The following is a 57,671-nucleotide window of genomic DNA, read 5'->3' as shown; positions in this document are numbered from 1 at the left end:
CCGAATGGATTGGAGAACCGGGGCGCGACGGCGTCGCAGACGTCCGGGCTGGTGGTGTATGGGTTCGTGTTGTTTATGTATTTGAGCGACACGTTGTGGGCCATTGGCTACAACGTGCGGCGGGAGCAGAAACAGGGAACGCTGGAGCAGCTTTATCTCAGTCCGGCTTCGAAGCTGGCCAGCCTTTCGGCGCGGGTGACAATTACGCTATTCTGGACGGGATTGCTGTCGGTGTGCGCGGGGTTGTTGATGCAGGCGATGATTGGACGGCTGCCGTTTCACAATCCGCTGTTGGGGCTGTATGTGTTGGCGATGGCGCTGCTGGGGACGTTTGGCACGGGGTTTGCTTTTGCCGCCTGGACGCTGCGGATCAAGGACACGGCGGAGACGCTGGCGAATCTGTTTCAGTTTGTGTTTATTGTGCTGTGCGCGCCGTTTTTTCCGTTTGCGGCGCTGCCGGCATTTTTGCAACCCATTGTGCGCCTCATTCCTCTCTCCTATGGCGTGGATGCGTTTCGCGCCACGATGATGGGGTTCCCCGCCGGGTATCCCGAACTGGCTCCGTTCGGCGTGGAGTTGGTGATTGTGACGGTGTTTGGGATGGGAATGCCGGCATTCGGCTTCTGGCTCTACCAGCGGGCGGAAGACCGCGCGCGGCGTACCGGCAGCTTGTCGGAATATTGATTTGGGGTAACATGTTGCATCTAATTTTGCCGCGAGAATCTTACCCGGACATGATTACCATCCTGCCTTCGCGCCAAAATGCCGGCAGGCACGGCGTGCGTCCCATCAATCTTCGTCAAGATACGCGCCAGATTCTGCAGTTGCTGGACCTGACCTTCTCCGCCGAACTGGACACGGAGAACCGCCGCGCCCTGCAGCGCAGTCTGACGATGGTCAGCCAACCCTGGTACCAGCCACTCGTGCCCGCGCCGGGCACGGCCATGCCCGGTTTCGTCTGGGAAGAAGCCGGACAAGTCGTGGGCAACGTTTCCATGATGGAAACGCGGCAGCCGGGACGCTTCATCATCGCCAACGTCGCCGTTCATCCCGATTGGCGGCGGCGCGGCATCGCCGCGGAGATGATGCAGGCCGCCCTCGACTATTTGCGGAATCGGCGCGCCCACGTTGTCGTCCTCCAGGTAAAGCAACACAACGCCCCCGCCAGAAACCTCTACCTCCGCCTCGGCTTTGCGGAAATAGGCGCCATCACCGGTTGGATGGCGGCATCTTCCCACATTCGCCCGCTGCCTCTCTACAGTGGCGGCCCCACCATCCGCGCCCTGCGTCGCCGCGAATGGCGCGCGGCCTACACGCTAGACGCCGCCAGTATGCCCGCCGACCTCCACTGGCCCGATCCACTGGCCGCCGATGCCTATAAAACAGGCTTTTGGCCCAGCTTGCGCGGCTTTTTCAATGGGCGTCAGGGCGAATACTGGGTTACCAGCAACAGCGAGGATCGGCTGACCGGTCTGGCCTCAATTATCAGCGAGTGGCAGCGCCCACACCTGCTTACCATTCGCGTCCACCCCGATAGCCGCGGCCAGTTGGAGCGACATCTACTGGCGAAACTGCTGCGCCGCCTGGACTATCTACCACAGCGGCGGGTACGTCTAGATCATCCGGCGGAAGATGCCCTGATGAATCAGATGTTACAAGAGGCGCATTTTCAACCGCAGCGTACGTTGATCGTCATGCGGCTCGATCTATGAAAAGATGAACGCCCGCGGGCGCCGGCTGGCGGGTGTGAAGGAATGACTTGTCTGTAAGGAGCGCGAGCAATGGCTACGACGCAAGAGCGATTACAAATACTCAAGATGATTGAGCAGGGCAAGATCACGGCCAGCGAGGGAAGCGCGCTGCTGCGTGCCCTGGATCAGACGGAAAAGGGCCGCCCTGCCGAACCGTTGAAAGGAGCGAGCGCGCCGCGCTGGTTCCGCGTGCGCGTGACGGATCTGAAGTCGGGGCGCAATAAGGTGAATATGAACATCCCGTTGGGATTGGTGAACATCGGCATTAAGATGGGGGCGCGGTTTGTGCCTGATCTGGAGGGCGTCAATTACGAGCAGATTCGTGAGGCCATTGAGTCGGGGCGCAGCGGCAAGGTGTTTGACTACGTAGATAACGACGCAGGCGAAGAGATCGAAATCTTCATGGAGTAGGCGCTATGGCGTGTACAAGACAATCGCCCACCACAGGCGGGAGCCAATGGATGGGCGATTGTTTCCCCGAGGTAATCCCCAACGTGCGTGATGTACAAGAATGGCGGTGGCGCGGACACGCATGAGATGCGCGTTGTGCCACGTAGTGTGTCGAAGGTCAGTAGGACACCAATGTGGTGTCCTTTAACTGACCTACGGCATACCCCTCCGAAGGTGATACGCGTGTTCCGAAGAACATGACGGGAAGGACAACTGCCTGTGTTTGGCGACTGAAGACGCTTCAGGCCGTTGTTTCATTCCAGGTGTGTGCTGGCCTGGCAGCCATTCACGCAATCCAGAAATTGACTACACAATTCCGCGGCCTGTTCGGCGATGAGATACGTCTGTGAAAAATGCGCCTGGGCGGGGTCTTCCGCCGGCAGCAAATCACGCGCCTGCGACATTTCAGTAACCAGACAGCGCAACAACGTATCTAATTCCGCGGCCACACTACCAGCCAACAGCCCGATGTTTTCATATCGCCGGGCCTGCTGCCGGGCGATCTCATGCTGTTTCCTGATGATGAAATCTTCGATAGTGGGAGACCAATCAGCAGAATTTGTCATTCGCGTTACTTCGTGCGGGTATTGTGTAAGGTGCATAACCTGAATTGCCTGTGAGCATGGCAGGACCATTGACCAGGGAAGAAGTCCCACATGGTCATGACAGCATGATAGCACGGGCGTTTATGAAGCGTACTATAATCGCCTATAATGCGCCTATAATGAGGTTGTAATGAAATGCCGGGAGCTACAAGGGTCTCTAGTGACTGAACACGGGGGTTGGGGGAGTGGCGGCTTTGGCCGGCCCACATATGGCGGTTTGACCCGGCTAAAGCCGCGACTCCGGCCACCATGAGTAGGTGTCGGGGTCAACCTGGGGGCAGGCGGTCAAGGCGCTGCTGAAGGGAAGCGATAAGCTGTGAGAAGGGGGATTCATGGGTGTAGGGGGTCAGTCGGTCAAGTGTTTGTTGGGATAAATGCCGGCATATATCCCAATCCCCCTGCATCTCATACAACTCCGCCAGATTATCTTGCGCATTTCCCCAACCGGCCAGATTCCCCAACAGATCAAACGCCGCCGCCGACTGTTCCAACATCCTCCGCCCCGTCTCCCATTCCCCCATATCCCGATACACCATCCCCAGATTGTTCAGGAGAAGGGGCATCATCTCTGACTCTTGCGTCTGTGATGTCAGGCTGAGCGCCTCCTGCCACGTCTTTTCCGCCACGTCAAACATCTGCTGCTTGTAGGCAATCACTCCCAGATTGTTTTTCAACCTGATCAGATCCGCCAAAGCTGCCGCGTGCGTAAAAACCGCCATAATCTCCCCCGACACCTCCTGCGCCTGCTCCCACAACCCCATATTCGCCCAGCAGGCAACCACATTGCACATCGCCCGCGCCTCGGCTAACGAGTTTGCCGCCTCCTTGTACGCCACGCGCGCGATTTGCGCCGCCTGCGCGCCCTGTTCCCACTGCCGCAATTGGATGTGAATCTGGCTCTTGGTCATATGCAGGTGCGCAATCACACGTTGATTGGACGTGGTTTGCGCCAGTGGCGCAATTTCCGCGCACAGCGTCTGGGCCTCAGCCACATTTCCCTGCGCCTCGTACAGGCTTGCCAGTTTCGCCACCGTGCCCGCGTAGGCTGGTTGGTCGTCAACCTGCTGAAACAAGGTCAGCGCCTGCCGATACGCCGCCGCCGCCTCGTCCAGTGCATTCCGATGGCGGCGCAGATCGCCTAACTGCTCGCACAGCGTCGCTTCCTTTTCCGGCGACCCTGCTTGTTGACTCCACGCCAAAGCATCCGTCAGATATTTATCCCAGCGTCCCCAATCCGCGTAGCCAAAGATGACGGGAAACAACAATTGGATAAAATCATAGGCGACATGAAAGTGAGCAGGCTCCAACAACAGCCCTTCCAGACTGTGCAGAAGGTTGTCGTATTCGGCGATAACCTTTGCGCGCATGTCATCGCTGGCCTTTAATGTCTCTATCCAGTGCAAAGCATTGGCGAGCCGTATCTGTCGCTGTCGTTCTCGCCATTTGTTCATGTCACTCATCGCGCTTTGCCTCGTGCCCACCCTTTTGGAACAACTTTGTTCGCTGTCAAAGGCCAAAATTCACTACAACCAAACCCTCTGGTTGGTACGGTGTGGATCCGGGGATGTCGTGCGACAAAAAAAGACGCCTGTTCAATTGATTATGCCAGCAATTGGCGCAAAAAAACCTCGGTCAGGCGGTGCAGTCGATACCGCTTGTCCAGCAATGTCCCACCAATATCGACCAGAGAAAGAAGAATAAGCTCCTCCAGATTGCGATGTAGATCCCTCTCCGGCATAGATGCCAGGCTGTTGAGATGGTTCAACGTGAATCCTGTTTCGCCCGCTTCCGTGAGGATTATCAAAATCTCACGCGCTTGGTCGCTCAATCCCTCCCACGCCTCGCGGTAAACATAATCCAGAAGGCCGGAAGGATTACTGACCTTGGTGCTGTTGAAGCGATCCAGCACCTCGTGAAGCGAATAGAAACGAAGCTGTCCCGTGACCAGCTTCAGGGCTAGGGGATTGCCACCGACGGCATCGTAGATACGGCGCAAATCATGGTCGGAAGCGTGCAGCAGATCAAGATGGCCAACGCGGCGTGCCTCCATGCGGACGAGTTGGAAGGCGGCGTCTGGCGGCAGTTCGTGCAAGGAAATAGAGAAGACGTCGGGTTGATCAAGTAAACGGCGCCGAGAAGTCAGCAAGAACTTCGTCGGGTCCACCCACTGCCGTAGTTCGGGTAGGAGGGTATCGTAATCAGCAACCGTTTCCAGGTTATCAATGACGATCAGGCAGGGGCGTTCGCGCATGGTCTGCTGTACAAAGCGGTGTCGCTCCAACTGGGAGATGCGGGCGTTGTCTACGTGGGCGAATTGCTCCGCCAACCTATCCATCAGCATATGAAAGGTGAGGGCGGGGCGTCCACTCTCTACTTGCAGTCTGCCCATTGAGGACAGATGTGTTTGTTTGGCGGTGACCCAGCCAATCTCAGCAAAACCGCCCCCCTGGTCAATAATATCTCTAACCACGCGATCCGCGAGTGATGTTTTGCCAATGCCCCCCAGGCCATCAAGCGCGGCGATGAAGTTGGTTTCACTGCCGAGGAGGACCGTTGTCAGGGCCGCACGCGCTTCCTTGATGCCCACCAGTTCTTCGTAGGATGGCAAATCGAGGCGTGCCAGCATTTTATCTTTCCAGCCGCCGCGCGTATCGTCCTCCAGCTTGATGAGAATTTCAGCGAGTTGTTTGATGGCCTGTCGTTGGCGAAAGAAGATAGTGGGCAGAGCAATATTGAGGCGGTTGGCGATTTCTTGCGCCTCTTGACGATGTTCAAAACGCCAACGCAGCAGATCCTCTGCTTCTGGTGAAATGCCGGCAAGAACCTTCAACCCACGATCCAGGACCGCTCGATTGCGAGCTGCTGGTCCGGCCTGGGCCAGGCTACCAAACGTCGCCTCATTAACACTTGCATCCGAAGATAGACGTAGGTGAGCCAGCGGCCACTTTTCCGTATCCCCGCCATGCCACAGGCGCAGTGCCGCCAGTACGTCTCCTGTTTCCAACATCCCTACCGCATCCGTCATTTTCCTCAACCTACATGATACCTTAGGCTTTTTCGGAATTTGAATGATCCTATTCCATACCGAAAAAGCCTCAAGCCCATCCAGAAAATCGCGCCTTTTCCCAATCGATATTTTTCTGGATTGGCCTTGATCTCTCCGGGCCTAAACCCATCGTGGTCCGGTTTCTATATTAGGAGCGGAAATTAAGCAAGATGACGAAGTCATTTTCTCACCGCTCCATAACTAGTAACGCGCTCTGGAGATTGCACCCATTTCACCAGAGAAAATTGGTCCAATCGGGCCTGGCCGTTACAACTATTCAACCTCGGGGATATATGGTCTCAGGGACCTTCCCGCAAGCTCGCTTTCAAGCCCAAAGCGACTCATCATTCCAATCATCTAGCATCAAAACAGCTTCCGGGAAGGGGGGCGTGAATAGTTGCAATCGTCTTATTCCTCGTCAGTCCTCAAGGCACCGACACCCATTATAGCTTATTTATAGGGGTATTACAGCTAATCTAAGACCTATTATAGACCATCTTCCATTATGATGGCGAAAGTTGATTTTTGGCAGCGCAGCACAGAAAAAATCGGATCGAATGCGCGAAAATCAGTCTCAGAAAACAAGTTTTGGTCAATTTTCGACATTTTTATGAGGAGAAAGAAAGTGTTGTGGAAAAAAGTGTTAAATTTCATGTTCGTTGCAGCTTTCGCCATCAGCAGTCTAGGAGCGTCCATTTCTGCCCCTGAGCCTGGTACGATACACCCGGTTACCACCGGCTACGTCACCGGGGACACCGGTAGCAATGGCGATTGCGCGGTTGCTTCCAGCAGTTGTACGGGCATGTAATGGACGTACAGCGTCGTGGTCACGAACAGAAAGAAGCGCCATCTTTTGCATGGTGCGGGGAGGCTGGTCGTGGGTACCATGTGCGGAAGTATGCAGTTTAGGGCTGACGATGAAATAAAGGTGCATTGCATCGCCAGTTTGAAGGAGCGGTAAGGAAATGACTTCGTCATCTTAAGTAACCATCCGAAAACAACTTCACACTTTTTACGGACGGTTACGGACAAGCTATCCATGATAGTCGCTGTCCGCACATTTCCGCCAACGTAATTGCGGACGGCCACTAATTTAGTTTCCGCTCCTTAACAACGCAGGAGAAATGTGATGCGGTTAGTTGGCGGAGCCTGGATCGCTGTCCGCGAGCAAGGGGGTGAAGTTGTGTGGGTAGCCTTTCAGTGACTTACCGTGCAAAACGCGCCGTTATGTGGGGGTAGTTGCCAGGTCTGGTTGACCGGCGTTCGTGCAGGAAGGTAGAAGTAATCATGCTCAAAAAGAACCAAATGCACAGCTTCTTGCTTATTGATGATGGATTTGACGAACTGGAAGTGGTTTACTTGCTGCACACATTCAGGCGGGCCGGGCTGTCGATAAAGAGTGTCAGTCTTGGCAACAAGCTGGTATATAGCCAGCACGGCGTGGCGATCAAGGCGGACCACTGCCTGGTGGACGAGCCAGTACGCCCCAATGATGCCACGATGTTGATTTTGCCGGCACGTGGCTACAACGGTGAATCCCTGCGCCGAGATGCCCGCGTCAAATCATTGATTCAATCCGTCACCACCGACAACGGCCTCGTCGCTGTCACGGACGAGGCAAGTCCTCTGGCCAAAGATTTAGGTGAGTGGCTCCCACAGGTAACATGCCAACCACAATCGGGTCAGGGATTGATCGAATTCGTCAATGGGCTGGCTGATCGCATTGGCCTGGGCACATTGTAACCGATAATCGCGCGGCTGGTGGCTACAGGACGCGGTCGTAGTCGGCCACGGCCAGTCTCCACACCGGAACCCCACAGTAACGATCCCCTTCAGGACAAATGGGGCGCGCCGTAGCTGCATGGCGCAGCGTACATGGCGCGCCCAGATATTGCCCAATGGTCGGGTTGATGGCCGCGATTTGCAGCGCCTCATCCTGGCTGGCGGCAAAAATCTCTTCCTGCGCATTGTAACAAAGGCGCAGGCGCAGTTTGTGGTGCAGCGCCAGGAGATCGGCGCTTTCACTGAAGCGGATTGCCACCCCATTGGGCAGCAAGTAGGCAGCATATTCATCAGGCACGCCCAGGCGACGCAGGGCGTGAATCCCTTCCCAGGTGCGCGCCATGGTCTCGTCATACAGCGCGCGGGCGGTATCGTTGTGCCATAGCAGCGCGGGCGTGATGAAGTCTGGGTCATCCCCCAGGTAGGCGGAGAGCAGCGGGCGGCTGGCGGGCGTCGTGCGATGACGCTGATCCTGGCTGTCCGCGGTGTGGGAGAGCTTCTTGCGAAAGGTGTAGCCGGGGTGGTGCAAGGTGCGGGTGAGCTTGCTCAACGTGGTCACATTCAAAGATTCGCCAAAGTAAGGATTTTGGCGCGGATCCAGCACCAGGGCGATGGCCGCCGCGTCATTGAGTGCGGCGCGGGGCAGCCCCAAAACCTCACGCACGGATTGAGCCAGCAGGGTTTCGTTGTCCTGTTTCCAGGAAACCAGCTTGCTGACGTGATCGCCCAGTTCGGCATCAAACTCCTGGCGAAACGCGGGGGCACTGGCTGTCGCGGGCCATGACGCGGACTGCCAAAATTGATATTCGAGGGTTTGTTCCAGGGGGAGCGGCTCTTCCAGTATTTTGTTTAATTGCGGATCGAGGGCCAGCAGGGCATCTACCATACCTTGCACGACAATGCGCGTCTCATGGGGTGTGTCAAATTGCCGGCACAAACGATAGTACCGCAGCAGAGTCAATACGCTCACCGTATGATAAAGGTAGGCAAACGTGGCGACGGGCAGCACGTAACGCGCCACTTCCATGCTCTTCTTGGGTATCCAGCGGCGCGCCAGGGGGTGCGCCTGAGAATCGCGGCGCGCGGCAGGGGCGCGCTGGGGAAACGTCTGGAAGTAAAAATGCGTCACGGTGGGGGTGAGCAGGTCAATGAGCGCCTGATAGGCATCTATTTGCCGCTGCATCGTCTGCCTATAGACAGTCAGCGCCGCACCGGTTAGCGGGGGCACGGCCATCTGGCGCGGTTCGACACGCACGTATCGCTGGCTCACTTGCTCGCTGTTGTAAAAGGGGTGCGCGTGCAAAAAAGACCAGATGAAATGACGGCTGACGTTTTCCAGGCCAAACTGGACGTGCGCGTGCTGCAAGGTAGTATGGTGACCGGCCTGGTAAATGGTGGTGGCAATCCGGTCGCGCAGGTCGGGTTTCAGGCTGACATCTTCCGGGAGGACCAGGCCATTGGGGGAATAGCAGGTGCGCGCGGTGGCCACGGCGTTGTCGTAGGGCCGGGCGAAGGTGTTGATCAGCGTAATGTGGGGGGCGGGGGAGTGGAATGGTTGTTCCAGGGTGATTCTCCTGTTTGGAGGGGGATGGAAGTTGTCGTCGGCGGACGTTTATTGGTTGACGGTTGTTGGGAGGGAGTATATGGGGCTGGCCTGCGTGCGGCAATTGCTTATGGTAAAATAAGGGTGCTTTTATCCAAGTTTTTACGGGGGACCAATCATTTTGTGAGGTGTGTGCATGAGTGATTTGCCGGCACGACTGGCCGAGATTGTCGAGGATTTTAGCGACTGCCAGGGACGGGAGAAACTGGAGTATCTGCTTGAATTTGCGGAGCGGCTGCCGGATGTGCCGGCACGATTGCACGCGCTGCAGGATGATGCGCACCAGGTGCATGAGTGCATCACGCCAATCTGGTTGTATGCGGAAGAAAATGCCGGCAAATTCCATTTCTACTTCGACGTCCCCCAAGAATCGCCAACAGTGCGCGGCTTTGCCTCAATCATGCAAGAAGGCGCGCAAGACCTGACCCGCGAGCAACTGCTGGCCATCCCCTTTGATTTCTATTACCAAATGGGACTGCAAGAAGTCCTCTCCAGCCAACGATTGAATGGGATCGGCGCCATTCTGCACCACATGAAGCAGCAGGTCACCAAAACGGGAGCATCATAATGCCGGCAGTCCGCTATGCGTCAGACACACCACCGTGGGAACTACCTGGTCCGTTGCCTGAACCTGCCGCCGGCCCTATGGACCACTGACACAACCAATCACCAACCTAACCAATAACGCTTTTCAAGCAAATCAGAAACCCACCCAACAAGACACATTCAAAGGAGGTTCAATACCATGCCATCAGCCCTAATCGGCATATTCCTCGGTTTCATCGGCTGGTTCTTTTTGCGCTACATCCTCACCAGCTTTTTCACGGTGGACCAAAATGAGCGCGCCGTCAAGACCCGCTTCGGGCGCGCCGTACGCCTGGGCAAAGCCACCACACTGGACGACCCCATCGCGGACTCCCTCAACGAAAAGGACAAGGAGCGGTACATCTACCCGCAAGTGCGCGTCATCCAACCGGGTGGCCCCTATTTCAAATGGCCCTGGGAGAAGATTTACAAAGTCTCCATCGCCACCGAAACCATCAACATGGCCATGGACCTGGAAACACCCACGGCCAACCAGAACGGCACCATTCTGGAAGCCGTTACCAAAGACCAGCTCAACATCGGCCTCACCGGGCAGATCCGCTACCGCGTCTGCGAACGCAACATGTACGCCTATATTTTTGGCGTGAAGAACCCCGTCATTCATGTCATGGGCTACTTCGTGGCCATCTTGCGCGAACGCATTGCCAGCTTTGAATCCCCGAACGGTGGCGCGCTGCTGGAATCAGACGAAGACGTAGACAGCGACCTGTTGGTGGGTGTGTCCATCAACGACCTGCGCAAAAACCTGAACGAAATCAACGACTACATGGAGCACGAGTGCGCCTCCGCCGCCGCCCGCTATGGCATCGAGTTTGACGCCTCGCTGATCACGGGCATTGACCCGCCGCACGAAGTCGAATCGGCGCTGGCGGCCATCAACACCGCGCACAATGAAGTTTCCTCGGACATCAGCCTGGCGAAGGCCAAAGCGGACCAGACCATCGTACAGTCAAGACGGGCGGTGGAGATTGAGACGCTGAAGGCGCAGGCGGAAGTGGAGCCACTAAATATGCTGGCGGCGCAGTTGAGCGAACTGAAGGCAAGCGGTCCCGACGTGCTAGACGCCTACCTGCGTAACGTGCGCCTGGGGCTGTATTCACGGGCGCGCCGCGTGATTATGGAGGTGTCAAAATGACCGGTCTCTTGAACGTTTTCACGGCGGCGGCGATTACGTTCGTCGTGCTGCTCTTTGGCGAGCCGATTTTCCGCTGGTTTTTGCGCATGTTTGGCGTGTACGCCATCGTGCAGGAAGGAACCGCGCACGTCTATGTACTGTTCGGGAAGGTTGTGGGCGTGCTGCAAGAGCCTGGCTTGCAACTCCTGTGGTTGAAAATGGGGCCTATTGCCCTGATCGTGAACTGGTTCGGCAAACGGTACGTGCTCGATATGCGCCTGGACCAGCAGTATCTACGCAGTTTGCCCGTCAACTCCGAAGAGGGCGCGCCCATGGGCATTGGCGTCTGGTATGAAATGTTCATCAGCGATCCCGTGGCGTACTTGTTCAAGAACACCGACCCGCGCGGCTCCCTATCGGCCAATGTGAGCAGTGCCACAGTGCGCACGTTGAGCAACATGCGCCTGGACGACATGCTGGCGACGCGGCACGTCATGAGCCGCGCCGTGCGCGCGGAGGTGTCGCCCAAGTCGCACGAATGGGGGTATAAGCTGGGTTCCGTCTATATCCGCAAGGTGCATTTCCGCGATCATGTGATGATTAAGCAGATCGAGGAGAAGGTGGTCAATCGTTTGCGCCAGGTGACGTCCGCCATCCGTCAGGATGGAGCCAACCGGGTGAGCGTGATTACCAGTTCGGCAGAGCGGCGCGCGGCGGTGGAGTTCGCCCGCGCGAACGCCATGCGCCCGCAGATTGTAGGCGCGGCGCTGCAAAAGATCGGCGAGGACCCGGTGGTTTCCCAGGCGATGTTCGAAATTCTGGAGACGGAAAACGTGTTGAAGGCGGAGTCGGACGTGGTGCTGGTGCCGCCGCAGTCGGAGCTGTTGACACAGCTTCTGGCCTCGCAGCGGTAAGAGGGGGGATAGGTGAATGGGTGAGTGGAGGTTTGAGCGGGTAGAACGAACCAGTCTCAGGACCCTGCCCTTGCCTCCTTCATCCCAATCACCAGCACCCTTTCACGCTTTACTTGCTCATTTCTTTCAGGGTGTCTAGCAATCTGTCTACTTCGGCGATGGTGTTGTAGTGCACAAAGCCGATACGGACCAGGCCGCCTTGTTGGAGCAGGCCGAGGCGTTCCATGACGGCAATGGCGTAGTAGTGGCCGTGCCAGACGAAGATGCCTTGCTGACCGAGGTAGGTGGCTGCTTCTTCTGGCGTATGGCCGGCAAGACTGACGGCAAAGGTGGGGGTGCGCTGCGATAGGCGTTCTATGTCGGTGATGCCGTAGACGCGCAGACCGGGGATTTGAACCGCGCCGCGCAGAAAGTGTTCGCTGAGGCGGGCTTCGTGGTGTTGGATGCGCTGCATGGCGCGGGTGAGGCGTTCGCGGCGGGTGCCTGTTTCTCCGCCAATGCCGGCAATATACTCCACCGCCGCCGTCACCCCAGCCAAACTCTCAAAACTCTGCGTCCCCGTCTCCCACTTGCCCGGCGACTGGGCAGGAGCGGGACGCACTTTATACGCCGTCAAACTCTCCAGCAACGCATACTTGCCATAGAGAATGCCCGTATGCGGCCCAAAGTATTTGTACGCCGAAGAAACCAGAAAATCACAGTCCAACGCCTGCACGTCAATCAGGCCGTGCGGGGCGTAATGCACCGCGTCCACGTAGACCAGCGCCCCCACCTCGCGCGCCATCTGTACCACTCGCCGCACATCCGTAATGCTGCCGACGGCATTTGAGGCATAAGTCACGGCCACCAGTCGCGTGCGCTTGTTGAGCAGCGTGGGAAGCCTCTCCAACCGCAGAGTACAATCCACGGGATCGAAGTCCAACCAGCGCACCATCACGCCCCGATCCGCCGCGGCCAAGAGCCAGGGAGAGATATTGGCATCATGGTCCAGACGAGTAACGACAATCTCATCCCCGGCCTCCCAGGTACGGGCGATGGCCCGGCTGACGGCGAAGGTAAGGCTGGTCATGTTTTGCCCAAACACAATTTCGTCGGGACGGCGGGCGTTGAGCAGGTCCGCCATGGCCTGGCGCGCTTCCGCCACAACCTCATCTGCGTGGCGGCTGGTGAGAAAGGGGCCGCCCAAATTACTGCTACCATATGCCAGATAGCCAGACATAGCGTCAATAACGCCTTGCGGCGATTGCGTGCCGCCCGGACCATCAAAAAAGATGGCGGCATTGCCATTCACTTCTAATTGCAGCGCCGGAAACAGACGGCGCAGTCTTTCGGGATTCAGTTGTGTGGACATGGGGAAGACTCCTGATGATGATGGTTGGAGGTTGGAAGTTGCAGGTAGGCGGTGGGCAGCGGCTTGTTTATCGTTTTCCGCTTTCCGTTATTTGGTGATGGTCGCCTCCATGCCGGAAGCGGTGCCGCTAGTTTACACCACTTTACCAGACCCGCGGATCAGACTATAATCACCGGACTGTCGGTTACAAGGATGAAGGACGAAGGAGCCTCTTTTGGCGTTGGTGCCGTTTCTGCCAACGGCTGACCGTTTTCGCGGGACGAAGGTTGAAGGATGAAAAGTAGTCCGAACATCTTGTTCGGACGGTCGAGCAAGAGGCACGACCTACCTGTTTTCACAGTAGCCCGATTTGGAAAAGGGTGTGTTTCATTTCAGTTGACGGTTGCATGCTGTGGACAATTCGGCGAATTGTCCTACGGCGCGGGCAGCCTGAGCAGCCCATTTGAAACACGCCCTTTGGAAAATCGCCCCACATTTTCGCAGGCGTTCCCCAGAAGTGGGGCGCGCACGAGGGATGAAAATGTTCGGCGTCGGCTTCAGCCACCAGCCTGCTAAGGCGGGCACTACCCACTGTCAACTATCCACCGACCACTATTTTCGAAGGAGCGAATATGCGTCTGGGCAAGGATTTGGTAGGAAAGCCCATCTACAGCGTGACGGAGGGCAAGCTACTTGGTGAGGTCAAAGACCTTTACCTCGATCAAGAAGCAGGCACGATTACGGGTATTTTTCTGGGCAAAGAAGGGTTGTTTAGCCGCAAGGCGCTGTTAATTCCACGAGATGGCGTGAGCGTTTTTGGCCTGGATGTGATCCTGGTGAAGAACAACAACGTGGTAACGGACAGCAATCAGTATGCGCCGGCGGCGGGCTGGCTGCGGCGCGGCGATTTGCAAGGGCGGGGCATTGACACGCCGGGCGGCACAAAGGTGGGGACCGTGGGGGACATCATTGTGGACGAAGAGGCGAACGTGGCCGGCTATAGCCTGGCTCGCGTGTATGTGGAAGGCCCCATTGCCGATAATCGCCTGATCGCTCGCGAAGCTGTGCAGGACGTGGGGCAGGAGGATGGGGTGATGACGGTGGACATCACCCGCGCCGAGGCCACGCCGCTGGAAGCGCCGGCGAACCCGGATGCGGGAGCGGATGGGGAAGCAAAAGCAGGTAGTTGATTCCCGCACAACGCCGTTGAGGGGGCGTTTCCGGCCACGGACTACTATGGGCGCGTCATAGACTCGTCCGGCGAGGCGTCAACGGTCAACAGCCGACGGGAAACAGGCAGGGTAACGCTTTCCGCACTGGCCGCCTTGCAATTACCATTATTATTGAAGGAACGTAACTACTAACGCTCTCTGGAGATTGGTCCAATCGGGCTTAGGAGCGGAATCAAATCCTTACCGTAACTATTCACGTCTCCGAGAGATTGGACCAATTTTGTAGACATCAATAAGATTCAACCAGAGCAAATTGGTCCAATCTGGGCAGATGACCTGTATAGTCACTCCTTACCGCTCCTTCAAACTGGCGATGCAGTTTCGTATCCTATTTCATCGCCAGTCCTTAGCCGTGACGAAGGAACAACGGGTACTACCAACCACCAACTTCTCTCAAAGGAGGCTCCCATGCTCAATTTAGCGGTTTTGCTTGAAGACAGTACGCGCGAGGTGCCGCGGCGGGATGCCGTGGTCTTTGGACAGACTCGGTTGACGTATGCGCAGGTGAATGGCGCGGCAAATCAGGTGGCGAATGGGTTGGTAAATGCCGGCATTCAACCCGGAGATAAAGTCGCCATCAGTTGCCCCAACCTCCCCTACTTCCCCATCATTTACTACGGCATCCTGAAAGCAGGCGCGGTCGTCGTTCCCCTCAACGTTCTGCTCAAGCCACGCGAAATCGCCTACCACCTCAGCGACTCCGATGCCAAAGCCTATTTTTGCTTCGAAGGCACCGAGCAGCTCCCCATGGGGCAAATGGGATACGCCGGCTTCCAGGATGCCGGCAGTTGCGAACACTTCTTCATGATCACAGCCAACCCCGCCGGACCTTCCCCGATTGCCGGCACCCAAACCCTGGGCATGATGATGGGCACGCAGCCGCCTGTGTTCAACACCGTCGCCACGGACCCCGACGACACCGCCGTCATCCTCTACACCAGCGGCACCACCGGGCGACCCAAAGGAGCAGAACTGACCCACAGCAACATGGTCATGAACGCCCGCCTGGCGGACAACATGTACGAGCGTGCCGAACACGAAACGCACCTGATCGTGCTGCCCCTGTTCCACTCCTTCGGGCAAACGGTGCAGATGAACTCTGGCTTCTACACCCGCTCGACCCTCGTCCTGCTGGCCCGCTTTGACGCGGACGCGGCGCTGGCGGCCATGGATACGGAAAACGTGACCATCTTTGCCGGCGTGCCCACGATGTACTGGGCTTTGCTCAACCATCCAGGCGCGGACAAATATGATTTGGAGAAAATTGCCGGCAATTTGCGCCTGTGCGCCTCCGGTGGCGCGGCCATGCCCGTGGAAGTAATGAAAGCGTTCGAGCAAAAGTTCAACGTCGTCATCCTGGAGGGATACGGCCTCTCCGAAACCAGCCCCGTCGCCTCCTTCAACCGCGCCGACCGCGTCACCAAGCCCGGCTCCGTGGGCATCCCCGTCTGGGGCGTGGACATTAAAATTGTAGACCCCGAAGACCGCGAAGTTCCCCAGGGCGACCTGGGCGAGATCGTGATCAAAGGGCACAACGTGATGAAAGGGTACTACAAGCGACCCGAAGCCAACGCGGAAGCCTTTCGCAACGGCTGGTTCCACACCGGCGACATCGGCCGCAAAGATGAAGATGGATACGTGTATATCGTGGATCGCGTCAAGGACATGATTATTCGCGGCGGCTTCAACGTTTACCCGCGCGAGGTGGAAGAAGTGCTGATGATGCACCCCGCCATCAGCCTGGCCTCCGTGATCGGCATCCCCCATGATCAATACGGCGAAGAAATCAAGGCGTTTGTGGTCCTGAAACCAGACGTCGAATTGAGCGCGGAAGAATTAATCGCCTGGTCAAAAGAGAATATGGCCAGCTACAAATATCCACGCCACGTCGAGTTCCGCGACACCTTGCCCATGAATGCGACCGGCAAGATTTTGAAGACGGAACTGCGGCAGGCGTGAGTGGGGGAGGGGCAAGTGGCGAGTGGTGAGTGGCAACCACCAACTATCAACTACAAGCTACCAACTGTCCACTGTCCACTATTCACTCCCCACTGTCCACTATCAAGGAGTACACAATGAGTGTAAATGGTTCGATTGGCTTCCGCCTGGCGGAAGAGCAGCAGATGATTCAGCAACTGGCGCGGGATTTCGCGCAAAACGAAATCGTGCCCGTGGCCGAACATTACGACAAAACCCACGAATATCCCTGGCCCGTGATCAGAAAAGCGCAGTCCCTGGGCTTTACCACGATGAACGTGCCGGAAAAGTATGGCGGCATGGGGCTGAGTTTGTTGGAAGAGGTTCTGGTGACGGAGCAATTGGCCTGGGGGTGTTCCGGCATGAGTACGGCGATTGGCGCGTGTTTGCTGGCCTGGCTGCCGATTTTGATCTCCGGCAATGAGGAGCAGAAGGAGACGTATGGGGGGCGGCTGGCCGACGGGCAGATGGCGGCCTATTGTCTCACAGAACCAGAAGCGGGGTCGGATGTTGCCGGCATTAAAACCACCGCCCGCCTCAATGGAGACCACTACATCCTCAACGGCAGCAAAACCTTCATCACCGGGGCCACCGTAGCCAACTTCTACACCGTCTTCGCCTACACCGACCCCGGCAAACGGTACAAAGGCATCAGCGCCTTCATCGTAGACCGGGATTGGGAAGGCGTCAGCGTGGGCAAACCGTTTGACAAGATGGGTCAGCACGCCTCCGACACCGCCGAAGTCATCTTCGACAACGTGCGCGTGCCCGTCACCCACCGGCTGGGCAACGAAGGCGAAGGCTTCATCACCGCCATGAAGGTGTTCGACAAAAGTCGCCCCGGCGTGGCCGCGGGCGCCGTGGGCGTCGCCCAACGCGCTCTGGACGAGGCGATCAAATACGCCAAGACGCGCGTCACCATGGGGCAGCCCATCTGGCAGCACCAGGCCATCGGCCACATGGTCGCGGAGATGGCGATGCAGGTGGAAGCCGCGCGCATGTTGATGTGGAAAGCGGCCTGGTCCGTGGACGCCGGCCAGGCAAACACCACCGCCGCCGCCTTCGCCAAAGCGTACGCCGCGGATACCGCCATGAAAGTGACCACCAACGCCGTCCAGGTATTTGGCGGTTATGGCTACATGTCGGAGTATCCCGTGGAAAAGTTGATGCGCGACGCCAAAATCTTCCAGATTTACGAAGGCACCAGCCAGATTCAGCGCAACATTATCGTGCGCGAACTGTTCCGTAAATAGGGAAAAACCCGGTTTCTGAGAAGAAACCGGGTTTTGGTCATTCATGAACAAAACCGTCACAACCGTTATCTTTGATCTGGATGACACGCTGCTTGATTGGTCGCAAGGGACGCTGAACTGGCGCGCCTTTCAGCAAGCACGCGCCGCCGGCGTCCACGCCTATCTGCGTGATCTGGGCTACGAACTGCCGCCGCTGGCCGATTTCTCCCAGGGATTGATCCAGTTTATCGAGGCAGTGTGGGACGAGGCCAGAGTGGATTGGACCGCCGCGCGTATCGAAGATGCCCTCAACTATACGCTGCGGGCTTGCGGCATTGATATGGGGCAGTTTGACGAGATGGCGCTGCTGCAAGCATACGACTGGCAGCCGATTCCGGGCGTGGTTCCTTTCCCGGATGCGCATGAGGTGTTGACGACGCTGCGCCGGCGCGGCTATCGGCTGGGTCTGATTACGAACTCGTTCACGCCGATGTGGATGCGGGACATTGAGTTGGAAATCTACGATCTGCTGGAGTTTTTCCCGGTGCGCATCACGTCCGGGGAAACGGGCTACATGAAGCCGCATCCGGCCATTTTCCAGCGGGCGCTGACGATGTTGGACACCGCCCCGGACGAGGCGATGTATGTGGGGGATCGTCCCGCGCATGATGTGATTGGTGCGAAAAATGCCGGCATGACCAGTGTCCTCATCCGCCCGCCCCACCTGGACCGCGCCCTCAACGGCGTCACCCCCGATTACACCATCACCTACCTGAGCGAACTGCTGGACATCCTGCCAGCCTGACTTTCCCACAGTCGGACGCTGGCGTTTTTGGCATCGAAGCTTCAGCCGGGCCACATATGGGGGTTGACCCGGCTAAAGCCTCGACTCCAATCGTCATAATAAAACTTCATTGACAAGGTACTCAAATTCTGGTTTGGCGGGTCGGGCGGGGAGGCCCGACTTCTGGAGGGCAACAAGAATGGCGAAGTTTGATTACAAAAAAACGGCCATCGTCGGGTTCGGATTCCTGGGCATCAGCATTATCTGGCCCATCTTCAACCAGTACATCCCCATTTTTTTGCAGGCAGGCAACCCGGAATTTGAGCGGCAACTGCTGGCGGCAGGGCGCGAAATCCCCGCCGTGGTCGGTTTCGCCCTGCCACCCTCGCTGGCCCTGTTCATCATGACGTGGGACAACCTGATCAACGTGTTCGTGCAGCCCTGGGTGGGCGAGCGCAGCGACCACACCTGGAACCGCTTTGGCCGCCGCAAAGGGTGGATCATCCTGGGCGTGCCCATCGCCGTGCTGGGGTTTGTGTCCATTCCCCTGGCGAAAACGGCGCTGGCGCTGGCGGCCTTCATCCTGATCACCAACGTGGGCATGGCCCTCTTCCGCTCCCCCACCGTTGCCTGGCTGGGCGACCTGTACACGCCTGCCGAACGCAGCAAAGCCAACGGCATCATCAACCTGATGGGCGGGTTGGGCGCGATCCTGGCGTTTGTCCTCGGCGGCATGTTGTTCACGCGGCTAGGACGGTCGGCGCCGTTCATCATGGGGGCGGCGTTGTTGGTGTTGGCGTTGGGGGTAGCCGTGGCCCTGGTGCGCGAGCCGCGCACGTTGGGGCACGCGCAGGAGGCGCGCGAGGCGGAACTGTCGGGGGTGCTGACGCATTTGCGCCTGATGTTCGCCCAATCGGATAAGAGCGGGTTGTGGGTGCTGCTGGCGATCCTGTTCTGGTTCATGGGCTTTAATGCGCTGGAGGCGGGGCTGTCGTCGTTTGCCGTTTTTACGCTGGGGATCGAAGCGGGGCGGGCGTCCATCCTGGCGGGCGCGGTTCCGATTGCCTTCGCGTTGATGGCGTGGCCGGCGGGGCTGTTGGGGACGCGATGGGGGCGGCGGCGCACGATTCAGACGGGGCTGCTGGGGCTGACGCTGTTGTTTGCGCTCAGTTATTTCGTGATTCAGGGGACGGTGACGTTTGTGGTGGTGTTGGTGATTGCCGGCATTTTCTGGGCACTGGTCAACGTCAACAGCCTGCCCCTCGTCTACGATTACGGCGACGAACGCAAGATCGGCGCGTACACCGGCCTCTACTACTTCTCCTCCCAGTTAGCCGCCGTCCTCGGCCCCACCCTGGGCGGCGTCGTCGTGGACACACTTGGCGACCAGTACCGCTGGCTCTACCCCTTCAGCATGGTCTTTATGGCTCTCGCCTGGCTGGCGATGACGCGCGTGGTCCCGCTGGTGACCGCCACTACAGATTAAAGGTTTGTAGGAAAGCCCGCCCTTCCGCTTTCTTCCTTCTGCCTTCCGCCTTTGTTTGATACACTTAGCGGCATGAGCATGAATATCCTCACGCTGTCGTGGCATATGCGCCCGTTGGTGATACTGTTTGCGGTGATTGCCGGCATTTTCTACGTCCGCGGCTGGTTATGGCTGCGCAAACAGCCGCCGGACAGCCACGCGCTGCAAGCTCTCGCCTCCCCCGGTCTCCTGTCCATCTTCCTCGCCAGCTTGCTGCTGCTCCTCATCAGCCTCGTTTCTCCCCTGGATTACCTGGCGACGCAGTTCTTTTTCCTGGGCGTGGCGCAGCATTTGCTGCTGCTCACCCTCATCCCTTGCCTCTTTTTCATCCCCAATCCGCTACCGTTTTTGTGGTATGGAATGCCGGCATCCTGGCGCGCCCACCTGCGACAACAACGAGAAACACACCATCACTGGCCGGAGCGATTACGCCGCGTCACCGGCAAAGGTCCCGTTCTGCTGGCCTTCGTCGCCGCCGCCTGGCTGTGGTACGACCCCACGCTGCACCAAACCACACTGGACCACCCCTGGCTGCGCGATCTAGCCCTGCTCAGCCTGGCCGCCGCCGGCGCGCTCTACTGGTGGCACATCACCGCCGCCACGCCCCGCCTGCACCAGCCGCTGCCGCGCATCCCGCACATCGCCTACACCGCCATTGGCGCGCTGCCCATCAAAATCAGCGGCCTTTTCTTCCTGTTTACAGAGCATACAGAGTACAATTACCCTACGCCCGCCCTTCCCTGGCTCACCATCACGCCGTTGGAGAGCTTCCACCTGGGCGGCGCAGTCACCTGGATGGTCGGCGGCGTCACGTTCACGTATGCCGCCGTCTGGCTACTGAGTCAATGGTTAGACATCGAGGAAAAGAAGCCGTGGCAGCCAAGAGCGGCCTGGGATACGCCGGAGGCGATGTTGGCGCCGGGGATTAATAGGTATGAGGTATGAAGGTATGAGGTATGAAGGTATGAGGTATGAAGGTATGAGGTATGAAGGTGTGGGGAGGTTAATGGGAAAGGTATGATGGAACAACTTGTTTTGACGGAACGGCGGGGGACGATTTTTGAGATTACGCTGAATCGCCCGGATAAACGGAATGCGATTAATTTGCCGCTTTATGAGCAGTTTGGGGCGGCGGTGGCGCAGGCGGGGCGCGCAGCGGAAGCGCGGGTGGTGTTGATTCGGGGCGCGGGGAAGGTGTTTAGTGCCGGCATTGACGTCAGCAGCTTCCTCCTCCTCGCCCAAAAATATGGCGACACCTGGATGCGGCAAATGCGCACCATCACCCACGACTTCCAGGCCATCCTCACCCAACTGGAGCGATTGGAAAAACCGACCATCGCCCTGCTGCACGGCTACTGCCTCGGCCTGGCCCTGGAACTGGCACTCGCCTGCGACATCCGCATCGCCGCCGATGACGCCATGCTGGGGCTGCCGGAAACGCGCCTGGGCATCATCCCCGACGTCGGCGGAACCACCCGCCTCACCCGCCTCGTCGGTCCCGGACGGGCCAAAGAGCTGATCTTCAGCGGGCGTCACATCGACGCCGCCTGGGCCGAGCGGTGGGGTATCGTCAACCACGTCGCGCCCGCGGCGGACCTGCTGGCGCGCGGCGAAGAACTGGCCGCCGAAATCAGCCAATCCGCACCCCTGGCCGTGGGCATGGCCAAGCGCGTCGTGGACGGGCTGGCGGACATCGACCGCGGCCTGATGCTGGAAGGATGGGCGCAAAGCCACCTCATGTCCAGCGCCGACTTCCAGGAAGGCGTACAGGCCTTCCTCACCCGCCGCCCCCCCGAATTCAAAGGAAAATGAGCGGCACACCTCCTACCTCCTACCTCCTACCTCCTACCTCATACCTCATACCTCATACCTCATACTTCATGATCTATCGTCACATTATTCACGCAGAAACCGGTGAGACGCTGCTGGCGCGGGCCAGGTGGTGCGACACGTTCGCCAGCCGTCTGCGCGGGTTCACGTTTCGCCGCCACCTGGCCGACGGTGAGGGGTTGGTGCTGGTGGAGAAAGAAGACAGCCGCCTGAACACGTCCATTCACATGCTGTTTGTGTTCATGCCATTGGGGGTGGTGTGGGTCAATGATGCCGGCATCGTTGTCCACACCGTCCTGGCAAAGCCGTGGCGACTCTCCTACATCCCCGCCGCCCCCGCCCGCTACGTCATCGAAACCGCGCCCGCCATCTTGCGCCACGTGCGCATCGGCGACACCCTCACCTTTGTCCAGGCATAAGCCAAAGCGGAGCGCGCCTGTCTCCCAAACACAGGCCGGTCGGGCAAAACAGGCTAACAGAGCTTCCCATGACCCTTCTCCCTGCCCGCCGTTCGTGTTCTAAATCATCGTCATTATGAGCAAACGACTTCTTCTCATTCTTAGCCTTATCGCCCTGCTGGCCGTGGCGCCCACCGCCCTGGCCCAAACGGCGGACCCCACGCCCGCCCCCACGGAGGCCGCCCCGGCGGAACCGCCCATCCCCAAAGTCCACATCGTTCAGGATGGAGAAACGCTCACCAGCATTGCCGGCGATTATGGCCTGAGCGTGGAGCGCCTGCTGCAAGCAAACAGCATCGCCGACCCCAGTTTCCTCTACGTAGGGCAAGAACTGATAATACCCGACACCAGCGGCGACCCATTTGACGCCAATTACGTGGTGCGGTTGGGCGACACCCTGGAAAGCCTGGCGGCGGATTTCAATACCACCGTCGCCGACATCGTCGCCGCCAATCGTCTACTGAATCCACGCGAGTTGATTGCCGGCAAATCCCTGACCATCATCAGCCGCACCGGTTCTTCCAGCCCCGTCCCCCTCACCGGTCGCCCGCATCTGGTGCAGCCGGGGGAATCGCTCCTCATGCTGGCCGCCGCCGCCGACATGACCCCCATGGCCCTGGCCCAATTCAACGAGCTTCCCTATCCAACGCAGCTTTACGCCGGTCAGCGCCTGCGCCTCCCCGGTGACGCCCGCTTCCAGGACTTGCCCGGCGACTGGGTGCGCGTCGAACTCGGTCCCCTCCCCGTACAGCAGGGGCGGGCTATGTCGCTGTACGTACAAAACAACCTGGATGGGCAGCCCAGCGGCCAATTTCTGGACCAATCGCTGCAATTTGCGCCCTATGGCGATGGCTTTATCACGATGATTGGCCTGGGCGCATTCACCAGGCCAGGCGTGTATGAACTGATGCTGGGCGGCAGCGGTAGTCGCCCGTGGACGCCGCTGCGCCAATGGGTACAGGTGGACGCATATGATTACGGGCGGCAGGAGTTGACAGTTCCCGAAGAGAAGGGGTATTTGCTGGCTCCCGATGTGGTGAATGCGGAAAATGAGCTATTGGCCTCGATTTACGGTCAATTTACGCCGGTGCAGCAGTGGACGGGGCTGTTCCAGCAGCCCATTATCAGCGGTACGCAGATTACGGCGGGGTATGGCATTGCCCGCTCGTATAATGGCGGCCCCTACGATAGTTTTCACAGCGGCACGGATTTTGCGGATTATGCCGGCACAAAAGTCCTCGCCCCTAATGCCGGCACAATCGTCGCCAGCCAACCCATGCAAGTGCGCGGCAATGTGATCATCATTGACCACGGCCTGGGCGTCATGACCGGCTACTACCACCTGCAAAAACTGGAAGTCAACGTGGGCGACCACGTGGAAGCTGGGCAGGTGATCGGCGAATTGGGCACAACCGGCCTTTCCACCGGACCCCACTTACACTGGGACGTGCGCATCATGAACCATCCCGTCAATCCGCTGCAATGGCTGGAACAACTATTCCCCGTCATCACGCCATGACGCGGGCAACGCCAGGAAAGTCAAAATGCACCGTCGCTTGCTCTTGATTGCCGGCATTCTATGGACACTGGTCGCCTGCACGGGGCCGATGGACGCGCCGGTGATGACCGTCCCGGCCCATGAAACAACCTCGGTTCCCGTGGCGGCGGGCTTCTCGCTCACCAGCACCGCCTTTGCGCCAGATGGCATGATACCCGAAGTGTATACGTGTCGCGCCGAGGCCACGGGCATCTCGCCGCCGCTGGCGTGGACGGAGCCACCCCCCGGTACGCAAAGTTTCGCGTTGCTGGTAGAAGACCCAGATGCCGGCAGCACCCCCTTCGTACATTGGGTTCTCTTCAACCTCTCTCCCGACCTGCGCGCCCTCCCCGAAAACGTGCCCGCCGGCGAATCCCTGGCAGACGGCAACCGCCAGGGACAGAACAGCCGCCGCGCCGCCAGGTATGATGGCCCCTGCCCCCCGCGCGGCATCCATCGTTACATCTTCACCCTATACGCCCTGGACATCCGCCTCGATCCCAGCCAGGTACAAGACAAATCCACCCTCCTCTCCGCCAGCAAAGGCCACATCCTGGCGCAAGCCACCCTCATCGGGCGGTTCGGAGAATAAAGCCCCATCATCACCACGCACCCCGCGCCATTCGCGCGTTTTGGCTGACTTTGCCTGGGGCTGGTGGCATTGGTATAATTTCTCATTGTGCCTCAGTCCCTATTCGCTCATTGTCAGCCGATGCCACACTGTTGCTACTACTGGCAACGAACAGACAGCGACCTGGCGTGAGGTATCAGCCTACCGATTAGCCCGCGCCAGGGGGAAAGCGAAGCGCTGATCTATTGACAACGCCAGCGTGCGATACAATGACAACATCATTGGTTAATGCGTGGTGTTGCGTAAAGCATTGATGGGGGTTCAGGTGTACAAAAGCCGTTATGCAGTCAGGAGAAAGTTGTGATTCAACCCCAAACCCGGACGCGAGAATACTGGGTGTCTAACTTCACCCTTCAGGAATCCGACATCGAATTCCTTTACAATCACTTCCTGGAAGTTGAGCAGCCGCAGGAAATCAGCGAGTTGGCGCGTGCCATTATGCAAAATCGCGTCACGGCGGAAGCGCAGGAAGTGAAACGTCGCCTTGCGGGGCGCACGGTGTACCAGCCGCGCAAAGGCTATGAAGTAGGAGAGGAGATCATCTTCCCCGCCCTAAAATTCGCCGCGGGCAAGGTGAAGTCCGTGCGCGCCGGCTACAATCGTGAGTACGGGAATTTTAACGTGGTGGCTGTGGAAATTGCCGGCAAAACCCGCGAATTCGCCGCCGATTTAGTGGCCGACCACGTTCTGAACCAGGAAAGCGGCGACCTCTCCTCCCAGATCGACAACATAGACGTAGACGAACTGTTCGCGCTTTACGGCAATAGCGTAATAGAGCGACTCGCCGCCACCCTCAATGCCCATTCCGAATTTGTCCGCCTGGGCAGATTATGGCTGATCAAGGGTCTACTCGCGGACATCAACATCGGCCACCTGCACATCACCGAAGCCGTGCTGGAAATGAACTTCGGCGGCCCACTGCCCACGGAAGAAATCGTCACCTATCTTGACCTGGATCCGGGCGGCAACCGTCAGACACAAATCTTTTCCCTCAACTATGGCCTGCTGAACGATAACCGATTCGACGAAGTGGCGCCCAAAGGCAAAGTCGCCTGGTTCCTGCGCCGCATGGAGCCAGAAGGCGTGCGCGAAATACCCGGTCGACTGGTGTACAAACCCATTCCCTATGACCGCGCCCTGCTCAGTCCACAGTTGATGCTGCTAGAACGGGAACTGGACGACGAATGGTCAGACGTGAGCGCCTCCGTTATCCCGACCACGGAGGTGCGTCTCGTCCTCACCTATCCGCACCGCTGGGCCGGCACGCTGCCCCTGAACAGCCACACACGTTCCCTGTTCCCGCTGGGTCTGTCGCCGCGCCAAACCATCCAACTCATTGACGAATTCACCAACGAGACCGTTGATGGCTGGGTGGTGCAGCCTGGTCGCTACATCTATGGCTTCAAGGATTGGTACGAAGAGAACCAGATTCCCGTGGGGGCCTATGTCAGCCTGAAGGCCGGGCCAGAGCCGGGTGTGGTGCTGCTCAACTTTGACCGCCGCCGCGACAAGAAAGAGTGGGTACGGCTGGCATCCGTGGAGGATAATCAGCTCAAATTCGATTTGCAGCGGCGCGCCATTGGCGCGGACTACGATGATTTGATGATCGTGGGTACGGATTTTGTGGCTGCCGTGGATGTCCTCTGGCGGCGCGCCGATGCCAACCAGCGCCAGTTGTCTTCGCTGCTGGCGGAAATCGTGCCAGAACTGGCAAGAATGAACCCACAAAACACCGTCCATGCAAAAACAATCTACAGCGCTGTGAACATGCTGCGCCGCGTGCCGCCTGGCCCTGTCTTTGCCGAATTGGTGCGCACGCCGGCTTTCCGCGGCATGGGAGACCATTACTGGCAGTTTGATGCCAGCCGCTGGCAGCGAAAATAATCTGGTATCCCGGAACCTTCCTGGAAGCTGAATAGCTTCTTGGAAGCTGTGTATCAGCCTTTGCAGACCTTGTTTACGGGTCTATGAGATTTCAGGAGTTACTTTGACAAGACCAAATCCCGCGCCGATTTTGCGGCCATTTACCGAAGACACCGGTTTTTATATTGACTATGATTGGTGGGACCAGTCTGGTCTCGATCTGAAGACCTACCTGTTGGCTCGGCTACCAATCAGTGACGATATCTCGCTGGATGCGGAAGCAAGTATTGTTGACGTGGTCGATATGAAAACGGGAGAAGTAAGACAGGTGGATGGCTTTCAATATCTGCTGCAATCCTTCATTAAGTCCATGCCTCATGATCGGATCCAGCAAGCCGCGTTGGTGGACGCCGTTTTTTATGTCTTGTTAGGGAATGCGAATCAACCGATGAGTGCGCGCGAGCTGGCGGAACGTGTCCAGCGTTCTCCTGATGTGATTCTGCGCACACTGACAGGAAGAGAGGTCTTCCTGGGCATTCGCCCCCTGCGTTCAGATTAGGGGCTGTCCTTGCGGTCATTCCTGTTCTTGCCGGCACGAACGAGCCTCGATGGGGGTTGCGCTGGGCCGTGGCTTGCCGGCATTTAGGCTGACGATGGATTAAAATACGGAGAGACCAAATCTGAATTATGCGTGTATTTATTGCCGGCATTATGCAAGGTTCGCGCCAGGAGAATGACCTGGACAGCCAATCTTACCGCGCTCGCATCACCCAGGCACTCATCACTCACCTCCCGGCCGCCGAGATCGTGGACCCACTCGCCCTTCACCCCAACAGCCTGTCATATAACGACACCCAGGTGCGAACAACTTTTCAGGATATGACGCGCCTGGCCGGTCAGGCCGATCTGGTGATTGCCTACGTGCCACAGGCAAGTATGGGGACGGCCATTGAGATGTGGACAGCGCATAATGCCGGCAAACCCATCCTCGTCGTCACCCCCCTTTTGCACAACTGGGTCGTCAAATACTGCGCCAGTCACATCCTCCCTGACCTGGAAAGCCTGCTCGCCTTCATTGAAAACGGCAGCCTGACGCGCCTGGTTGACGCATCCCCCCCCACCGATTAGAATTAGCTCACCTGTATCCGCCCCAGTAGCTCAAAGGATAGAGCGTCGGACTTCTAATCCGCAGGTTGGGGGTTCGAGTCCCTCCTGGGGTACCTTTTATGCGAAAGCAAAACTGATGCGCCAACGATAGCCATGATTTTAATTACGGGGGCAACGGGGTTCTTAGGCCACAACTTGATTCCGCGTCTGGCGCGCGCGGGCTATTCGCTGCGCGCCCTCGTGCGCCCCGGCAGCAACGTGGACCGGCTGCAACAGCATGGGGTGGAACTGGCATATGCGGATGACATCAGTGATGCCGCCGCCGTTTCCCAGGCGTGCCAGGGCTGCCACACCATCATTCACGCAGCAGGCCACTTCCGCTTCTGGGGCAAACCGGACGATTTTTGGCGTACAAATGTACTGGGGACGGAAGCAGTGCTGGCGGGAGCCATCAACGCGCAAGCAACGCGGTTTGTCCACGTTTCCACTGTCGTCGTCGTCGGACAGGCCCGGCCAGGCGTCCTCATTGATGAAGCAACCCCTTGCCAACCACAAGATGCCTACCAACAGAGCAAACTGGTCGGCGAGCAGCGCGCACTGGCGGCCTGGCACGACCACGGTTTGCCCGTTATCGTGCTGCGTCCGGGCGCTTTTTATGGCCCCTGGGGGCGCTATGCCTTCAATCGGCTCTTTTTTGAGGAGCCGCTGCGCGGCTGGCGTATCAAGGTCAATGGAGGTCGCCATATTACTTTTCCGGCGTTTGTGCCGGACGTGGCGCAAGGAATCGAACGGGCGCTGACGGCGGGCCAACCAGGAGAAGTGTATAACATCTGTGGCGCGTCGCTCACCCATAACGAGGCCAACGATCTGGTCAGTGACCTGGCGGGCATTTCCCGCTTCCGGTTTCCCGTTCCCGTGGGCGCGGCGCTGTTGTTGGCGCGCTTGATGACGGCGACGGCGCATGTGACCGGGCGGGAGCCGTTTTATGCGAACAACCTGGCTCACTACGTTTTTCAGGATTGGCCTGTTTCCAATGCGAAAGCGCAGGCGGGGTTGGGTTTTTGTCCAACGCCGTTTGCGGAAGGGGCACGAGAGACGCTGGCATGGTACTGGAATGCCGGCATTTTGCGCCACAAGCAGTAGTCGTTTACCATCTACGGTCCCCACAGCCGCAGCGTGCCATCAGCCAGCCCCGCGCCCACGACAATCCGCCCGTCCTGACCTTGTGCCGCGGCCAGGTTGCTCTGCAACAATGCCGGCAACGGCAGCACCCAAACCGTCTCCGCGCCATCCCTCGTTCGCCGCACCGCACCCAGACTGCTCCGGTCCTGTGCCGGCAACAGCAACTCCACCCGTCCATCCCCATCAAAATCCCCCGCCGCCGCCATATCCAGATTGCGCGTCCCCAAAACGTGCGACGTATAACCCGCCAGTTGCGCCGTTACCTGCAACGCCGTCCCTCGCCACTGATAAAACGTCACCACCCCGCCAATATGCGGCGTGAGCACATCCACCAATTCCAGTTCACCATCAGGCCCAAACGTAGCCACCGCAATTTGATGCCGCCAGCGGAAGCCGCGCCCCACGGCCGGGCCGACGGCAACCTGCGCGCCTGATTCGTCGTACACCACCACTTGCGCCCCCGCGTCGTCCGTAGACTGCGTGACGATTATCTCCCGCTGCCCATCCCCGTCCAGGTCCGCCCAAATAGGGGCAATACCCTCAATAACGGCAGGCGCGGGCACGTCAATGACACGCACCACGCCAATCTCTGGGCGCGTATCAACCAGCGTGATGCTGCCGGCCTCCAGATTGTCCCCCAAAACGGCATGGCCGTACCGGTCGGTAGGTCCGCTGAGCAGCAGCAGGCGCTGTCGCTCGTCCACCAGAATGCGCGCGTCGGGCAGCGCATCCACCGCCAACGTCCCCGGTGGCAGTGGCTCTCGCTGCTGCATCACATTCAAGCGGCCATCCACATACGTAAACGCCCAGATACCCTCCGCCTGATCAATAATCACCGGATGCGTATCACCATGACGGGACGTGGGCGGAATCATCAGGCGGGCTTCACCGCGCTGCACCAGCAGCATCGGCGGCACATTTTCGACCCGGTCCGGAACAATGGGTATGGGCTGCACCACCCTCTCCCGCACGTAGAACGCCTGCGTGCGTCCATCGGCCAGCACCACCGCCCAGACAACACCCCGGTCATAGGCAGCGGCGGCAATCCATTGCGGCACACCCGCCAGGGGTATGTCCAGTGGCAACGTCCGCGGCAGATGGCCTTGCCCGGACACCAGGCGATTGCCATCGGCCCGAAGATAGGTAAACCCCGCGGCGGGCGCGGCATCCACGGGCAGGCGGAACGGCACGGGCATGTCCGTCGGACGCGGGGTGGGCGAAGAATCAGGGGGTGTGCGTGTCGGATTCATGGATATTTCCGGTGGCGGGAGAAGCGTAGAGGACGGCTCCACCGCCGGGCGGCAGCCAATCGCCACCAGGCAGCAAAGGACGCCAATAAGCGAAATGACGGAGCAACGATGGATAGGACGCATAATGGTTTCCCTGGCGGCGATGGGGTTTGCATCACTGCCACCCTTAACTATGAGTTCACTGAAAAAACCGGGTTTTTCGATTGTCCGGCAAAAATTACCAGAGTGGTTCATGTGTAAAAACCCGGTTTTTGACCTTTTTTCAGTAGAGTCAACTATAACCTGACTGACACGAATGATACACTACTGGCCCGCGCCAGTCGTTTGCAGGTGGGGACAAGGTCGCCGGTCGTAAACCGGCGACTCGCGCTAGACGGCCGCCGACTTTTCCCAGTGGACCATGAGCCGCGCCAGTTCTGCCTCCGCCGCGCCGTACTGCTGATTTAGTGCCGTGATCTCCGCCCATTGCTGGTTTGTCGTCACCACCTCCATTTGCTGCCCCAGGCGAAACAGTGTCGCTTCCAGGTCGGCAATCCGCGCCTCGATTTCCGTTACGGACACCGCCGCGGTCCGCACCACGCCATTTCTCGCCACCGTCGGCGGCAGCGGCGACAGGCTGGATGTGACCGCTTCCCGCTCTCGCGCCGCCAGGAACGATTGATAGCTGCCTTCGTGAACGCGCAGTCGTCCATCCCGCAGTTCCCATATCTGCGTCGCCAATCGGTCAATCAGATAGCGGTCGTGCGAAACCAGCAGCACGGTCCCCTGGTAAGCTTGTAGCGCGGTCTGCAACACCTCTTGCGCGTGGATATCCAGGTGATTGGTCGGCTCATCCAGAAGCAGGAAATTGGCGGTGTCCAGCGCCAGAAGAGCCAGGGCCAATCGCCCCCTCTCTCCGCCGCTGAGGGAGCCAACAGGCTTGAATACGTCGTCTCCGCGAAACAGGTAGCGGGCCAGGTGATGACGCGCTTCGCTCACTAACATGTGGCGCTGCGACAGCAGTTCGTCCAGAACCGATCTGGTCGGGTCCAGTGTTTGGTGTGCCTGGGCAAAATAGCGTATCCGCAAACTGGCTCCGTGCCAGAGGCGTCCGGCCAGCGGTTCAAGCTCGCCCATCACGGTACGCAGAAAGGTGGATTTGCCGCTGCCGTTGGGGCCAATCAGGGCGACACGGGTCTGGCGTGTCAATTCGATGTCGTCCGCCTGGAACAGGGGCTTGTCCGGGTATCCGACGACCAGGTTTTTGCTGCGTAGCACCATCCGCCCGCTGCGGTGTCCGGGTTGCAGCCGCATGACGAGCGGCGTACGGTGTGGATTGGGGGAGGCGAGGGCTTTGATGTGACCTTCGACTTCGGCGACGCTCCAGTTGGTTCCGGAAACGCCCATTTCGGCGGAAAAGCGAGACCAACTGATGTTTAGGGCCTGCGTGCCGGCATTTTCCACGGCCTTTACTTCACGGATCAGACGTTCCAGCAACCCCTTTGCCCGGTCACTGGTGCTGGCGCGGGCAATGTTCCGCTTCACAAAATCCAGGTCTTTCAGAAAACGCTCCTTCACAGTCACAAATTCCGTCTCCCGCAGCGCCCACCGATCTTCCCGCTGCCCCATGTAGGCCGTGTAGCCGCCGCGGTATTCCTCCAACCCATTGCGACTCATCTCCCAGATCGTATTGACAACCTTATCCAGGAAATAGCGATCATGGCTGACCACAAGCATCGCCCCTTTCCAGGTGCGCAACCTGTTTTCCAGCCACTCCACCGCCACGACATCCAGGTGATTGGTCGGTTCGTCAAGAATCAGCAGGTCCGGCTCTTCCAACAGGAGACGAGCCAGAAGCACGCGCGTTTTCTGCCCGCCGCTGCAATGTTCCAGGGGAAGATGCCAATCAGCCTCGGCGAAACCCAGACCTGTCAGCACCTGCTGAATACGCAGTTCATAGTCATATCCGCCGGCCTGCTCAAAGCTTTCCAGCAGAACTCCATACGCTTCCAGCAGAGAAGGGGTCAGTTCGCCCTGCCCCATATCTGCCTCCATCTGACGTAACTGCGCTTGCTGCTGTCGCAGTTCGGGAAAGACCGTCAGCATCTCCGTGTAGACAGTATTCTGGGCAGCGGCAAAAGCCTGCTCGGCCTCCTGGCGCAAATAGCCTAACCGCGTCCCGCGAGCAAGATGAACCTGGCCGCCGGTGGGCTTTTCCAGCCCGGCCAAAATGCGCAGCAGGGTGGTTTTGCCAATGCCATTCGCGCCTACGAGGCCAATTCGTGCCTGATGGGGCATGTTGGCGGAAAGGCCGCTGAAGATATCCACAGCGCCATAGGATTGAGAGAGGTGATAAAAAGTGAGAAGGGACATGGTATAATCTCGCTTGCCGTCCCATCTATCGCGGAGATGAGGCGACAACTTGGAGGCCAGGCAGTCCTGTGGCGATCATTTGCCACATCCCTATGCGTTTGCGCAAGAAAGGGGAAACAAAAACGACCGCGAGCAAGATATGCCGCGGCCGTTACTCATCAAGGGGGATGTCACCCAGTTATGTTAACAACGCGCAGGCACACTCCGATAAGGCACGCCAAAAGAAGCTGCTTTGACAGTCAGCAACATGAAGGCAGTTGGGGAGGCGACCATTATCATTATGTGCTTGTTTCCTCTGAAATCGACAGATACGATGTTACCTGGTATCTGACCGTGAGAACTCGTTGCCGACGACAATATAGCATATTGCAGGCGAGTTCGTCAAGCGGCGCGAGCAACGAAACAACGCGCACCCAAACAGTGCCGGGAACCATTTTTCAGATTCGCGGCAAATTTCCCGTCGCGGATGTTGACGAATGGTCCTTAACTGTCTATACTTGTTGGTCTGTATCAGAGTATACGAGATGGTGCGGAACACCTTGCCGACGTAGCTCAATCGGCAGAGCGATGCTCTTGTAAAGCATAGGTTATGGGTTCAATTCCCATCGTCGGCTCTGAACAGGCTCATATGGGCCTGTACGTTGCACATTTGCAAAATCAGAATGGGTCAGTGTCCCGAGCGGCAAAGGGGGCGGACTGTAAATCCGCTGGCGGAACGCCTTCGTAGGTTCGAGTCCTACCTGGCCCACTACTACTCACTCGCGGGTACGATGCCGGCATCTACGCCACAACACCCGCCTAGCCAACCTGATTGCCCACGTAGCTCAGCAGGCAGAGCACATTCTTGGTAAGAATGAGGTCATGGGTTCAAGTCCCATCGTGGGCTTTACACCCCGCTCCCATCCTGGAAGCGGGGTATTGTTGTGAGTAGGCGTCGATTTCCAGGCCTGATTTCATCGCTCTGGTGAGATGGAAATCGCGGGGCGACTACCGGCATGTTTATCCATATGGATAACGTCGTTCAAGGTAGCGCCAGTAAAGGGCTGACGATGAAATAGAGCATGGCATTGCCAGCCCCTGCTGATAAGGCCATGAAGTATCGAATGACATCGTCAACTTGGAGGAGCGGCAAGAAAACAACCTGGTTGTCTTATCTGGTTTCCGCTCTAATCCGGTGTATGTGTGCGAATCGTGCTTTTCTAGTTGATGCGAGACCCCCGTGGGCAATCGCCGTGTCGTATGGGCACGTTAGTAACAAAGGAATGAGATTCTAAACTATGGGCAAGGAAAAATTCGTACGTGAGAAACCACATGTCAATATCGGCACCATTGGTCACATTGACCATGGTAAGACCACGCTCACCGCGGCCATCACCAAGACGCTGTCCCTGAAGGGATGGGCGGATTTCCGCGCCTTCGACCAGATTGACAACGCGCCAGAAGAAAAAGAGCGCGGTATCACCATCGCCATCGCCCATGTCGAATACGAGACGGAGCATCGCCACTACGCGCACGTAGACTGCCCGGGGCATCGTGACTACATCAAGAACATGATCACGGGCGCGGCGCAGATGGACGGCGCAATTCTGGTGGTGGCGGCGCCGGACGGGCCAATGCCGCAGACGCGGGAACATGTGCTGTTGGCGCGGCAGGTGGAAGTGCCGGCCATGGTCATCTTCCTGAACAAATGCGACATGATGGATGACGAGGAGCTGTTGGAACTGGTGGAATTGGAACTGCGGGAACTGCTGGACATCTACGAGTTCCCTGGGGACGAGACCCCCATCGTGCGCGGCAGCGCGCTCCATGCGCTGGAGTGCGAGAGCAAAGACCCGGACGCGCCGGAGTATGCCTGCATCTGGGAGTTGATGCGCGTGGTGGATGAGTACATTCCGCAGCCAGAGCGAGACGTGGAAAAGCCGTTCCTGATGCCGGTGGAAGACGTGTTCTCCATCAAGGGGCGGGGAACGGTGGTCACGGGTCGCGCGGAGCGCGGCGTGCTCAAGCCGGGCGAGGAAGTAGAAATCGTCGGGCTGCGCGACGACATCCGCAAGGTGATTGTGACCTCGATGGAGATGTTCCACAAGACGCTGGACAAGGTGGAAGCGGGCGACAATGCTGGCTTGCTCCTGCGCGGTGTGGGACGTGACGAGGTGGAGCGCGGTCAAGTGCTGGCGAAGCCGAAGAGCATCACGCCACACAAGAAGTTTGAAGGGGAAGTGTACGTGCTGCGCAAGGACGAAGGGGGACGGCACAAGGCGTTCTTCCCCGGGTATCGGCCGCAGTTCTACATCCGCACGATGGACGTGACGGGTACGATTACGCTTCCCGAAGGTGTGGAAATGGTGATGCCGGGCGACAACGTGAACATGCTGGTGGAGTTGATTACGCCGGTGGCGTTGGAAGCGGGTGGTCGTTTCGCTATCCGTGAAGGCGGCGTGACCGTGGGCGCCGGCGTCATTACGAAGATTTTGGAGTAATAGGGAATGCCGGCATAATGGTCACGCCACCGCATGATCGCCATGCCGGCATTTTTCCACACACACAAAACTACAGGCGCGACCTGGTGGGATAAACATTATGGCTAAGAAAGCAGTACGGTCACTGATTACGCTCGCCTGCACCGAATGCAAAGAGCGCAATTACACCAGCGAAAAGAATCGGCGCAACGACCCGAACCGTCTGGAAATCATGAAGTATTGCCCCAGATGCCGGCAACACCGGTTGCACCGCGAGACACGCTGATCTACAATATAAGCGTGGTTTTGTAGGGGGTTAGCTCAATTGGCAGAGCGGCGGTCTCCAAAACCGCAGGCTGCGGGTTCGATTCCTGCACCCCCTGTATTTCACGATGGCAGGCTGCTGTGAGAGCAATCAGTACAGCAGCCTGCTATTTTATGAATCCGCATCGTGCAAGGGATGTTATAACGTGGCACAAGAAAAAAAAGCGCCAGCCAAAGTAAACCCCGTCATCAAATATCTGCGGGAAACACGCGGCGAACTGTATAAAGTAACCTGGCCCACACGCGAAGAATCGCAGCGCCTCACGCTGATCGTCCTCGGCGTTACTGCCGGCATGGCCATCTTCCTGGGCTTCTTGGACTTCGCTTTCTCCAGTTTGCTCAACCTGATACTAACTCTGATCACGTGATTGTGTGGTGACTGTCGCCGACTTGCGGGCGCGGCGCCGCGCCAATAGCGCCGCGCGCGAGTGACTTCTGGCGTATGCACGTCCAGCAGATCAAACGGCACGGGCCAGACTGCTCGCGATCGTCGAAACAGGTGTAAATATGGCGAACGAACCAAACGATTTGAATACGCCGACGGCGACCATGAAAGAAGACGCAAACTGGTACGTCGTCCATTGCTACTCCGGCTACGAAAACAAAGTCCGCCATAGCATTGAGCAGCGCATCGAAACGATGAATATGCAGCACAAAATCTTCGATGTCGTTGTACCCACCGAAGAAGAAATAGAGATCAAAGATGGTAAGCGGCGCACCGTAGAACGGCGCGTATTTCCCGGTTACATCTTGGTGCAGTTGATCATGGACGAAGATTCCTGGTACGTCGTCCGCAACACCCCCGGTGTCACCGGCTTCGTAGGCCAAGGCGACGAACCCATCCCGCTGCGCCCGGAAGAAGTCGCCAAGATCATGAACCGCATGGAAGCGGAAGCGCCCAAGATGAAGTTCGACTTCCAACTGGGCGAAAAAGTGCGCATCCGCACCGGACCATTTGCGGACTTCATTGGCACGGTGCGAGACATTGACATGGAGCGGGCTAAAGTGCGTGTGCTGGTCTCTTTCTTTGGCCGCGAAACGCCCGTGGAATTGGATTTCCTGCACGTCGAAAAAGTATAATTTAGCGATGTGCGCGTAAACAGGGCGTAGAACCCTGTCCATCCTTTTTTATTGGAGGAGCCTGACCAGGCGTTTGTACTCCACGGAGGAAAAATGGCAAAAAAGATTAAAGCTGTCGTGAAAATTCAGATTAAGGGCGGCAAGGCGACGCCGGCCCCCCCGATTGGTACCGCCCTCGGTCCGCAAGGTATTAACCTGATGCAGTTCTGCAAGGAGTATAATGCCAAGACCACGAATATGGTGGGCCAGGTTGTGCCGGTCGAAGTGACCGTCTTTCAAGATGGTAGCTTCACGTTCATCTTAAAAACACCCCCCGCGGCGGACCTGCTAAAACAGGCCGCGGGTGTCAAGAGCGGCTCTCCCATCCCCAATCGCAACAAGGTAGGGACAGTCACGCAGGCGCAGTTACGAGAAATCGCGGAGGTCAAACTCAAGGACCTGAGCGCCAATGATATTGAGAGCGCGATGAAGATTATTGCCGGCACAGCCCGCAGCATGGGGCTAACTATCGCCGACTAAAAATTGTCAGGCAGTTGCGCGGTCTTGACCGCCATACTGCCCTGGTGGGAGGCATTCTGCCGCTAAAACCACGAGGAGATAACATGCCACAACGAGGACGCAAGTATCAGGAAGCTGCCGCCAAAGTAGACCGCGGCAAACTCTATACCCGCGATGAAGCCATCACTTTGATCAAGGATACCGTCACCACCAAATTCGATCCGACCGTCGAAGTACACTTTCGCCTGGGCGTGGACCCACGCAAGGCGGACCAGATGATCCGCGACGTGGTGGTGCTGCCCCACGGACTGGGTAAAACAGTGCGCGTGCTGGTTTTCGCTCAAGGTGAAGATGCACGCCTGGCGGAAGAAGCAGGTGCGGACATTATCGCCGATGATGACGTGATCACGCAGATTCAGAATGGGTGGACGGAGTTTGACGTAGCCATCGCCGTCCCCTCGATGATGGGCAAAGTAGGCCGCCTGGGTCGTGTGCTGGGTCCGCGTGGGTTGATGCCCAACCCCCGTGCCGGCACAGTCGCCCCTGGACCCGACCTACCCCGCCTTATTCAAGAAGCAAAAGCGGGGCGCGTTTCCTATCGCGTAGACCGCACGGGCAACGTCCACGCCCCCCTGGGGAAGGCCAGCTTCACGCCCGAACAACTGCGTGAAAACCTGCAAAGTATGCTGGATTCCATCAAAAAAGCCCGTCCATCCACCGTCAAGGGAACCTACGTGCGCCGCATCACGTTGGCGAACACCATGGGGCCTGGTATTCGGGTGGACGCTATCGAGGCAATGCAGTAAAATTTCTTTTGGGCTTCTCGCCCACCATTAAAATCGTAACCTATCCATTGCCGAAGACAGTTGGCGCCGGGCAAGTCCTGGCTTAATCTCCAGCCGAGGTGAGTGGTTCAACAGAACTAAACCGCCCGTTATCACGTTTGCACGTGATAGCGCGTCGGCTTGCCCTTGAATCCTCATACCGGCCGGTATGAGGATTTTTTTTTGCCGCTGACTGTTTGCAAACGAATCTTCCGGGAAACTCCCAGCTTCCAGGAAGATAAATCTTTTGAGAGGAGGTGAAACGCATTGGCTATCACAAAAGAACGCAAAGAAGAGTTATTGGTTGCCTATCAGGAGTGGCTGGGTCAGAGTGATGTGGTTTTCCTGGCCGAGTACAAGGGCATGAACGTCAAGCGCATGGAAGAATTGCGCGGTCAAGTGCGCCAGGTAGAAGGCGTCTTCAGTGTGACAAAGAACACGCTGCTGGCGATTGCTCTGGATGAAGCCGGTAAAGCTGTTCCGACGGACCTGCTCGCGGGTCAGGTGGCGGCGGGGTTTGCACTGGGTGAAGTGCCGGCATTAGCCAAAGCCCTCGTCGATTTCGCTAAAACAGAAGAAAAATTCGTTTTGAAAGGCGGCGTCCTGGGCAATCGCCTGCTGAGCAAGGAAGACGTTGAAGCACTTGCCTCCCTGCCTTCCCTTGACCAGCTGCGTGGCCAGATCATTGGCCTCATCAGCGCCCCTGCCCGCAACGTGGCCGCCACCATTGCCGGTGGTGTACGCCAACTTGTCAACGTCCTCGACGCCTACACCAAGAAGGACGAAAACGCCGAAGCCGCGGAAGCGGCAGCCTGAGCCACCTCGCTTTCAGGCACATCATCACAAGTTAATTAACCAAACCATTTCTGGAGGATTATCACAATGGCCGATCTTGCAAAAATCGTCGATGAACTCAGCAGCCTCACTCTGTTGGAAGCCGCTGAACTGACCAAAATGCTCGAAGAAAAATGGGGCGTCAGCGCCGCGGCCCCCATGGCCATGGGCATGATGCCCATGGCTGCCGTCGCCGAAGTTGTCGAAGAGGAAGAGCAGACGGAGTTCGACGTCGTCCTCACCGATTTCGGTGCCAAGAAAATCCAGGTCATCAAAGAAGTCCGCGCCCTCACCGGTCTGGGACTCAAAGAAGCCAAAGACCTGGTCGATGGTATTCCCAGCAAGGTGATGGAAGCCGTCTCCAAAGAAGCGGCTGCCGACGCCAAAACCAAACTGGAAGAAGCGGGCGCGACCGTCGAAGTCAAGTAAATCGATTCGTTTCGCCGGCAAAAAGGCCAGCCCCTCATCGGGCTGGCCTTTTTCTTTTGGACCGCGGATGCCACAAAGTTTTCTCGATAAAGCGCCATCACGCCTGTCATGGACGCCAATCGGGTCGAAAAGGTTCGGGCTGCCCTACGGACAACTGGAACGCCGTTGATACCGCATATCCAGGGTCGTACCCATCGCTCGATAGCACATATTGGTGGGGCCGGACTCCGTCACATTCATCACTTCTCCCCACCAGTTCCAGGCTAATCCCGTCACGCCCCACGTCTGAATGCGCACATTGCGAGCATCGCCGGGTAGGGCAACAGTCTTCTTGTAACCCGCTGTCTGCTCGCCAGAATTCCATTGGCGATGCGTCAGGCCGCCATTGGCGTCCGGTTCATCCCAGGAAACCTCAAACTGAGCGATGTAAGCGGCATCGTGCCACAAACGCACATACCCATTCGGATGCTGGACGCAGTTTGTTTCGGTGTAGTCGGTGGTGAAACCCATTTTGGCAACGCGGTTGTCTTGGAGGAAGGCCACGGTGTAGGCAATTGGCGCGCCCGGATTGCCAGGACTGTAGACCGCGCCATTCTCAATATAACGATTCATGCTGGCTACGTTCGTGAACGTGTCGGACTGCGACGCTCCGCCGCCAATTTTAACGACGGTAAAGTTGGCGTTGCGTATAATCTCTTCATAGCTCGCCCCCAAACTGCCTTCCGCCGACGCCAAACCCATCGCCCGCTTGAGGGCCAGTTCCAGGTTGACCTTCGTCTCGTGGGCCGTTGTCTCCATCTTTACCATGAGGATGCGACCATAGTCCACGCTGCGAACGTAGGCGGGCGGGTTGGCGCTGTTCACCACGCGCGCCAACTCGTCGCGGGTGACGTGGGGATCGAAGAAGTCCGCGGGGGTTTCCGGCGTATTCATGGTCACGGTGTAGAAGACTTGCTTGTAGTAGAGGACGACAGTTGATTTTTCCGTGCTGTTGTTAACGCGCAGTTGGGAGGCAAAGGATGTGCCCGATGCCCATTCCGCATTCAAGCCCAGGTCAAGGGCGACCTGCTGCAAGGCGTAGCCGGTGGTCAGGTCGTAGAAGGAACGAGAGGTGTTGATGTACCCTTGAGATGCCGGCATTCTATTCCACTGCGCCAACAACTGATTCACCGCCGCCTGCACCGTATCATTAGCGGGAGACGTGATGCGCGCACTCTCCGCCAGACCGGGCAAATCAATCGAGAGAACCATCGGGGCACGCGGCAGCGTCACCGGCACCGGCAGCCCTTCCGCCATCCGCTGATTCGCCAGAATCACCGCCCCCGGATAAATCACGCCATTCGTAGGGCGCATAATCGCCAGTTCCGTCAGGTTCTCCCGCAAGACATGGTCCTGCTTCGTGCAAATAATCACCGCTGAGCTGCCAGCCTGTCTCGTATTCACGGGCTGCGCGTGCGTACTGCCATTCGGCTGCACACTCAGCATCCGATCCGGGTCGTAACTGAGCGACCAGATGTAGTCGTTGATCGGATCCCGATTTTGTGGCTCCGGCGTCACCGGCGGTTCCGACACAAGAGGAGGCGCCACCGGCGCGGCCACCACGGTCAACGTACCAATCTTGATAGCCTGCTGCGCCCCATCCGCCTCATAAGCCTGCCGCGCGTCGGCGCAGCCATACTCCTGCCGGCTGCTGTACCGAATATCATACGTGCCTGGAAGGTTCGGAACCACCAGTTCAAAACGCCCACGGTCAGAAACACCGGGCTTCTGACCCGGAATACCATCAAAGACACAGGTCTGAGCGTCGCCATCAATACCCACCACGATCTGGCTGATACAGCCTGGGCAACCATCCTGGTTCCAAATTTGGAAATCCAACTGCCCTGCCACCTGTTCCCCCGCCGTCACCGTCGCCCGAATGCCGCCCCCATTCAAATCCACGTGGCTGATCTTCGTGGTAAAGTCGTTGCGATAGGTTACTGGAGGCGACGTGACCACCAACTTGCCCAACAGCGCCGTTTGGTCCAGGCCATTCGCGGCAAAGGCAGCCTGCGCAGCGGCGCAGTCCACCGCCTGCAAGCTACGATAACGGATGTCGTACAACCCCCGCTGCAACGGCGCGGTCAGCTCGAATTCGGCGGTACTGCTCATGCCTGGCCGCAAGCCCGGCACACCATCATAAACACAAAGCTGCGCCTCCGCACCAACACTGACGACAATCTGCACGCGGCAGTCGGGGCAGTCATCCTGGTTCCACAGTTGAAAGTCAAAGCGCCCCACAAACGGCTCCCCGGTGATAACGGAAGTGGTCGTCCCCTGTCCGTTCAAATCCACGTCACTGACGTCCGTGGTAAACACATTTGCCGCCGCCGCAGGCTCTGGCACGCCATCACTGGCCTCAACAGCGGGCACTTCTGGGACCGGGGGCAGGTTTGAGGAACCGCACGCGGTGAGAACCACGACGGCCAACAAGACGAACATGAGGACGAACAGGCGTGGAATGAATTGGGGAACCGGCATCGCCTGGCTCTGGCGGCCACCGGGGATGTGGTTGATGTAGGGAATACGGTTAGGAATCGGCATCTGGTTTCTCCTGCTGCTAAACGGTTTGCGGTTGATGTGGGGAATACGGTTGGGAATCGGCATCGAATTTCTCCTGTTGCGAAGGGCGCATCCGTTAACAAAGGCTTCGCTCGAAAATTGGCGGATGCGCTTGAAGGGTTCTTACGTATTGGAAAGTCCAAAGGTAATTCCGAGCGAACCCGAAGTAACTGCTAAGCCAGTTTGGACCAATTTTCTCCGGTGAAAATGGTCATTGAGCGCATGAAATGGGTCCAATCTCCAAAGAGCGTTAGTAGTTACGTTGCAAAAAAGGTTGTCGTGGTTGTTGGAAAGTCTATCGGCCGGTCGTCAGCAGTTCGTCAGCGCCTATGTACCGGATGAAATCAACGCCATCTTTCTCCCAGACGACTCGTGTCAAGCTGTCCGCGCCATGTCGCTGCGCGAATGGCTCACTTGCGGACCGGCAATGCCCATTTGAGTGCCTGGCGCGCCCCTTGCCGGTGGCAAAATACGTCTGCCTGATCATTCCACATGGCGAATAGCTGCTTGCGGACCCGCCCTATCGTCCAAACCGTCGGCAAGCCGTATAATCTGGCATGGTCCTTCTGGCCATCACCGGCTTCAATGCCCTTCAGCCCCGTCTGGATCAGCAGCCCATCACCAATTTCCGCTCCGCCAAATGATTTTTCTTGCCATCACCTGCTTCAACGCCTTTCAGGCCAGTCTGGATCAGCAGCCCATCACCAACTTCCGCTCCGCCAAAGTGGAAGGGCTGCTGGTTTACCTGGCGCTGGAAGCAGATCGGGCGCACGCCCGCGATGTGCTGGCAACAATGTTCTGGCCCGACGAGCCGGACAGCATCGCCAGGCAGAACTTGCGGCAGTCGCTGTATCAACTGCGGCGCGTGCTGGGGGAGCAAGAAGCGGGCGTCTTCCTGGCGATTTCCCGCAACACGGTGCAGTTCAACAGGGACAGCCCTTATCGCCTCGATGTGCATCTGTTTGAGCAGGCGGTGGCGGCGGAGGATTGGGCGGCGGCGGCCAACCTGTATCAAGGGGAACTGCTGCCCGGATTCGGCAGCGACAGCGCGCTCTTTGAATCCTGGCTGGTCGTGAAACGGGAACAACTGCATCGCCAGGCATTGGATGCCCTGTTGGCGTACGGGGAACAACTGCTGCGACAGGGGGAAGTAGCGGGGGCGCAGGCGGCGGCGCAGCGGCAGCTCAGCATGGAACCGTGGCGCGAGGAGGCACACCGCCAAATGATGCGCGCCCTGGCGTTGGCGGGGGACCGGAGCGCGGCGCTGGCGCAGTTTGACCGCTGTTATGAGGCACTGGAGGCGGAACTGGGGGTGGAGCCGGATCCGCGGACCGTGACCCTGTACGAGCAAATTGCCACGGACGTGATCACCGCCGCGCCCGTGGAGAAAGGGCTGCCGCGGCCACCGACGCCCTTTGTGGGCCGCCTGGCGGAAATCAGCCACGTCGTGGGCACGCTGAATCGCCCTGACTGCCGCCTGCTGACGCTGGTGGGAGCAGGGGGCGTGGGCAAAACACGTCTGGCCGTGGAAGTCGCCCACCGTTTTGCCACCGAGACGGGCCACCCGGCATATTTCGCCTCGCTATTGGGCGTGACGCGCCAGGAAGGGGCGTTGGCGGCTCTGGCGCAGGCCGTGGGCGTGGTGCTGTTGGACCCGGAGCAGGCCGTGGCGCAAATTGTGGCGCGGTTGGGGGAGTCGCCATCGTTGTTGGTGCTGGACAATGCGGAGCCGCTGCTGGCTGCCGATGGCGATGCCCTGGTGCAACTGCTCAAGGACTTGAATGAGCAGGCGGCGCAGGCGAGGGTGTTGGTTACGTCGCGGCAGCCGCTGGAGGCGCAATCGGAATGGGTGCTACCGGTGACGGGGTTGGCGACGCCGCGCACTGTTGATATTGAATTGGCGCAATGCCGGCATTTCGACGCCATCACCCTCTTTCACCAACGCGCCCGGCAAGCCCGCGTTGACTTCACCCTGACCCCACAAAACATCCGGGACGTCGTTCGGCTGTGCCAACTGCTGGATGGGCTGCCCCTGGGAATTGAGCTGGCCGCCGCCCAAATGCGCCAGCAAAGCGTGGCGGAAGTGCTGGCGATGCTGCAAACCGAACCGGTCCGCCTCGTCGCGGACCTGCGCGATCTGCCGCCACGCCATCGCGGCCTGGACGCCGTTTTCGCCCAATCGTGGGCCTTGCTGACCGCAGAAGCGCGGCAGACGTTAGCAGCGGCGGGCGTCTTCCACGATGGTTTCAGTCGAGGAGCGGCGCGCGCCGTGCTGGGTAAGGCAGCAGACCACCTGGCCCTCCTGATGCGGCATTCCCTCCTGACGCGACAGCAAACGCCGCACGGCCTGGCGCAGGTCCGTTATCATCTATCTCCGCTGCTAATCGCCTATTTGCGGCAGGCGCACGCGCCGGATGAGCCGACACGAGACCGGCACGCGGCGTATTATCTCCGGTGGGCGGTAGCGCATCAGCAGCACATGGCGGCGGAGTGGGCGAATGTGGCGGCTGCCTGGGATTGGGCGCAACAACGGGCGGCAGTGGTGGTCCCTCGCGGTTGGGATGAGGCGTGGCTGCGGGAGCAACCGCGGGCAGCCATCACGCCGCCGCAAAGGGAATCAACGCCGCCGGCGGCGCTGCCGCTGGTGGGGCGAGACCGGGAGTTGGCGCTGCTGCGGGAGGGAATAGGGTATTTGTGGCGGGGAGGGGGGAAGAATGCCGGCATTTTCACCATCACCGGCCCCCCAGGCATCGGTAAAAGCCACCTCGTCGCCCAACTGCGCGCCGAAAACAACCCGGTGCAATGGTTCGACTGCCCCTGCGACGAAAGCAACCCCCAATCCCTGCTGCCCTTTCGTCGCTGGCTGCGCGACTACTTCAACCAACACCCCGTCCACCCCCCTTCCGTCAACCTGGCCGCCTTTACCGCCCGCTTCGACGATCTGATAACGGCCACGCCAGACACGGACCTGGCCGCCGAACTCAGACGCCTGCACTCCCTGCTGGCCGCCCTCGTGGACATCACCCTGCCCGATTCGCTCTACACCCACCTGCATCCCACAAAACGGCTGCAACATTTCCAACAAGCCTTGATGACCCTGATCAAAGCGGAAAGTTTGCTGCAACCCATCATCTTGCTAATAGAAGACGCCCACTGGCTGGACGCCGATTCGCGGCAACTATTGCTCAACCTGTTCCATCGCGCCGCCCGATTCCCCTTTGCCCTCATCATCACGACCCGCCCGCACGACTTCGAACCGCTGCTGCCCCCCGGCGCGCCGCACACGACCCTGGCGCTTACCCCTCTGGATGGCGCAGCTATTCGCCAACTGGCGTCCCACCACCTGGCGCATCCGCCAGCCGCCGCGCTGGTTGAATTATTGTTGGCGCAAGCGCAGGGAAATCCATTCCATACCGGGCAACTCCTCCGCTATCTACGCGAAAATGGCCTGGTGGCGCAGGGAAAACTGGTGCGCGGCAGCGACAGCGCCCGGTTAGATACATGGCTGCCGGTAGACGTGCATAACCTGTTGGTGGCCCGGCTGGGGCATCTCTCCCCCGCCACCCGCGACCTGGCCGCTCAGGCATCCGTCCTGGGGCATGAATTCAGCCTGCCCGTGCTGCGGCAGCTCGTCGCCAAGGCCCCCTTACAGCAAGGGTTGGCGGAAGGCGTGGCAGCGGCAATCTGGCAGTCCGTTTCCGGCGAACGCTACGTCTTCAACCACGCCCTGCTGCGGGATGCAGCCTACGACACACAATTTGACGACCGCCGCCGCGCGCGCCATCGTCAGGCGGCCCAGGCTGTGGCCGCCATAGCCACCTCGGAACAACCCCAATACGCGGCAATCGCGCACCACCTGGACCAAGCGCAAGAGGCGCAACAAGCCGCCGCCTATTACCTGAAAGCGGGCGATCAGGCGCGGGATAATTACTTCATCCGCGAAGCGCATAACCACTATTCTCGCGGGCTGGCACTGGCGCGAACGGATCGGCAGCGCCTGAGGCTCCTGCTGGGGCGTGAGATGGTCAACCATTGGTTGGGCAATCGGGAACAACAGCAGCAGGATTTGCGCCAACTGGTAGAACTGACGGCAGGTTCTGGGGATGAACATGCACAGGCGGACATTGCCCTGCGCCAGGCCACATTTGCCCTGGTGAGGGGTGATTATCCGGGCGCGATCCAGCACGCGCGGCGCACGACGGCGCTGGCCGTGGCTCTGGATGATCGCGCGTTGGAGGCGCAGGCGATGCACCGTTGGGCGCGCGCGTTGTGGCAGCAGGGCAAGCCACGGGCGGCGCAGCCACTGCTAAAACGGGCGCGGCAACTGGCGGAAATAGCCGGCGATGGCCCGGAACAGGCCGACTGCCTCTATGATCTCAGCATTCTGGCGTACTACGAGCAGGCGTATGCGACGGCACGGGCGCAGGTGATGCAGGCGCAGCCGCTGTATGAGGCGGCGCACGATGTGCGCGGGGCGCTGCGCTGCACCGACATGCTGGGCCTGATCGCCAACGCGGAGGGGGATTATGAGGCGGCGCGGGATCATTACGAGCATAGCTTGCGGATCAGCCGGTCGGTTGGATGGGCTTATCAAGAAATCCGCTGCCTGGCGCACCTGGGAAACACCTGGTTTGAACTGGGAGATTACGACGCCTGCCGCGCCTTGCACGAGCAGGCGCTCGCGCTCTGCCGCGCTGCCGGCGACCGTGAAGCAGAAGGGCACAGCCTGGATACCATGGGCATGACGTATCTGTTGCAGGGCCGCCGCCAGGAGGCGCAGGCTTGTTTTGAGGCGGCGGTCGCCATTGGCGAGGCGATCAACAATCCCCGCGACAAAGCGTATGCGCTGACGCATTTGGGGCTGCTGTTGACCGATATGGAGGAGGTGGAGCAGGCCAGCACACTGTTGTATGAGGCGGCGGGATTGCGTTCGGAGACCCCCGACAGTGGCGTGTCCGTGGATACGGAAGCGGCGCTGGCCTGGCTGGATATGGCTCGCGGCGACACGGCTTTTGCGGCGGAACGTGCGCGGGACCTGGCGCGGCGGCTGGCACAGCAGGGCGTGGGCGGGGTGGAGCTGCCGCTGCTGGTTTATTGGCAATGTTTTTCCATTCTGCGGGCGGCAGGCGCGTCAACGGAAGCGGGCGACGTGCTGGAAGCGGCGTACACATGGCTGCAAGCACGGGCGGGGCGTATCCGGGATGAGGCGCTGCGGCAGCAGTATTTGACACAAGTGCCGTATCATCGCCAGATTGTGGCTGCCTGGGAGAACCTGCCCCGCCAGGCGACCGTTTAATCGCCAAGAATGACCAATCTTTTGGTATTCTCCATCTTCCTCCCCGGCGGTTAGGAGCGGAAATTGAACAAGACGAGTAACTGCTAAGCCAGATTGGACCGATTTTCTCTGGTGAAATTGGTCCAATCTCCGGAGAGCGTTAGTAGCTACGTCAGTCCTTACTGTAAGGTTCCGTCGGGCCGGCGCACGGGGGGAGCCAGGTAGAGGGTGACGGATTGGGAGGCGGTGATGTAAATCCAGTAGGCGTGACCCAGTTTCAGGGCATTGACCTGCGTCCCCACGCAGTCGGGGCTTTTCGGCTGGCATTCAGCCAGCCAGACGCGGTTGCCGTCGTATTGGCCGGCGATGGCGGCCAGAGCGGATGTCAGGGGGCGGCTGACGGTAAGGGGGTAAGCAAGTAGGTTCCAGCCGGGTTGGAGTGCCGGCATTTCCACGGAGGCCATAACCGCATAAACGCCATCAATCCCCGCCCCCGCATCGTCCGTTTGCAGCGGCGCAACCACCAGATTTTCCACGAACTGCTGTGTTTCCGTGATCCGCCGCCAGGGGCGACCGACACCATCCGCCTTGAAATAGACAGCCAGCGTGTTCTCGTACCCTTCGGGCACATCTCGCTGCAAGTAAACGAACGAGATGAAGCGTTCTCCGGTTACGTCGGGCCTGTTTTGCACGCGATAGGCCGGTCCCACCGGCAACAGCCACGGGTAAGCCGCCTGGTCCGGCACGGCAGCCAGCACTTGCAGGCTTGCCACGCCGTTATCGGCAAAAAACCCATCGGCGCGGTAGATGGCCACCTGGGCATCGGCGGAGACGATGGGGGCATTGAAGGAACCGGAGACGCCGCCGGTGGGGACGTTATTCGGGCCGCCGGTGGGCACGTTGTTGGGGCCGCCCGTAGGCACGTTGTTGGGGCCGCCAATGGGGACGTTATTGGGGCCGCCGGTGGGCACGTTATTGGGGCCGCCCGTGGGCACATTGTTGGGGCCGCCCGTGGGGACGTTGTTGGGGCCGCCAATGGGGGCGTAGGTGGGGGTGGCGGTGGTTCTGAGGTCGTCGGGTAGGTTGAAGGGTCCCCAGTCCGGGGGGGTGAGGTGGAAGATGGCGATGGTTTCGCGCCCGCTGCCATCGGGCAGGCCATTTTCATCGGCTATCCAGACACGGACGGCTATTTCAAATGCCGGCATTCTCATCGTCAAGTTCTGCGTGTACACCTCCCCCGCGCCCACCAGCCAATCGCTCACCGCGTTCCCGGGAATCGCGCCATAGTGCATGGGGAACAGTTGCGCCCGCGGCCTTTCCCCATCGGTGATGGGCTGCGTCACCGTCAGCGCAATCGTGCGACTGGTCACGGGCCGCACCAGAATTTGCGGCTGCCAATCCGCCGCGCGCGCCGCCGCCCGGATGGCCACGGTATCCGCCGTGATGTTCGCAATACAACCCGTGTACGCCTGGGGCAAACCATTATCAAAGACACAGACACGGTCTCCGGGGGCCGCGCCGCGCACCTTCAGCCGGTCGCCGCCCCCCGTCGGCGCACCCAGCGGAATCAGCACATCGTCCGTCGTGTCCGTGAGAACGTTTGTGTGGAAGAGGTACGCCTGGGCATTGGGTAAACGCAGCCGCCCATCGCGGCCATCGTCGGTGCGGATGTCAAAATTACGGCTGGCCAGGGGCATTTCCGCGCCGTTAAAGCGCCAGGGAAGGACATAGGTGACGTCCAGGGGCAAATTAGCGGGTCCATTCAGGGGCGGTTCCGGTGGCGCAAAGAGCATGGGATAAAAGCGCGTGATCGTGGCCCAATCGGAGCGCCCCGTGGTGACGTTGGCTAAAGTCGTGAGGCAGGCAGGGCGATCCTGCCATTCCCCGGGGGTGAGAAATTCGCTATACGTGGGGTCGCTGCTGCTGGTCATGAAGCTGTCCGGGCAGTTGATGCGCCCCAACACGTTCTCCGCCTCTCCTTTGAAGCCGAGGTAGTTGTCGGGCAGGAATAGGAGGTAATGGGCCAATTCGTGGGCCAGCGCGCGGGTCCACTCTTCGCCCAGGTCGGCCGTGCGTTCGCCGTAGGGATCCCAGACGGTTCCCATGCGGATGGAACCGGGCAGGTAGGCGTCGGGCACGGGCGCGTGGCCGGTCTCGCTGTTGCCAGGGTCCGCAACCGTTTGCGAGATGATGCCGCCAATCGCCGCCGAGGGACGTAATCCGTTGTCGGCGTAAATCAAGATGTCTGATTGCCCCCAGTATGCCTTGTCGTGGAACAGGTTGATCTGCCCCAGGGCCACCTGCCCGTTGCTCACGTCGTAGAGGAGGGTGGCGGCCTGGCGGAAGCTCTGTTCCAGTTCACGCAAGAACAGTTCGTCCTGGCGCGCGTCCCATTCCAGGGAGACGTTGAGGTGGAAAAGGAGGAGCGGTTGGCGGTGGGAGACGGTCAGGGGCAGCAGTCCCCCTTCGGCGGCCACGGGGGTGAAGGCCAGACCGGTTTCGGTGGGAGGGCTGCTGCTGAAGAAGAGGGTGTAGTTGCCGGCAAAAGGGATGCGGAGGGTAGTCGAGAGTTGCTGTGTTTCCGTGGGGACGGGCCAGAGGGCAACGAGTTGGTCGCCGGCGCGGATGATGGCGCGGCCCTGGAGGATGCCGTCTTCGTTGGTGGTGTAAGGAATGCCGGCATTATCCCGCAAAATCGCCGCCGAAAGAGTCGTGCCCGTCTTATTGTACACAACCGCCCCCACCGCAGGTTGCCCATCCCGCTGCGTCACCACAATTTGCGTCCCCCGCACCGCAAACGGGGGCGTCTGCGCCACAACAAAGGGGCGCTGCCACAGACCGCCGCTCGTGGTGTTGGTATAACGATATGTGCCCGTGATCACGGCGGTCTCCGTCGGCGGCCGCGGATACGCCAGCAGGCGAAAGACGACGTTATCCGACTGCCCCACAAACCCGGACGCAAATGTATTCCACAGGAACACCCGCGCCGTGCCATCTGCCGGCAAATTTTGGGTGACTGTGCCGCCGGCAGCGACGGCAGGGAACCATTGCCCTCCGCCGTTAAGCGAATACTGACCCGCGATTCGCCCAATGCGGTCGCTTTCCTGGTCCCAGAGCGTGTACGTCAGGGAGATAATGGTCCGCGTTTCTACCGGCGGTGGCGCGAAGAAATCCACGCTGCCGGCAGGCGTCGGGCGGTTGACCGTCAGCGTGGGGTCCTCGTTGACGCGCCCGCTCTGGCCCTGGCGATTGTTGCGGAACAAGAAACCCCGCCCATAGGAGCTGGTAATCAGGTCCAGGTCGCCATCGTCGTCCACATCTCCCCAGGTTAGCTCTGTGGCGTCGCGCTCGCCTACCCAGGCCGCCTCGCTTTGCAACACGCCCCCTTGATTGAGATAGATCTTCTTCGCGCCGCCGTTGATATTGCCGGCAGCCAGGTCCAGGTCGCCATCCCCATCGACATCTCCCCAGGCAATGCTGTTCGTTTCGTCAGCGTCGTTGGAGCGCCAACTGGCGGTCGGCAGGAGCGCCCCGTTCTGATAAAGATAGACCGCATTGGCGCCATCGTTGCCGACCGCCAGGTCCAGGTCGCCATCCCCATCGACGTCCCCCCAGGCCACGCTCAACGTCAGGTCGGCCTCGGTGGACGCCCAACTCCGCGCCGCCTGCAACTGATGCCCATCGTTGAAATAGACGCGGTTGGCCGGTCCCCAGTTGCCCAGCGCCAGATCAATGTCCCCATCCCCATCCACATCCCCCCAGGCGATGGCGCGGGTATTGGCATTCTCGCCGGGAAAGGTAAAAGCGTGGATGTCTCCGTTGTCATTGAGATAAACGACGTTCGCGCCGGAGCTATGCACCGCGCCCGTGTTGCCGGGCGTGTTGCTGATGGTCAACTCCGGGTGTCTATCGCCATCAATATCCTCCCAGGCGGGGCTGCGCAGCCATACGCCGCTGTCGTCCCACGGTTCCGCTACGCGGGAGAGGAGGCTGCCTTGATTGTAGTAAACCAGGTTCGTGCCTAAAAATTCGCTGTCGTTGCTCAAGATATTAGCGACGGCCAGGTCCAGGTCGCCGTCCCCATCCACGTCTCCCCAGGTCACGACGCGAGTGCGGCGTTTGAACTTCTCGTGGCTGATGCCGGCAGTCCAGGGAAAGCGTTGCAGCACACCATCTTGATACAGGTATATTTCCAGGCGGCTGTCGTCGTTGCCCAGCGCCAGGTCCAGGTCACCATCGCCGTCCACATCCCCCCAGGCCACGCTGTAAGAAAGATTTCCGCCAAAGGTGACGGGGGCAGGTGTATCCGTCGCGCTTTGCAGGACGTGGTCCTGGTTGCGATAGATTTTGCTGTCCCGACCCCAGTTGGCCGCCGCCAGGTCCAGATCGCCATCGCCATCCATGTCTCCCCAGGCGACGCTGCGGGTGCTTTCGTTGTCCTGAGAATCCCAAATCTCTTGCAGGCAGCCGTTCTCGTAGGCGTAGAGCTTGTTGCTGCCGAAATTGCCGGCAGCCAGCACCAAACCAGAATCCGCATCCATGTTCCCCCAGGCCAGGCTAAAGGTATGAATGCGGTCGTCGCCAAAAATACAGAGGGCCTGCCGTTGCAATTTCCCATTTTCATTCATATACATTCGGTTGGGGCCGCCATCATTGCCCACGGCCAGGTCCAGGTCACCATCACCGTCCGCGTCGCCCCAGGCCACGCTGGTGGTGTTATCGAATTCCTCCGATTCCCAGGCAGGCTCACCGTGCAAACGACCATTTTGGTTCAGGTAGACCTCATTACGCCCGCAGTCTTCGTCCGCGTAATCGCACCCGTTCCCCACCGCCAGGTCCAGGTCGCCATCCCCATCCACATCGCCCCAGGCCACGCTTCTGGTGTAGGCCGCATTGCGTGAACGCCAGATGTTGCCCTCGCTCTGCAATACGCCGTTGTCATTGCGATAAATGACATTCTGCCCGCCAAAGCCGTCCCCCAGGCCACTGATGGGACTGTTCCCCACCGCCAGGTCCAGGTCGCCGTCTCCGTCCACGTCGCCCCAGGCCGCGCTGTAGGATTCCTCTACGTCGGCGGAGGTCCAGACCGTGGCCGGGTCCAAACTGACGGCGGCGGCAACGTTGTTGGGGTTTTGCATTCGGGGAGCCAGGCGGGGCAAGAGCGGGAGTGTGGCCGCCTCGGCGGGCACAGTTGGGCCAACCCACGGCGACGGGGGCAGGGCCGCTTGCGCCGGCGAGGCGGCGCGCATGGGTAAAGCCGCCATCTCACCGGATGGGGCCAGCAGATCGATCTGCCAGAGCCAGTATAGGGGCAGGAAACATATCCCTAATAACACTAGACGACGTCGTTTTGCGGAAAGGGGTCGCTGGTTCATAGCTCTGAGCCTCCTGGGTTGGTCGTTGGGCAGGGACTGACACGGCGGATGGGTGAACAGGTAGGAGTATGACGCTATTTGCCATGAGAGACAAGCGCAGGCAATCCTGGGCTTTCCACGTGCGGCGGCGGTAATGCGGGGAGCGCGCGCTGCCGGGGAGCCAGGTGGTTCAAGGCCACTTGCAGCGATCCACCGTAGGTGATCACGGGCACGCCGCGCAGGCTCTTGCCGTGAGACAGCGGTTGGGCAAAACGGGCATAGAGGCGGTTGGTATAGGGGTTGGCGGCTTCCGCTTGCAGGCGAATTTCGCGCACGCCGATTGTGGCGAACTGTTGCAGCGCAAACAGCAAGCCACCGTGGAACATTCTGGTGAGGCGATAGCTGGGCAAGATGCAGCCGACGTACAGGAAGGCTACTTCTTTGTTGGCGTATTCCTGCTCCGGGCTGCCCAGAAAATACCCCATCATGCCGCACAACTGCCGCCCATGATAGGCGCCAATCACGCCGCCGTGGGCAAACAGGTTAGAGACAATGGCGCGGATGACCTGTTTGTCCGGCAAATAGAGTTCGTCTTTGACGGTAAACAGCAGTTCCACAATGGCGTCTTCGTCTTCGATTTGGATACATGATTTGAAGGTAAAGCGGGTCATGCTCTTCTCCTTGTCTGGTGTGCGAATCAGGTGGTTGCGGCGGACCCGGTGTGGTCCGTTGGTTGTGGCAACACCATACGTGGAGAACGTCAGCAGTCTGTCAGCAGTCTGTCAGCAGTCTGTCAGCAGGCGCGTGAGAGAATTTGCTTATGGAAAACAGCGCCAGTATACTGCTCCCCGAATATGACCACACTCATCCTTGCCTCCGCCTCCCCCCGCCGCCGCGAACTGATCCAGTTGCTGGGGCTGCCCTACGAAATTATGACGGCCGACGTGGACGAAAGCAGCGTCACGCATCCTGACCCGGCCATCAACGTCGTGGAGACAGCCCGCCTGAAAGCGGACGCCGTGGCTGCGCGTCTGTCGCGCCAGGATGCCATCATCGTGGCCGCCGATACGACTGTGGCCATTGAGGGGGAGATGTTGAACAAGCCCGCCGATGCGGCGGAGGCCGGGCGGATGCTGCGGCGGCTGCGCGGGCGGGCGCATCAGGTCCACACGGGCATCGTCCTACGGCACATGGGCACGGGGGCGGTGGTCACGGACGTGGCCTCGGTGGATGTGCCCATGCGGAACTATTCCGACGCGGAAATTGCCGCCTATGTGGCCACGGGCGATCCGCTGGACAAGGCGGGCGCATACGCCATCCAACATGCGGGCTTTGCGCCGGTAGCGCACCTGGCGGATTGCTACGCTGCCGTGGTGGGGCTGCCATTGTGCCACCTGGCGCGGGCGCTGCGGCGACTGGGGGGCATCGACCTGCCGCATGTCCCCGCGCGCTGCCAGCAGCATCACCGGTACGATTGTCCCGTTCACGCGCGAATTCTTCCGCACCGGCAACTTCCGGGCGAAAACGGATAGCCGACTTTGGATGCCCGCGGCAACGGGAGTAAAGTCATACGCTTGCCGCGCTCCCGTGGGTAAAAATATCTCGTTTGGATCGCAAAGACGTGTTACAATTTGCGCATCTTATGTCATCATTTGTTGTCTTGATTGCGTGAAGCCACCAGACGGTATGAACTACACCAGGGGGTACAATCCATGAGCGATTTGTTTTCTGATGCCCAGGCAGCCGTAAATGCCGGCAATCTCGAAGAAGCGCACGTCCTGTTAGCGAAATTGCTAAAAGAAGACCGCCGGAATGCCGCCGCCTGGTACTTACTCAGCACCATTGTCCCCTCCGCCGAACAAGAAGAGATATTCCTGCGTCGTGTCTTGAAGATCGACCCCACCCACGCCGCCGCCACCGCGCGCATGGGCGAATTGGAAGGCGTGATACTCGCCGCGTCGCCTGCGGGAATGCCGGCACAAGAAACCCCCACCCCCGCCTCCATCGCCATGCCCATATCCCAGGACGCAGACGACTTCGAGGCGCAAGCAGCAGGCGATACGTTACCGCCGTGGTTGGCGGATGACGGGGACATGGTACTGGAGCCGACGGCAACCACCGAACCGACTGCCCCCGCCCCCACGCCGGCGGCGGCAATGGAAATCCCCGACTGGCTGCAAGAGATGCCCGCGAGTGACTGGGAAAAAGAACGCGAAGAGGCCGTCGCCGCGGCCCGCGCCGCGGCGCAGCCCGTCCCATCCCCCAAGCCCTCGCCGAAGCAACAGCCCACCAAACGTGCCGGCAGTTCTTCCACACTTCTCACGGTCCTCGTCGTCGCCGCCATCCTCGTCTTCATCATTCTCGTCTACCTGCTCATCACCATCGGTCCCTCCCTATTCTGACAAACACCCACGGTATTGTTAGGACTGGCGATGAAATAAAGTACGGAATAGCATCGTCAGTTTGAAGGAACGGCAAAGAAACAACTTGTTGTCTTATTGAATTCCGTTCCTTAGCATTTGTCGAGAAGGCTCGAATACATGAAGCAGGCTCTTCCATCGATGCCAGACGAGTAGACGAATACGCCCTTGCAAAAAGAAAAAGGGCCTTTGCAGGCCCTTTTTTCATGTCACTTGATTTCTGGCTGAATATCCGCGCAGTAGACAAAAACGTCATTGCGCCCGGTGTGGTACTCGTAAAGCTGGGCGTTCGCCTGTAGCACCAGGCGGTAGCCCGGCGTGATCACCATCATGTACATCATGTCTGGTTCCGGGCAGCCGAGGCTGCTGTCGCGCCACTCAACTGCTTCCACGACCACCAGCGACACCTTTTCCACGTCAATGTTCAGCCGCTGCGCCAGGTCCTGGCTAACTTTAGCAACCATGGCTACCATTTCATCCGGCACACGCGGCGCGGGCATCACTTCCAATTCGCCCCCCGTGTTCGCCTGCGGCGTAATCTGGCTCAGGTCCACCGTGACCGGTTCCACCGGGCCGCCCTGCACAACATCCGCGTCTCCATTCTGAGGCAGCGCGTTGGCCTCGTCAGCAATGTCATCATCCATGTTCGTCTTCTCCTCCGTTGGAACCGTTGTTACCGCCTTCAGTGCCGGAGCCATGTTCGTGGCCGGCTCCGCAATCCGCGTCGTCTCCAACACGTCTCCGGCGGAAGGCTCACCGCTGCCGCCGGCTGTGCAACTCGCCAACAGCAAGAGTACCAGGATCAGGCTCAATGACAATACGTATTTCTTCATGAACACAACTCCTTCAAAAACACCTTTGTAGGACGAGTTTCTAACTCGTCCCCGCTTTGTGGGAACATATACCTCGGAGGCTAAGTGACCGCCCGAAAACAACTTCACACTTTTTACGGACGGTTACGGCCCAGCTATCATGAATAGCGGCTATCCATGATAGCCGCCGTCCGCACATTTCCGCTAACTTGATTGCGGACAGCCACTAAGGGACGGAAAATAAATAAGCCAACGAAGTTGTTTCCTTACCGTTCCTTCAAACTGACGATACCATTCCGTACTTTATTTGATCGTCAGTCCTAATCAGCCCTAATCGTTACAATCTTTCATCTGCAAAACGTTTCACAGGCAAGAATGGTTCCAATGACGACTTTTTTGCGCCAATTATGGCACAAACGGGGCAATTATAACGTCCAATTACAACTGCTGCTGCTGCCCTATGCGTTGGGGATCGTGGTGTTGGTTATTGTCCCCGCGCTGGTGTCTTTTACCCTGGCCTTTTTTCAGTATGATGCGCTTTCACCGCCACGCTGGGTAGGTACACTCAATTTTGTTCTCGCCTACACGGATGAATTGTTTAACCTCAGCCTGCAAAATTCGCTGGCCCTTATCCTGCTCCCCGTGCCCATGCGCGTGTTTGGCGCGTTCCTGCTGGCAAACCTGATGCGGCGCGGGGGGCGTTATCTTGGCTGGTTGCGTGTCCTGGTCTACCTGCCGACGACGATCCCCATGGCCGCCTATGCGCTGGCGTGGCTGTGGCTGCTGAATCCGCTGTTTGGTCCGGTTAATTTGCTGCTGCGGCTGGTGGGGCTGGATCCGCCCGCCTGGTTTGTGGACCCGGTGTGGGCGAAGCCGGCGTTGATTTTGCTCAGTTTGTGGCAAATTGGGGAGGGGTTTTTGGTGAGTCTGGCGGCGTTGCATGATATGCCGGCAGAAATCGAAGACGCCGCCCGTATAGATGGAGCCGGAGCCTGGCGCATCTTCCGCCACATCACTCTCCCCATCCTCTCCCCCATCCTCCTCCTGCTTGCCTTCCGCGACGCCATCCTCACCTTCGAGAACGCCTTCGCCGCCACCACCTTCACGACCGGCGGCGGCCCCTACTACGCCACCTACACCCTGCCCATGTTCATCTACGAACAGGGTTTCGACCTGCACAACTTCGGCGTCGCCAGCGTCGCCCTCTGGGTCCTTTACCTCCTCACCGGGCTAATTGTTCTCTTCCTTTACCTGATTGCCCGGCAGTGGGACATTGGCACAACCGAAGAGACATTCGTTCTTTGACCACTATCCCACCACGATGAAGCTATCTCCGCACCTACGCATCCGCCTGCTAACCCTGGTCCGCGTTTTCGTCGCCCTCGTTTTCCTGCTGCCGCTATTCTGGATGCTATCCGCCTCCCTGCTGCCGCTGGGGCAGCCGCTGTCGCGCACCTTCCGCCTGCTGCCCGACAATCCCACGTTGGAAAACTTCATCCGCATGTGGCGCATGGTCCCCCTCGCCCGCTTCACCCTACACAGCCTGGTGATTGCCGCCTTAGCCGTCCCCCTAACCATCGTCACCGGTTCCTGGGCCGGTTTCGCCATTGCCCAACTCCCCCGCCGCGACCAGCGCCGCTGGGTCGTCGTCTCGCTGGCGGTGTTGATGGTTCCGGGCATTGCCCTCTGGTCCACCCGCTTCCTCATCTACAAACAGCTTGGCCTGCTAGACAGCATTTGGGCCATCGTCGCCCCCGCCTGGATGGGAACCAGCCCCTTCTACGTCCTCATGTTTTATCGCGCCTTCCGCCGCATTCCCACGGCCATCTACGATGCCGGCCGCCTGGATGGCGCGTCCGCGCTGGAAATGTGGCGTTTCGTGGCCTTGCCCATGGCTCGCCCGACGGCCATTGGCGTGGCGCTACTCAGTTTCGTCGTGTACTGGGGGGATTTTCTCAGCCCGCTGCTGTATTTGAGCGGCGAACGTTGGTTCACGCTGCCGATTGCGCTACAATTGTTGCAGCAGCTCAATCGCTCCGACTGGCCGCTTTTGATGGCGGCAGCCGTGTACGCAACCGCTATTCCCGTTGTCCTTTTCTTGTTAGCGCAACCCTATTTTCGCCGCCATCTGGACGAATAACAAAGCAACCCGGTTTTTCGGAAAAACCGGGTTACGTTGGCAACGGTATCACACATGAAACGACTTCACATCTTCATCACATGGTTATGGGTGGGCCTGATGTTGATCGGCTGCGCGCCAAGAGGGGAGCAGGGGAACGCGACGCCGACGCCGCCACGTCCCGATTTGCGCGTCACAACAATGCGCGTGGAACTGGAAAACCCTGGCTGTCTGCGGCTGGGAGATGCGTTGGGTGTGCGGGTGGGGGTGGAGAACGCCGGAGATGTGGACGCCGTGCCCTTCGTGGTGACGGTCAACGGCGTGTCGCAGACCACGGAGGGGTTGGCGGCGGGGAAGCAGATGAGCCTGTTCTTTCGCGGTTATGAGGTTTATCCGCAGATGAACACGGCGGTGGTAGATGCGCAAGATGAGGTGAAGGAGGCGGACGAGGAAAACAACCGCCTGGAGGAGAGCCTGCCCG

Annotated in this window: 47 protein-coding genes, 5 tRNA genes and 1 other annotated feature (2 of these 53 cut by a window edge); of the genes, 41 read left to right on the top strand and 11 right to left on the bottom strand. The window is 59.1% G+C overall.

Annotation, left to right across the window (positions count from 1 at the left end; translation table 11 throughout):
* The 3 genes from H6650_20910 to H6650_20900 all read left to right on the top strand — a co-directional run.
* Positions 1-684: the 3' portion of an ABC transporter permease gene (locus H6650_20910; GenBank protein MCB8954471.1), read on the top strand. It extends 90 nt beyond the left edge of the window; the window shows 684 of its 774 coding nt (coding positions 91-774); its start codon lies beyond the left edge, outside the window; its stop codon occupies positions 682-684.
* Between the two features lie 11 nt (positions 685-695).
* Entirely contained in the window at positions 696-1,712 is a 1,017-nt protein-coding gene (locus tag H6650_20905) for a GNAT family N-acetyltransferase (protein MCB8954470.1), read from the top strand.
* 69 nt (positions 1,713-1,781) lie between these two features.
* Positions 1,782-2,162 carry a hypothetical protein gene (locus tag H6650_20900; GenBank protein ID MCB8954469.1) on the top strand — a complete coding sequence of 127 codons (381 nt, stop codon included), beginning with the start codon at positions 1,782-1,784 and terminating at the stop codon, positions 2,160-2,162.
* A gap of 293 nt (positions 2,163-2,455) precedes the next feature.
* Here H6650_20900 and H6650_20895 read toward each other — a convergent pair whose 3' ends face one another.
* The 3 genes from H6650_20895 to H6650_20885 form a co-directional block, all read right to left on the bottom strand.
* Positions 2,456-2,767, bottom strand: a complete 312-nt coding sequence (locus H6650_20895; protein MCB8954468.1) for a hypothetical protein — start codon at positions 2,765-2,767, stop codon at positions 2,456-2,458.
* A 305-nt stretch (positions 2,768-3,072) separates the two neighbouring features.
* Positions 3,073-4,266, bottom strand: a complete 1,194-nt coding sequence (locus tag H6650_20890; protein ID MCB8954467.1) for a tetratricopeptide repeat protein — start codon at positions 4,264-4,266, stop codon at positions 3,073-3,075.
* A 140-nt stretch (positions 4,267-4,406) separates the two neighbouring features.
* A complete protein-coding gene (locus tag H6650_20885) occupies positions 4,407-5,831 on the bottom strand; it encodes a hypothetical protein (GenBank protein MCB8954466.1) in 1,425 nt (474 codons plus the stop codon).
* 526 nt (positions 5,832-6,357) lie between these two features.
* On the opposite strand from H6650_20885, the gene H6650_20880 reads away from it, so the two are divergent.
* Both H6650_20880 and H6650_20875 read left to right on the top strand, forming a co-directional pair.
* Positions 6,358-6,660, top strand: coding sequence for a hypothetical protein (locus H6650_20880; GenBank protein ID MCB8954465.1), 303 nt, complete (start codon positions 6,358-6,360; stop codon positions 6,658-6,660).
* A gap of 479 nt (positions 6,661-7,139) precedes the next feature.
* Positions 7,140-7,595, top strand: coding sequence for a DJ-1/PfpI family protein (locus tag H6650_20875; protein MCB8954464.1), 456 nt, complete (start codon positions 7,140-7,142; stop codon positions 7,593-7,595).
* A gap of 22 nt (positions 7,596-7,617) precedes the next feature.
* Here the strand turns inward: H6650_20875 and H6650_20870 are convergent, their stop codons facing one another.
* The gene (locus tag H6650_20870) at positions 7,618-9,123 is read right to left on the bottom strand and encodes an FAD-dependent thymidylate synthase (GenBank protein ID MCB8954463.1); all 1,506 of its coding nucleotides are present in this window, start codon (positions 9,121-9,123) and stop codon (positions 7,618-7,620) included.
* A gap of 250 nt (positions 9,124-9,373) precedes the next feature.
* Between H6650_20870 and H6650_20865 the strand changes: the two genes are divergently transcribed.
* The 3 genes from H6650_20865 (at position 9,374) to H6650_20855 (ending at position 11,871) form a co-directional block, all read left to right on the top strand.
* On the top strand, positions 9,374-9,805 hold the full coding sequence (locus tag H6650_20865; protein ID MCB8954462.1) for a SufE family protein: 432 nt from the start codon (positions 9,374-9,376) through the stop codon (positions 9,803-9,805).
* Between the two features lie 177 nt (positions 9,806-9,982).
* Positions 9,983-10,978: an SPFH domain-containing protein gene (locus H6650_20860; protein ID MCB8954461.1), complete on the top strand. Its 996-nt coding sequence runs from the start codon at positions 9,983-9,985 to the stop codon at positions 10,976-10,978.
* Positions 10,975-11,871: an SPFH/Band 7/PHB domain protein gene (locus tag H6650_20855; protein MCB8954460.1), complete on the top strand. Its 897-nt coding sequence runs from the start codon at positions 10,975-10,977 to the stop codon at positions 11,869-11,871. The genes H6650_20860 and H6650_20855 overlap by 4 nt, the downstream gene beginning before the upstream one ends.
* Before the next feature lie 109 nt (positions 11,872-11,980).
* Here H6650_20855 and H6650_20850 read toward each other — a convergent pair whose 3' ends face one another.
* Positions 11,981-13,210, bottom strand: a complete 1,230-nt coding sequence (locus H6650_20850; GenBank protein ID MCB8954459.1) for a cysteine desulfurase-like protein — start codon at positions 13,208-13,210, stop codon at positions 11,981-11,983.
* Between the two features lie 623 nt (positions 13,211-13,833).
* Between H6650_20850 and H6650_20845 the strand changes: the two genes are divergently transcribed.
* The 15 genes from H6650_20845 (at position 13,834) to H6650_20775 (ending at position 28,520) form a co-directional block, all read left to right on the top strand.
* Positions 13,834-14,391, top strand: a complete 558-nt coding sequence (locus tag H6650_20845; GenBank protein ID MCB8954458.1) for a PRC-barrel domain-containing protein — start codon at positions 13,834-13,836, stop codon at positions 14,389-14,391.
* Positions 14,392-14,841: 450 nt separating this feature from the next.
* Positions 14,842-16,392 carry a long-chain fatty acid--CoA ligase gene (locus tag H6650_20840; GenBank protein ID MCB8954457.1) on the top strand — a complete coding sequence of 517 codons (1,551 nt, stop codon included), beginning with the start codon at positions 14,842-14,844 and terminating at the stop codon, positions 16,390-16,392.
* 134 nt (positions 16,393-16,526) lie between these two features.
* A complete protein-coding gene (locus H6650_20835; protein MCB8954456.1) occupies positions 16,527-17,663 on the top strand; it encodes an acyl-CoA dehydrogenase family protein in 1,137 nt (378 codons plus the stop codon).
* 43 nt (positions 17,664-17,706) lie between these two features.
* Complete coding sequence (locus tag H6650_20830; GenBank protein MCB8954455.1) at positions 17,707-18,447, top strand: HAD family hydrolase; 741 nt, start codon at positions 17,707-17,709, stop codon at positions 18,445-18,447.
* Between the two features lie 178 nt (positions 18,448-18,625).
* Positions 18,626-19,912: an MFS transporter gene (locus H6650_20825; protein ID MCB8954454.1), complete on the top strand. Its 1,287-nt coding sequence runs from the start codon at positions 18,626-18,628 to the stop codon at positions 19,910-19,912.
* A 72-nt stretch (positions 19,913-19,984) separates the two neighbouring features.
* Complete coding sequence (locus H6650_20820) at positions 19,985-20,896, top strand: cytochrome c oxidase assembly protein (GenBank protein ID MCB8954453.1); 912 nt, start codon at positions 19,985-19,987, stop codon at positions 20,894-20,896.
* 72 nt (positions 20,897-20,968) lie between these two features.
* Positions 20,969-21,763 (top strand): enoyl-CoA hydratase/isomerase family protein, encoded by a 795-nt coding sequence (locus H6650_20815; GenBank protein MCB8954452.1) that lies wholly within the window; start codon positions 20,969-20,971, stop codon positions 21,761-21,763.
* A gap of 68 nt (positions 21,764-21,831) precedes the next feature.
* Positions 21,832-22,200: a DUF192 domain-containing protein gene (locus H6650_20810; protein MCB8954451.1), complete on the top strand. Its 369-nt coding sequence runs from the start codon at positions 21,832-21,834 to the stop codon at positions 22,198-22,200.
* 115 nt (positions 22,201-22,315) lie between these two features.
* Positions 22,316-23,758 carry a LysM peptidoglycan-binding domain-containing protein gene (locus H6650_20805; GenBank protein ID MCB8954450.1) on the top strand — a complete coding sequence of 481 codons (1,443 nt, stop codon included), beginning with the start codon at positions 22,316-22,318 and terminating at the stop codon, positions 23,756-23,758.
* A 187-nt stretch (positions 23,759-23,945) separates the two neighbouring features.
* On the top strand, positions 23,946-24,368 hold the full coding sequence (locus H6650_20800) for a YbhB/YbcL family Raf kinase inhibitor-like protein (protein MCB8954449.1): 423 nt from the start codon (positions 23,946-23,948) through the stop codon (positions 24,366-24,368).
* A 339-nt stretch (positions 24,369-24,707) separates the two neighbouring features.
* Positions 24,708-26,291 carry a hypothetical protein gene (locus H6650_20795; protein MCB8954448.1) on the top strand — a complete coding sequence of 528 codons (1,584 nt, stop codon included), beginning with the start codon at positions 24,708-24,710 and terminating at the stop codon, positions 26,289-26,291.
* A 103-nt stretch (positions 26,292-26,394) separates the two neighbouring features.
* Complete coding sequence (locus H6650_20790) at positions 26,395-26,829, top strand: hypothetical protein (GenBank protein ID MCB8954447.1); 435 nt, start codon at positions 26,395-26,397, stop codon at positions 26,827-26,829.
* Between the two features lie 128 nt (positions 26,830-26,957).
* Entirely contained in the window at positions 26,958-27,398 is a 441-nt protein-coding gene (locus H6650_20785; GenBank protein ID MCB8954446.1) for a hypothetical protein, read from the top strand.
* Between the two features lie 19 nt (positions 27,399-27,417).
* Positions 27,418-27,490, top strand: a tRNA-Arg gene (locus H6650_20780).
* Positions 27,491-27,530: 40 nt separating this feature from the next.
* Positions 27,531-28,520 carry an NAD-dependent epimerase/dehydratase family protein gene (locus H6650_20775; protein ID MCB8954445.1) on the top strand — a complete coding sequence of 330 codons (990 nt, stop codon included), beginning with the start codon at positions 27,531-27,533 and terminating at the stop codon, positions 28,518-28,520.
* 11 nt (positions 28,521-28,531) lie between these two features.
* Here H6650_20775 and H6650_20770 read toward each other — a convergent pair whose 3' ends face one another.
* Positions 28,532-29,932 carry a hypothetical protein gene (locus tag H6650_20770; protein MCB8954444.1) on the bottom strand — a complete coding sequence of 467 codons (1,401 nt, stop codon included), beginning with the start codon at positions 29,930-29,932 and terminating at the stop codon, positions 28,532-28,534.
* Positions 29,933-30,178: 246 nt separating this feature from the next.
* Positions 30,179-32,161, bottom strand: coding sequence for an ABC-F family ATP-binding cassette domain-containing protein (locus H6650_20765; GenBank protein ID MCB8954443.1), 1,983 nt, complete (start codon positions 32,159-32,161; stop codon positions 30,179-30,181).
* A 541-nt stretch (positions 32,162-32,702) separates the two neighbouring features.
* On the opposite strand from H6650_20765, the gene H6650_20760 reads away from it, so the two are divergent.
* From H6650_20760 to rplL, 12 genes are all read left to right on the top strand, one after another.
* Positions 32,703-32,775: transfer RNA gene (locus H6650_20760), tRNA-Thr, on the top strand.
* A 50-nt stretch (positions 32,776-32,825) separates the two neighbouring features.
* Positions 32,826-32,909: transfer RNA gene (locus H6650_20755), tRNA-Tyr, on the top strand.
* 65 nt (positions 32,910-32,974) lie between these two features.
* Positions 32,975-33,047: transfer RNA gene (locus H6650_20750), tRNA-Thr, on the top strand.
* A 391-nt stretch (positions 33,048-33,438) separates the two neighbouring features.
* The gene (gene tuf, locus H6650_20745) at positions 33,439-34,641 is read left to right on the top strand and encodes an elongation factor Tu (GenBank protein MCB8954442.1); all 1,203 of its coding nucleotides are present in this window, start codon (positions 33,439-33,441) and stop codon (positions 34,639-34,641) included.
* Between the two features lie 100 nt (positions 34,642-34,741).
* Positions 34,742-34,906 (top strand): 50S ribosomal protein L33, encoded by a 165-nt coding sequence (rpmG, locus tag H6650_20740; protein MCB8954441.1) that lies wholly within the window; start codon positions 34,742-34,744, stop codon positions 34,904-34,906.
* Positions 34,907-34,930: 24 nt separating this feature from the next.
* Positions 34,931-35,003 (top strand) — tRNA-Trp (locus H6650_20735).
* Positions 35,004-35,012: 9 nt separating this feature from the next.
* Positions 35,013-35,312 (top strand): preprotein translocase subunit SecE, encoded by a 300-nt coding sequence (gene secE, locus H6650_20730; protein ID MCB8954440.1) that lies wholly within the window; start codon positions 35,013-35,015, stop codon positions 35,310-35,312.
* Positions 35,313-35,451: 139 nt separating this feature from the next.
* On the top strand, positions 35,452-36,024 hold the full coding sequence (gene nusG, locus H6650_20725) for a transcription termination/antitermination protein NusG (GenBank protein MCB8954439.1): 573 nt from the start codon (positions 35,452-35,454) through the stop codon (positions 36,022-36,024).
* A 93-nt stretch (positions 36,025-36,117) separates the two neighbouring features.
* The gene (rplK, locus tag H6650_20720; protein MCB8954438.1) at positions 36,118-36,543 is read left to right on the top strand and encodes a 50S ribosomal protein L11; all 426 of its coding nucleotides are present in this window, start codon (positions 36,118-36,120) and stop codon (positions 36,541-36,543) included.
* A gap of 83 nt (positions 36,544-36,626) precedes the next feature.
* The gene (locus tag H6650_20715) at positions 36,627-37,328 is read left to right on the top strand and encodes a 50S ribosomal protein L1 (GenBank protein MCB8954437.1); all 702 of its coding nucleotides are present in this window, start codon (positions 36,627-36,629) and stop codon (positions 37,326-37,328) included.
* Positions 37,329-37,360: 32 nt separating this feature from the next.
* Positions 37,361-37,537 (top strand) — a sequence feature (ribosomal protein L10 leader region).
* A 76-nt stretch (positions 37,538-37,613) separates the two neighbouring features.
* Positions 37,614-38,162: a 50S ribosomal protein L10 gene (locus tag H6650_20710; protein MCB8954436.1), complete on the top strand. Its 549-nt coding sequence runs from the start codon at positions 37,614-37,616 to the stop codon at positions 38,160-38,162.
* A 66-nt stretch (positions 38,163-38,228) separates the two neighbouring features.
* Positions 38,229-38,609, top strand: coding sequence for a 50S ribosomal protein L7/L12 (gene rplL, locus H6650_20705; protein MCB8954435.1), 381 nt, complete (start codon positions 38,229-38,231; stop codon positions 38,607-38,609).
* Positions 38,610-38,753: 144 nt separating this feature from the next.
* Here the strand turns inward: rplL and H6650_20700 are convergent, their stop codons facing one another.
* On the bottom strand, positions 38,754-41,255 hold the full coding sequence (locus tag H6650_20700) for a thiol-activated cytolysin family protein (protein MCB8954434.1): 2,502 nt from the start codon (positions 41,253-41,255) through the stop codon (positions 38,754-38,756).
* 595 nt (positions 41,256-41,850) lie between these two features.
* Here H6650_20700 and H6650_20695 point away from each other — a divergent pair.
* Complete coding sequence (locus tag H6650_20695; protein ID MCB8954433.1) at positions 41,851-46,506, top strand: AAA family ATPase; 4,656 nt, start codon at positions 41,851-41,853, stop codon at positions 46,504-46,506.
* 158 nt (positions 46,507-46,664) lie between these two features.
* Here H6650_20695 and H6650_20690 read toward each other — a convergent pair whose 3' ends face one another.
* On the bottom strand, positions 46,665-51,860 hold the full coding sequence (locus H6650_20690; GenBank protein MCB8954432.1) for a VCBS repeat-containing protein: 5,196 nt from the start codon (positions 51,858-51,860) through the stop codon (positions 46,665-46,667).
* A 74-nt stretch (positions 51,861-51,934) separates the two neighbouring features.
* Entirely contained in the window at positions 51,935-52,510 is a 576-nt protein-coding gene (locus H6650_20685; protein MCB8954431.1) for a hypothetical protein, read from the bottom strand.
* 183 nt (positions 52,511-52,693) lie between these two features.
* Between H6650_20685 and maf the strand changes: the two genes are divergently transcribed.
* Positions 52,694-53,371 carry a septum formation protein Maf gene (maf, locus tag H6650_20680; GenBank protein MCB8954430.1) on the top strand — a complete coding sequence of 226 codons (678 nt, stop codon included), beginning with the start codon at positions 52,694-52,696 and terminating at the stop codon, positions 53,369-53,371.
* A gap of 180 nt (positions 53,372-53,551) precedes the next feature.
* Complete coding sequence (locus tag H6650_20675; GenBank protein ID MCB8954429.1) at positions 53,552-54,241, top strand: hypothetical protein; 690 nt, start codon at positions 53,552-53,554, stop codon at positions 54,239-54,241.
* Between the two features lie 227 nt (positions 54,242-54,468).
* On the opposite strand, the gene H6650_20670 is transcribed toward H6650_20675, so the two are convergent.
* Positions 54,469-55,092, bottom strand: coding sequence for a hypothetical protein (locus H6650_20670; GenBank protein MCB8954428.1), 624 nt, complete (start codon positions 55,090-55,092; stop codon positions 54,469-54,471).
* Between the two features lie 363 nt (positions 55,093-55,455).
* Here H6650_20670 and H6650_20665 point away from each other — a divergent pair, with 363 nt between their 5' ends.
* The 3 genes in view from H6650_20665 to H6650_20655 are tightly spaced (at most 54 nt apart) and all read left to right on the top strand, a layout consistent with a single transcriptional unit that may run on beyond the window.
* Complete coding sequence (locus tag H6650_20665) at positions 55,456-56,376, top strand: sugar ABC transporter permease (protein ID MCB8954427.1); 921 nt, start codon at positions 55,456-55,458, stop codon at positions 56,374-56,376.
* Between the two features lie 16 nt (positions 56,377-56,392).
* Positions 56,393-57,211, top strand: coding sequence for a carbohydrate ABC transporter permease (locus tag H6650_20660; GenBank protein ID MCB8954426.1), 819 nt, complete (start codon positions 56,393-56,395; stop codon positions 57,209-57,211).
* A gap of 54 nt (positions 57,212-57,265) precedes the next feature.
* Positions 57,266-57,671 carry the 5' end (the start) of a hypothetical protein gene (locus H6650_20655; GenBank protein MCB8954425.1) on the top strand. 413 nt of this gene lie beyond the right edge of the window, so the window shows 406 of its 819 coding nt (coding positions 1-406); the start codon lies at positions 57,266-57,268; its stop codon lies off the right edge, out of view.

This window comes from Ardenticatenales bacterium (assembly GCA_020634515.1).
GTDB lineage: Bacteria > Chloroflexota > Anaerolineae > Promineifilales > Promineifilaceae > JAGVTM01.
This window is presented reverse-complemented; position numbering and strand designations above follow the sequence as displayed.

Excerpts from the sequence above, each read along its gene's own strand:
- H6650_20815 (MCB8954452.1), top strand. The coding sequence starts at position 20,969 with ATGATGGAACAACTTGTTTTGACGGAACGGCGGGGGACGATTTTTGAG.
- nusG (MCB8954439.1), top strand. The coding sequence starts at position 35,452 with ATGGCGAACGAACCAAACGATTTGAATACGCCGACGGCGACCATGAAA.
- H6650_20875 (MCB8954464.1), top strand. The coding sequence starts at position 7,140 with ATGCTCAAAAAGAACCAAATGCACAGCTTCTTGCTTATTGATGATGGA.
- H6650_20905 (MCB8954470.1), top strand. The coding sequence starts at position 696 with ATGTTGCATCTAATTTTGCCGCGAGAATCTTACCCGGACATGATTACC.
- H6650_20670 (MCB8954428.1), bottom strand. The coding sequence starts at position 55,092 with ATGAAGAAATACGTATTGTCATTGAGCCTGATCCTGGTACTCTTGCTG.
- H6650_20765 (MCB8954443.1), bottom strand. The coding sequence starts at position 32,161 with ATGTCCCTTCTCACTTTTTATCACCTCTCTCAATCCTATGGCGCTGTG.
- H6650_20880 (MCB8954465.1), top strand. The coding sequence starts at position 6,358 with ATGATGGCGAAAGTTGATTTTTGGCAGCGCAGCACAGAAAAAATCGGA.
- H6650_20715 (MCB8954437.1), top strand. The coding sequence starts at position 36,627 with ATGCCACAACGAGGACGCAAGTATCAGGAAGCTGCCGCCAAAGTAGAC.
- H6650_20840 (MCB8954457.1), top strand. The coding sequence starts at position 14,842 with ATGCTCAATTTAGCGGTTTTGCTTGAAGACAGTACGCGCGAGGTGCCG.
- H6650_20775 (MCB8954445.1), top strand. The coding sequence starts at position 27,531 with ATGATTTTAATTACGGGGGCAACGGGGTTCTTAGGCCACAACTTGATT.
- H6650_20825 (MCB8954454.1), top strand. The coding sequence starts at position 18,626 with ATGGCGAAGTTTGATTACAAAAAAACGGCCATCGTCGGGTTCGGATTC.
- H6650_20900 (MCB8954469.1), top strand. The coding sequence starts at position 1,782 with ATGGCTACGACGCAAGAGCGATTACAAATACTCAAGATGATTGAGCAG.
- H6650_20830 (MCB8954455.1), top strand. The coding sequence starts at position 17,707 with ATGAACAAAACCGTCACAACCGTTATCTTTGATCTGGATGACACGCTG.
- H6650_20665 (MCB8954427.1), top strand. The coding sequence starts at position 55,456 with ATGACGACTTTTTTGCGCCAATTATGGCACAAACGGGGCAATTATAAC.
- H6650_20805 (MCB8954450.1), top strand. The coding sequence starts at position 22,316 with ATGAGCAAACGACTTCTTCTCATTCTTAGCCTTATCGCCCTGCTGGCC.
- H6650_20785 (MCB8954446.1), top strand. The coding sequence starts at position 26,958 with ATGCGTGTATTTATTGCCGGCATTATGCAAGGTTCGCGCCAGGAGAAT.
- H6650_20845 (MCB8954458.1), top strand. The coding sequence starts at position 13,834 with ATGCGTCTGGGCAAGGATTTGGTAGGAAAGCCCATCTACAGCGTGACG.
- H6650_20700 (MCB8954434.1), bottom strand. The coding sequence starts at position 41,255 with ATGCCGATTCCCAACCGTATTCCCCACATCAACCGCAAACCGTTTAGC.
- H6650_20810 (MCB8954451.1), top strand. The coding sequence starts at position 21,832 with ATGATCTATCGTCACATTATTCACGCAGAAACCGGTGAGACGCTGCTG.
- H6650_20660 (MCB8954426.1), top strand. The coding sequence starts at position 56,393 with ATGAAGCTATCTCCGCACCTACGCATCCGCCTGCTAACCCTGGTCCGC.
- H6650_20695 (MCB8954433.1), top strand. The coding sequence starts at position 41,851 with ATGATTTTTCTTGCCATCACCTGCTTCAACGCCTTTCAGGCCAGTCTG.
- rplK (MCB8954438.1), top strand. The coding sequence starts at position 36,118 with ATGGCAAAAAAGATTAAAGCTGTCGTGAAAATTCAGATTAAGGGCGGC.
- secE (MCB8954440.1), top strand. The coding sequence starts at position 35,013 with ATGGCAGGCTGCTGTGAGAGCAATCAGTACAGCAGCCTGCTATTTTAT.
- H6650_20885 (MCB8954466.1), bottom strand. The coding sequence starts at position 5,831 with ATGACGGATGCGGTAGGGATGTTGGAAACAGGAGACGTACTGGCGGCA.
- maf (MCB8954430.1), top strand. The coding sequence starts at position 52,694 with ATGACCACACTCATCCTTGCCTCCGCCTCCCCCCGCCGCCGCGAACTG.
- H6650_20800 (MCB8954449.1), top strand. The coding sequence starts at position 23,946 with ATGATACCCGAAGTGTATACGTGTCGCGCCGAGGCCACGGGCATCTCG.
- H6650_20685 (MCB8954431.1), bottom strand. The coding sequence starts at position 52,510 with ATGACCCGCTTTACCTTCAAATCATGTATCCAAATCGAAGACGAAGAC.
- H6650_20890 (MCB8954467.1), bottom strand. The coding sequence starts at position 4,266 with ATGAGTGACATGAACAAATGGCGAGAACGACAGCGACAGATACGGCTC.
- H6650_20820 (MCB8954453.1), top strand. The coding sequence starts at position 19,985 with ATGAGCATGAATATCCTCACGCTGTCGTGGCATATGCGCCCGTTGGTG.
- rplL (MCB8954435.1), top strand. The coding sequence starts at position 38,229 with ATGGCCGATCTTGCAAAAATCGTCGATGAACTCAGCAGCCTCACTCTG.
- rpmG (MCB8954441.1), top strand. The coding sequence starts at position 34,742 with ATGGCTAAGAAAGCAGTACGGTCACTGATTACGCTCGCCTGCACCGAA.
- H6650_20675 (MCB8954429.1), top strand. The coding sequence starts at position 53,552 with ATGAGCGATTTGTTTTCTGATGCCCAGGCAGCCGTAAATGCCGGCAAT.
- tuf (MCB8954442.1), top strand. The coding sequence starts at position 33,439 with ATGGGCAAGGAAAAATTCGTACGTGAGAAACCACATGTCAATATCGGC.
- H6650_20895 (MCB8954468.1), bottom strand. The coding sequence starts at position 2,767 with ATGACAAATTCTGCTGATTGGTCTCCCACTATCGAAGATTTCATCATC.
- H6650_20865 (MCB8954462.1), top strand. The coding sequence starts at position 9,374 with ATGAGTGATTTGCCGGCACGACTGGCCGAGATTGTCGAGGATTTTAGC.
- H6650_20690 (MCB8954432.1), bottom strand. The coding sequence starts at position 51,860 with ATGAACCAGCGACCCCTTTCCGCAAAACGACGTCGTCTAGTGTTATTA.
- H6650_20860 (MCB8954461.1), top strand. The coding sequence starts at position 9,983 with ATGCCATCAGCCCTAATCGGCATATTCCTCGGTTTCATCGGCTGGTTC.
- H6650_20855 (MCB8954460.1), top strand. The coding sequence starts at position 10,975 with ATGACCGGTCTCTTGAACGTTTTCACGGCGGCGGCGATTACGTTCGTC.
- H6650_20770 (MCB8954444.1), bottom strand. The coding sequence starts at position 29,932 with ATGCGTCCTATCCATCGTTGCTCCGTCATTTCGCTTATTGGCGTCCTT.